Origin of the sequence: Halodesulfovibrio aestuarii DSM 17919 = ATCC 29578 (assembly GCF_000384815.1) — a bacterium.
In the GTDB taxonomy this organism is placed as follows: domain Bacteria; phylum Desulfobacterota; class Desulfovibrionia; order Desulfovibrionales; family Desulfovibrionaceae; genus Halodesulfovibrio; species Halodesulfovibrio aestuarii.
In genome coordinates, this window is record NZ_ARQF01000019.1 from 346,029 (window position 1) to 403,699 (window position 57,671).

The 57,671-nt window shown below is 43.2% G+C and carries 40 protein-coding genes, 1 tRNA gene and 2 pseudogenes (2 of these 43 cut by a window edge); 23 read left to right on the forward strand and 20 right to left on the reverse strand.

Going from position 1 to position 57,671, the window contains the following annotated elements:
* Positions 1-790 carry the 3' portion of an arsenic resistance protein gene (locus tag F461_RS0105495; protein ID WP_020000150.1) on the forward strand. The gene continues 185 nt to the left of window position 1, outside the view, so the window shows 790 of its 975 coding nt (coding positions 186-975); its start codon lies beyond the left edge, outside the window; it ends in the stop codon at positions 788-790.
* Between the two features lie 215 nt (positions 791-1,005).
* Positions 1,006-1,302 (forward strand): TIGR03905 family TSCPD domain-containing protein, encoded by a 297-nt coding sequence (locus F461_RS17190; RefSeq protein ID WP_020000151.1) that lies wholly within the window; start codon positions 1,006-1,008, stop codon positions 1,300-1,302.
* Positions 1,303-1,599: 297 nt separating this feature from the next.
* On the opposite strand, the gene F461_RS0105500 is transcribed toward F461_RS17190, so the two are convergent.
* The 13 genes and pseudogenes from F461_RS0105500 to F461_RS0105560 all read right to left on the reverse strand — a co-directional run bounded on the left by F461_RS0105500 (position 1,600) and on the right by F461_RS0105560 (position 19,334).
* Positions 1,600-3,519 (reverse strand): polysaccharide biosynthesis protein, encoded by a 1,920-nt coding sequence (locus F461_RS0105500; RefSeq protein ID WP_020000152.1) that lies wholly within the window; start codon positions 3,517-3,519, stop codon positions 1,600-1,602.
* A gap of 104 nt (positions 3,520-3,623) precedes the next feature.
* On the reverse strand, positions 3,624-4,223 hold the full coding sequence (locus F461_RS0105505) for a sugar transferase (RefSeq protein WP_034606096.1): 600 nt from the start codon (positions 4,221-4,223) through the stop codon (positions 3,624-3,626).
* Positions 4,224-4,225: 2 nt separating this feature from the next.
* Positions 4,226-5,377: a DegT/DnrJ/EryC1/StrS family aminotransferase gene (locus F461_RS0105510; protein ID WP_020000154.1), complete on the reverse strand. Its 1,152-nt coding sequence runs from the start codon at positions 5,375-5,377 to the stop codon at positions 4,226-4,228.
* Positions 5,378-5,385: 8 nt separating this feature from the next.
* On the reverse strand, positions 5,386-5,997 hold the full coding sequence (locus F461_RS0105515) for a GNAT family N-acetyltransferase (RefSeq protein ID WP_020000155.1): 612 nt from the start codon (positions 5,995-5,997) through the stop codon (positions 5,386-5,388).
* A 572-nt stretch (positions 5,998-6,569) separates the two neighbouring features.
* Complete coding sequence (locus F461_RS0105520; protein WP_020000156.1) at positions 6,570-7,829, reverse strand: hypothetical protein; 1,260 nt, start codon at positions 7,827-7,829, stop codon at positions 6,570-6,572.
* Between the two features lie 182 nt (positions 7,830-8,011).
* The gene (locus F461_RS0105525; protein WP_020000157.1) at positions 8,012-9,313 is read right to left on the reverse strand and encodes an O-antigen ligase family protein; all 1,302 of its coding nucleotides are present in this window, start codon (positions 9,311-9,313) and stop codon (positions 8,012-8,014) included.
* Positions 9,314-9,512: 199 nt separating this feature from the next.
* Positions 9,513-10,610: a glycosyltransferase family 4 protein gene (locus F461_RS17195; protein WP_020000158.1), complete on the reverse strand. Its 1,098-nt coding sequence runs from the start codon at positions 10,608-10,610 to the stop codon at positions 9,513-9,515.
* Entirely contained in the window at positions 10,610-12,013 is a 1,404-nt protein-coding gene (locus F461_RS0105535) for a nucleoside/nucleotide kinase family protein (RefSeq protein WP_020000159.1), read from the reverse strand. Before F461_RS0105535 ends, F461_RS17195 begins: the two co-directional genes overlap by 1 nt.
* Complete coding sequence (locus F461_RS0105540) at positions 11,997-12,593, reverse strand: hypothetical protein (protein WP_143154810.1); 597 nt, start codon at positions 12,591-12,593, stop codon at positions 11,997-11,999. Before F461_RS0105540 ends, F461_RS0105535 begins: the two co-directional genes overlap by 17 nt.
* 404 nt (positions 12,594-12,997) lie before the next feature.
* Positions 12,998-14,120, reverse strand: a pseudogene (locus F461_RS19015) (IS3 family transposase).
* A 72-nt stretch (positions 14,121-14,192) separates the two neighbouring features.
* The gene (locus F461_RS0105550; RefSeq protein WP_143154811.1) at positions 14,193-15,551 is read right to left on the reverse strand and encodes an O-antigen ligase family protein; all 1,359 of its coding nucleotides are present in this window, start codon (positions 15,549-15,551) and stop codon (positions 14,193-14,195) included.
* A gap of 665 nt (positions 15,552-16,216) precedes the next feature.
* The gene (locus F461_RS0105555) at positions 16,217-17,545 is read right to left on the reverse strand and encodes an SPRY domain-containing protein (RefSeq protein WP_020000162.1); all 1,329 of its coding nucleotides are present in this window, start codon (positions 17,543-17,545) and stop codon (positions 16,217-16,219) included.
* 463 nt (positions 17,546-18,008) lie between these two features.
* Complete coding sequence (locus F461_RS0105560) at positions 18,009-19,334, reverse strand: lipopolysaccharide biosynthesis protein (RefSeq protein WP_020000163.1); 1,326 nt, start codon at positions 19,332-19,334, stop codon at positions 18,009-18,011.
* A gap of 401 nt (positions 19,335-19,735) precedes the next feature.
* Here F461_RS0105560 and F461_RS17200 point away from each other — a divergent pair.
* The 4 genes and pseudogenes from F461_RS17200 (at position 19,736) to F461_RS0105580 (ending at position 23,068) form a co-directional block, all read left to right on the forward strand.
* A protein-coding gene (locus tag F461_RS17200; protein ID WP_143154812.1) for an IS3 family transposase occupies positions 19,736-20,868 on the forward strand; the annotation gives its coding sequence in 2 pieces (ribosomal slippage) (positions 19,736-19,988 and positions 19,988-20,868; 1,134 coding nt in all).
* A gap of 685 nt (positions 20,869-21,553) precedes the next feature.
* Positions 21,554-21,811: pseudogene (locus F461_RS19625) on the forward strand (phage integrase N-terminal domain-containing protein); the annotation flags it as partial.
* A 361-nt stretch (positions 21,812-22,172) separates the two neighbouring features.
* Complete coding sequence (locus F461_RS19465) at positions 22,173-22,508, forward strand: hypothetical protein (protein WP_235633767.1); 336 nt, start codon at positions 22,173-22,175, stop codon at positions 22,506-22,508.
* Between the two features lie 377 nt (positions 22,509-22,885).
* Positions 22,886-23,068, forward strand: coding sequence for a hypothetical protein (locus F461_RS0105580; protein ID WP_020000166.1), 183 nt, complete (start codon positions 22,886-22,888; stop codon positions 23,066-23,068).
* A gap of 329 nt (positions 23,069-23,397) precedes the next feature.
* Here F461_RS0105580 and F461_RS0105585 read toward each other — a convergent pair.
* A tRNA-Glu gene (locus F461_RS0105585) sits at positions 23,398-23,475 on the reverse strand.
* Positions 23,476-23,826: 351 nt separating this feature from the next.
* Between F461_RS0105585 and polA the strand changes: the two genes are divergently transcribed.
* The 6 genes from polA to F461_RS0105615 all read left to right on the forward strand — a co-directional run bounded on the left by polA (position 23,827) and on the right by F461_RS0105615 (position 32,595).
* Positions 23,827-26,466: a DNA polymerase I gene (gene polA, locus F461_RS0105590; protein WP_020000167.1), complete on the forward strand. Its 2,640-nt coding sequence runs from the start codon at positions 23,827-23,829 to the stop codon at positions 26,464-26,466.
* Positions 26,467-26,711: 245 nt separating this feature from the next.
* Positions 26,712-27,899, forward strand: coding sequence for a class I SAM-dependent rRNA methyltransferase (locus F461_RS0105595; protein WP_020000168.1), 1,188 nt, complete (start codon positions 26,712-26,714; stop codon positions 27,897-27,899).
* Between the two features lie 376 nt (positions 27,900-28,275).
* The gene (locus F461_RS0105600) at positions 28,276-29,436 is read left to right on the forward strand and encodes a pyridoxal-phosphate-dependent aminotransferase family protein (protein WP_020000169.1); all 1,161 of its coding nucleotides are present in this window, start codon (positions 28,276-28,278) and stop codon (positions 29,434-29,436) included.
* Between the two features lie 11 nt (positions 29,437-29,447).
* Entirely contained in the window at positions 29,448-29,723 is a 276-nt protein-coding gene (locus tag F461_RS0105605) for a DUF1844 domain-containing protein (RefSeq protein ID WP_020000170.1), read from the forward strand.
* 24 nt (positions 29,724-29,747) lie between these two features.
* Complete coding sequence (gene argC, locus F461_RS0105610) at positions 29,748-30,800, forward strand: N-acetyl-gamma-glutamyl-phosphate reductase (protein WP_020000171.1); 1,053 nt, start codon at positions 29,748-29,750, stop codon at positions 30,798-30,800.
* A 619-nt stretch (positions 30,801-31,419) separates the two neighbouring features.
* Positions 31,420-32,595 (forward strand): amino acid permease, encoded by a 1,176-nt coding sequence (locus F461_RS0105615; protein WP_020000172.1) that lies wholly within the window; start codon positions 31,420-31,422, stop codon positions 32,593-32,595.
* Between the two features lie 84 nt (positions 32,596-32,679).
* On the opposite strand, the gene rdgB is transcribed toward F461_RS0105615, so the two are convergent.
* Positions 32,680-33,312, reverse strand: coding sequence for an RdgB/HAM1 family non-canonical purine NTP pyrophosphatase (gene rdgB / locus F461_RS0105620; RefSeq protein WP_026364638.1), 633 nt, complete (start codon positions 33,310-33,312; stop codon positions 32,680-32,682).
* A gap of 221 nt (positions 33,313-33,533) precedes the next feature.
* Entirely contained in the window at positions 33,534-35,093 is a 1,560-nt protein-coding gene (locus F461_RS17205) for a two-component system sensor histidine kinase NtrB (protein WP_020000174.1), read from the reverse strand.
* A gap of 77 nt (positions 35,094-35,170) precedes the next feature.
* On the opposite strand from F461_RS17205, the gene rimO reads away from it, so the two are divergent.
* The 7 genes from rimO to F461_RS0105660 all read left to right on the forward strand — a co-directional run bounded on the left by rimO (position 35,171) and on the right by F461_RS0105660 (position 45,262).
* Positions 35,171-36,469: a 30S ribosomal protein S12 methylthiotransferase RimO gene (rimO, locus tag F461_RS0105630; protein WP_020000175.1), complete on the forward strand. Its 1,299-nt coding sequence runs from the start codon at positions 35,171-35,173 to the stop codon at positions 36,467-36,469.
* A 211-nt stretch (positions 36,470-36,680) separates the two neighbouring features.
* On the forward strand, positions 36,681-38,393 hold the full coding sequence (locus tag F461_RS0105635) for a 30S ribosomal protein S1 (RefSeq protein ID WP_020000176.1): 1,713 nt from the start codon (positions 36,681-36,683) through the stop codon (positions 38,391-38,393).
* A complete protein-coding gene (sppA, locus tag F461_RS17210) occupies positions 38,380-39,282 on the forward strand; it encodes a signal peptide peptidase SppA (protein WP_020000177.1) in 903 nt (300 codons plus the stop codon). The genes F461_RS0105635 and sppA overlap by 14 nt, the downstream gene beginning before the upstream one ends.
* A 69-nt stretch (positions 39,283-39,351) precedes the next feature.
* On the forward strand, positions 39,352-40,854 hold the full coding sequence (gene malQ, locus F461_RS0105645) for a 4-alpha-glucanotransferase (protein WP_020000178.1): 1,503 nt from the start codon (positions 39,352-39,354) through the stop codon (positions 40,852-40,854).
* A 73-nt stretch (positions 40,855-40,927) separates the two neighbouring features.
* Positions 40,928-42,151 carry a bifunctional nucleoside/nucleotide kinase/histidine phosphatase family protein gene (locus tag F461_RS0105650; RefSeq protein WP_020000179.1) on the forward strand — a complete coding sequence of 408 codons (1,224 nt, stop codon included), beginning with the start codon at positions 40,928-40,930 and terminating at the stop codon, positions 42,149-42,151.
* 352 nt (positions 42,152-42,503) lie between these two features.
* Positions 42,504-44,570, forward strand: coding sequence for a DNA mismatch repair endonuclease MutL (gene mutL, locus F461_RS0105655; protein WP_020000180.1), 2,067 nt, complete (start codon positions 42,504-42,506; stop codon positions 44,568-44,570).
* A gap of 344 nt (positions 44,571-44,914) precedes the next feature.
* Positions 44,915-45,262, forward strand: coding sequence for a DUF190 domain-containing protein (locus F461_RS0105660; RefSeq protein WP_020000181.1), 348 nt, complete (start codon positions 44,915-44,917; stop codon positions 45,260-45,262).
* Between the two features lie 106 nt (positions 45,263-45,368).
* On the opposite strand, the gene rfaD is transcribed toward F461_RS0105660, so the two are convergent.
* Genes rfaD through F461_RS0105680 form a run of 4 tightly spaced genes read right to left on the reverse strand, consistent with a single transcriptional unit; the run spans position 45,369 to position 49,191 of the window.
* Positions 45,369-46,340: an ADP-glyceromanno-heptose 6-epimerase gene (gene rfaD / locus F461_RS0105665; protein ID WP_020000182.1), complete on the reverse strand. Its 972-nt coding sequence runs from the start codon at positions 46,338-46,340 to the stop codon at positions 45,369-45,371.
* A 19-nt stretch (positions 46,341-46,359) separates the two neighbouring features.
* Positions 46,360-47,037, reverse strand: a complete 678-nt coding sequence (locus F461_RS0105670; RefSeq protein ID WP_020000183.1) for a YkgJ family cysteine cluster protein — start codon at positions 47,035-47,037, stop codon at positions 46,360-46,362.
* Between the two features lie 36 nt (positions 47,038-47,073).
* Entirely contained in the window at positions 47,074-48,441 is a 1,368-nt protein-coding gene (locus tag F461_RS0105675) for a protein kinase domain-containing protein (protein WP_020000184.1), read from the reverse strand.
* A gap of 15 nt (positions 48,442-48,456) precedes the next feature.
* Positions 48,457-49,191, reverse strand: a complete 735-nt coding sequence (locus tag F461_RS0105680; RefSeq protein WP_020000185.1) for a metallophosphoesterase family protein — start codon at positions 49,189-49,191, stop codon at positions 48,457-48,459.
* Between the two features lie 390 nt (positions 49,192-49,581).
* Here F461_RS0105680 and gnd point away from each other — a divergent pair, with 390 nt between their 5' ends.
* The 4 genes from gnd to F461_RS0105700 all read left to right on the forward strand — a co-directional run.
* The gene (gnd, locus tag F461_RS0105685) at positions 49,582-50,481 is read left to right on the forward strand and encodes a phosphogluconate dehydrogenase (NAD(+)-dependent, decarboxylating) (protein WP_026364639.1); all 900 of its coding nucleotides are present in this window, start codon (positions 49,582-49,584) and stop codon (positions 50,479-50,481) included.
* Positions 50,482-50,489: 8 nt separating this feature from the next.
* The gene (gene zwf / locus F461_RS0105690) at positions 50,490-52,091 is read left to right on the forward strand and encodes a glucose-6-phosphate dehydrogenase (protein ID WP_020000187.1); all 1,602 of its coding nucleotides are present in this window, start codon (positions 50,490-50,492) and stop codon (positions 52,089-52,091) included.
* Between the two features lie 171 nt (positions 52,092-52,262).
* Positions 52,263-55,052 carry an ATP-dependent DNA helicase gene (locus tag F461_RS0105695; protein WP_020000188.1) on the forward strand — a complete coding sequence of 930 codons (2,790 nt, stop codon included), beginning with the start codon at positions 52,263-52,265 and terminating at the stop codon, positions 55,050-55,052.
* 806 nt (positions 55,053-55,858) lie between these two features.
* A protein-coding gene (locus F461_RS0105700) for a ribonucleoside triphosphate reductase (protein WP_020000189.1) crosses the window boundary here: on the forward strand, positions 55,859-57,671 show its 5' portion. Its footprint extends 260 nt past the window's final position; only the first 1,813 of its 2,073 coding nucleotides appear in the window; the start codon lies at positions 55,859-55,861; the stop codon falls past the right edge of the window.

The following is a 57,671-nucleotide window of genomic DNA, read 5'->3' on the forward strand; positions in this document are numbered from 1 at the left end:
CGGGGACAGCAAAGCCCAGCTTATTGCCCAAGTCCTTAACTTTGGTATAGTTCCGTTTCTTGCTTACGGCTTAGGACGGGTCTTCTTTGCCGAACAGCCGTATATGGCGCTTGGGCTACTTCTTGCTGGGCTTGTTCCTACCAGTGGCATGACCATTTCATGGACAGGTTTTGCCAAAGGAAACATGGCCGCCGCAGTGAAGATGACTGTTATCGGCCTAACACTGGGCTCTATCGCCACCCCACTTTATGTGAAAGCTCTCATGGGCGCTTCCATTGAAGTAAATATTCTATCCGTTATGCGACAAATCTTTTTTATCGTGTTTCTGCCAATGCTTTTCGGCTACCTCACGCAACGCTTTCTGGTCAAAAGATACGGTCAAGAAAAATTCCAGAAAGTATTAGCACCTAAATTCCCGGGTCTTTCCACCATCGGAGTGCTGGGAATTGTATTCATAGCCATGGCGCTAAAAAGCGAAACCATCGCCGCAACACCTCAACTTCTGATTACAATCCTTATTCCTTTGCTACTTATGTATGGTGTTAACTACACGATCAGTACGTTTACCGGCAAGGCCCTACTCTCAAGAGGGGATGCTATAGCCATGGTGTATGGTTCAGTTATGCGCAACCTTTCCATCGCTCTTGCCATAGCTATTAATGCGTTCGGGGAGCAAGGATCGGAGGCAGCACTTGTCGTCGCATTGGCGTACATCATTCAAGTTCAATCCGCCGCTTGGTATGTAAATTTTACAAATCGCATATTCGGGAATGCTGAAGCCACAGCCTAACTACCATTTGATCATGAATAAAAAAGTCTGCGATAAAAACCAGTAGTGCAAACTAGAAGACCATAGACGACATCTGCATAGAATGTAGCCGGTGCATGATAACTTTGATTATTAAGATTGCGCTCTTGTATGCCGCGAAGGAACACATTGGTTTTTCAGCTGACATTTTTCCTAAGTTCTCACTCTTTTAAAACATATAGATATGAGGTTTCAAAGTGTTTACATATACCCCCCACGGAGTCTGTTCCAAACAAATTCTATTTGAGATTGAAGATAACACTATTAGCTCACTACATTTTGTCGGAGGATGTCCCGGCAACCTCGAGGGCATTTCCCGTCTCGTGCAGGGAATGAAAATCAAAGACGTCATTGCAATACTATCAGGCATACCATGCGGTAAAAAATCCTCTTCCTGTCCCGATCAACTCTGCATGGCCCTTGAAGAGTACCTTAGGGGAGAAGGGAAAAACATAGGTAGAGAGTCTAGAACAATTGACTCTTTAGTCGCGTAACGTCGTTACTTAGTACACGGCCAAAAGAGATTCACAGCTTCTAACCGCAAGGCTGCCCGTTATAAAAGAAACGTACCGAGCGCATAAAAACAAAAAAGCTCTTACACTTGCGTGTAAGAGCTTAATTTACTTTGGCGTCCCCAAGGGGATTTGAACCCCTGTCGCCTGCGTGAAGGGCAGGTGTAACAGACAGCAAGGACTGCTTATTCCTTTATTCACAAGGAGCTAAAAAACACATTCAGCATTAGGGACATAAGAATCAGAAAAACTTAGACCTGATTTATACCTTTCAGGAAGTTAGGCTACCTGCTTCGTAGGATTATACAACGAATCAACAATTGGAGAAGTCGGGGTGAATCCACAGACAATATCTTGGAGCAAATTCCGAGCGGCTAGACAGTCATTTTCAACTTCAAGCATCTCAAACTTAGACAGTTTTTCTTCTAAAACTTCGAGAGAAAGAAGATCCTCATGTGCCTGCATTATCTTAGGATGTTCCGTTTTTTGGACGTTATCACCAACCAACAATTCTTCATATAGCTTTTCACCAGGACGCAACCCAACAACAGAGATTTCAATATCACCATTGGGCTGTTCAGCATCCTTAATAGTTTTTCCCGAAAGTAACACCATCCTGCGGGCCATATCGAGTATCTTTACTGAGTTGCCCATATCCAAAACAAACACGTCACCGCCTACTCCCATTGCACCAGCCTGAATAACCAACTGAGCAGCTTCGGGAATCGTCATAAAATAACGGGTAATATCTTCATGAGTAACTGTAACAGGACCGCCACTTGCTATTTGCTTTTTAAATAATGGCACAACCGACCCTGATGAACCCAACACATTTCCAAATCTGACCATGGAAAATACGGTATTAGATCCATTAGCTGCCATAGCTTGCAAAATTAACTCTGCAGTACGCTTCGTAGCCCCCATCACATTTGTTGGACGAACAGCTTTATCGGTTGAAATCAAGACAAAGTTTTTAACCCCTGCCTGCTCTGCGGCTTCAGCTAAAATTTTTGTTCCAAAAATATTGTTCTTAATACCTTGAAAAACATTGCCTTCTACAAGAGGAACATGTTTATACGCAGCAGCATGGTATACCGTATTAATATTATACCTTATAAAAACTTCATTTAATCTTGCCCGATCACGTACGGATCCCAAAACTGGAATTATTTGAATCGAATTATTTTTTAATTCCTTAAGCAATCCTCGAAGCTCTTGGTCAATCGTATAAAGTGCTAACTCTGTCAGCTCATACAATACCAAGACATTTGGGTTTGCATGGACAATTTGTCTGCATAATTCTGACCCAATTGATCCTCCAGCACCAGTAACCAATACATTTTTTCCTTTAATACAGGCAGAAAAAAGATCTTCCTTTGGTGGGACAGGATCACGACCTAATAAGTCCTCCACATCAACATCCTGAAGTTGATTAGGCATTGCCGCACCTGAAACAATTGCCTCAAGAGAAGGAATTGTTTGTACTAGGAGTGGATAACCATCAAGCTTATCCAAAATCTTTTTTCGTTCTTCTTGGGTTGCACTCGGAACAGCCAAAAGCACTCGTTTTGCTTTCGTCAACAAAACAAGATCACTTAACATCTCTGGATCATAGACTTTTACATCATGAACAGTACAACCATGAAGTGCTTTATCGTCATCCAAAAAAGCACTCGGAAAGAAATCCTCACCTGAAATCAAGCTCTTGGCTAGCTGAAAACCGGCCTCACCAGCTCCATAAATAATTACTGGATCCTTAGCATGCTTTTGAAAACGTAAGTGATGATACATAATACGTACCGCCCAACGACTACCACCTACGCAAACAAACAATAGTAACCCATAGATAAAAGGAACAGAACGAGGAAAGCTCTCTATACGCAAAATAAATACTAAGGAAAACAAAAGGCAACTAGAAACGCACACACCCAACGCAATAGTGCGAATAGCCTTAATTCCCATAAAGTGAATCACTGCACGGTATAACCCTAACCGAACAAAAAATATCATGCTTCCAAAAACAAGTAATGGGAAAAGTAAAATAGAACTTGTCAGATCAGTTGGCCAAAGCTCACCCAAACGTAACGCCCATGCTCCCCACAAAGAAAATAGAATAAGAATTAAATCAGCGAACAGCATTAACGTCTTTTTATGAACTCGACTTAATGCGACAAGCCTCATTGTAATTTGTGGAAACATAGACAATTCATCCTTGAAAAACTACAATAATAAGAAAATAATCACTATTCCAAGACACACTATAGAAACAACGTCACATTAATTCTTTCTCAAAAATGAGAACATTAAGAAAAACGTAACACTTTATAAAAAGTTAAGAAAATAATCTTTAAATCAAAAAGAAAAGATTGTTTTTTTATATAATCAAGATAGTAATCACGTTTCATTGGCAATAAAATATTCACGTATGCTGAATGTGGATCATCATATTTAGTAAGGAGTTCGTTTTCATCTACCAAACTAATCGATGCAAGGTCGGTAATTCCAGGTAAGACTGAAAGTATTATCCGTCGATCAGAGTCAGAATAGCAATTTATAAACTCTTGCACTTCTGGACGCGGTCCTACCAAACTCATATCACCTCGCCATACATCAATAAGCTGAGGAAGTTCATCTAGTTTGTATTTACGTAAAAAATGCCCTGATGCTGTAATGCGAGAATCCTTTCCTACAGTCAAACGTCCTTGCATTTCAGAATCGACAATCATTGTCCTAAATTTGTGAATTTTAAAAGGGACACCATTTTTTCCAACCCGTTCTTGTCTAAAAAAAACAGGACCGAAAGAATCCCTCTTTATCCTAAAAGCTATTATTAAAAAAAAAGGAGACAGCGCCAACAACCCAACAGAAGAACATAATAAGTCAAAACATCGTTTAACTGTCATGCTTAACATCCAAACACTTTTTTCATTGCATCAACTACTCGTAACTGATCTGTCTCTCTCATCTTAGTATAAAGAGGAATTGATACCTCCGAATTAAAAAGACGTTCTGCAACGGAAAAATCTTCCCTTGTCAGCTTATACCCATCACGCCAAACTGGTTGGCGATGAAGTGGTATAAAATGAACAGAACAACCGATCTTTTGCTTGCTCATCTCCTGAATAAACTCATCACGAGAAATTCCAGCTTCTTCTTTTATTCTGATTGGATATAAGTGATATGCATGCTTATCACCCGGCACAGCTTTTGGAGGAATAACTACGGGAAAAGATTTCAACAGACTATCATATCGTACAGCGAGTTCCTGACGTTTTTTCTGAAAACGATCTATTTTTCTCAACTGATGTATGCCAATTGCCGCACAAACATCAGGCATATTATATTTATACCCAGGTTCTACCACCTCATAAAACCAAGAAGGCGCCTCTGAGCGGTACCTATCAAAAGCGTCACGACTTATCCCATGCAAACGCATGATCTTAGCTCGCTCAATCACGTCACTACGCTTGGATACAAGCATACCGCCTTCAGCTGTTGTCATTGTTTTGTTGGCATAAAAACTAAAAACCGTTGCATCAGTACCAAGCGCACCAACCAAACTGCCACCACTTGTTGATGGAAAAGCATGAGCCGCATCTTCAACTACAAATAAATTATGCTCTCTTGCAAGCTGGATGATAGCCTCCATATCGCAAGCAAGCCCAGCAAAATGTACAGGCATTACAGCTTTGGTATTAGGAGTAATTGCTGCTTTAATCGCTTCTACAGAAATATTAAAAGTACTTTCATCAACATCGACAATAACAGGTGTTGCACCCAAATAACGAACAACTTCTGCAGTTGATGTAAAAGTATAAGAAGGAAGAATAACCTCATCGCCTTCTCGAACTCCAAGAGCTTCTAAGGCTAAATGCAAACCCGAGGTAGCTGAGTTGACAGCTAGTGCCTGTACATTATTTCCTAGATAGTCCGCAAATTCTTGTTCAAATTGTTTTGCGCGTGAACCAGTAGTTATCCAGCCAGAACGAAGACACTCAACAACTTCATTTATTTCCTCTTCACCTATCTCAGGAAGAGCAAAAGGTAAAAATTCCATACTGCTACCTACAAAAACTTCTTTACAAATCTATTCATTTCACGACCATCACTTTTTTTTACAATGTCGTTCAGCAAGAAGCCATTTTTCAAGTAAAATTGATTTGTTTTTGTGTTATCACTTGCATCAGTAAGCAAGTACACCCCCTTGCCTCCATGTGCCTGAGTCCAGTTTTCAAAAACTGCAAGCAATTCTTGCCCACAACCTTTCCCTTGCACTTTTGGATCCACAGCAAAACTACTAATCAGCGATAATTCTTTAAAAGGAAGATCGTGAAAATCTCCACGATAAAAAATTGCTCCCAATAACTTACGTCCAACTGTTATCGGATGATGAATCATCAAAGTTAAAGAAGCACACAAAAATTTATGCCAATTGAATAACAATAAATTTCTAAAAAAAAGATCTGGTGTATTTGTCCCTGCAATAAAGCCAACTACTGTTTTTTTACTATCTAATGCAATAAAGCAACTAGCTGCATCGTCACGGAGAAATGCAAGATATAACTGTCTTAAAAACGATCTGCCAAGACGAGTCAAAAAAAAATTAGTAAAAGCATCTAAATGAATTTGCACAACATCATCAATATGCTGGCTAGTACACCTTCTTATGTCAAACACAATTCTCTCACCATTAAAGCTACCTAACGTTAAGTAGTGTTAATTATTTAAAATATTTTGATCATCTAGAATCATCTCATGTTTGTACCTGCAGTTACAGGTTAAGTAAAACTTATTAATATAATAGACACAGGATGTTTATTTCAGAAAACCATGACCAGCTTGTAATGAACTCACTCTATTTTAACCCGAGCCCCACTAGCCTTCACACCATTCTTATCTACAATAAGACATAGCAGTAGCTGGCCCAGATGATGAAAGGACAGCCCACAAATCTTAAACATCTCTTAACGACGGGGTGCCCTCATATTTTTTTAGGAACTACACGAAATACTTCAAGCCCCTTTTACAATTCTGCGCATATATTCTTTTAGTTTTTTTTACGCATTAACTTTTTCATATGCCATCACTATCTATGAAACTTAGCTCACCATTTTGTATATAGATTACCAAACAAACAATGCTTCAGATCAAGTGTCCATTTTGGCCTTTCAAAAAATTAGTGTTCTACTGTCGATAGTTCATACTTTTTCTTGTTAGATTGCTTAGCAATCATCTGCCCAAACTTTTTATTATTTTTTTAGAAGCATCTTAAAAGAGAAGTAAAATTTGTTTTTCAAAAAAAGAGCTAGAAAAACTACAAGAAAGATATAGGAAATAAGTGTGGTAAACCCAGTAGAGCCATATGTCCCACTCAATATCAATAACGTTATTCCAACTAAACTCAACAGCCCTTTCTTCTCTTCACAAAAACGTGCGGCGTAGAGTGTCAATACTCCCCCATAACAAACCAGTAAATAATAGGACATACGCAATAATCCTGACAACGGAACACTCTCAATAAAGACATAGGAGCACGTTGGAAGAAAAAAGGCAGCACTTGTAATAGCAAGGAGCTTCATCTGATTTCTTGTTATTAAAAAACGCTCTAACAAAATAACTAAAAAGAAAACAGGGATAGCAGGTAAAAGAAACATGAAAAAAGCTTTCGGCAAATTTAAAAAGAAATATCTTCTTGCAAAAAAATCTAGTAAAGTTAAAACGATAGATATTAACAAAAAATATATCATAGAAAAAAGAAGTTGAGGAAGAAGACTTGAAGACTTGTTTTTTAAAAAACTCTGCTGAACGTGCTTCATACTCATTGGATATAACATGAGGCTAGCTTGAAGCCCCGCAAAAAGAATCTTAAGCCCGCTTAACTCACTATCCGCTAAATAACTCTTACTTGCCCAAATGAGAAGATAAGAAAAAAATAAAGTTGAAAGACCAACCCCAAGACCTATTGGAAAACGTTTTAAGCAGGTGAAAAACATTTGCATATCAATTTTACAACTTGTTGGAGCCTCAATAAAAATAAGACTCACCCCAACACTAACATAGCTGAGTACTTGCAGATATCTACTTACAGAAATTTGCCCCCCCCCTTTAACAAAGAGAGCTAAAAAAGCAAATATAGTCAAATAGCATAACAAATACCCTTTCAAAGCTGATAATTTTTCAGACCGAAACAAAAAAATAGAATAGCATCCCGATAGGAGCAATGGAAAAAGCAAAAAGAAGTCAATTTCAAAATTAAAAAATAATCTTCCCCCTCCAACGAGGAAAAGCAATAACAATGAATTAGCTACCGCATAAAGAAAGATTTCATCTTTTGATGAGACAGACAGCAACGGTTCATTTAAAATATCTATGACTCGATGAACAATCAGTACTAATACAGCAGATTTTAAAAATCGACCGTATTCCTCTATCCCAAACAATACAGGCAACCCGAAATTGATAGCTGAACCAGCCACAATTAATAATAATTGAATCAAGACCTTGGACATATTGCTCTTTCAACTTAGCCTACATTATATATGCTTATCATTGGCAAAGAATCTGCCAATTTTTATCATAACTATTAGGAACTCGTACGATTTCACCACAACCTCTATCACCCTCTCAAGCCACCTTAAATTATCAGAGAATAAAAAAACCAAGTTCAACAATAGCTCATGAAGCTCGAAAACTAATTACTATTCGTATTTTCAGAATCTGCAAATAACAAAGCACAGTTTGAGAAAGAAGAGTAAGCAGTAATTATACCAAGCAAAATCCAAAGTTCTCGTTGTCGCGATCCATTTGTAACCATATTATATGCCCCCATCGCAACTCCCCCTAACAACAAAGCATGAAATAATAGTCTATCATAGGAAAAAGGAAGTCCAATTAACTTGAAATAAGTCTTTCTTATTACTGCAAAAAGGAAAAAAGAAAAGAGAAGAAACCCAATAATTCCGGTTTCAAAAAGCATCACCAAGTATAGACAATGTATTTCTGTATGATGGATCTCTTCCATGTTTCTAGTCTGTTGTAACCCAAAACCTATCAATGGACTTTCTTTAAACAGTGGAATTGCAGCCTTTATTATCGCAACTCTGCCGGTACTAAGCCGGTCATAAAACGCTGAATCATAATTATCTTCAGTATGATGTCGTACTAGTTCCACACTCTCAGCAACTCGTTGCAATCCCGAAAAAACTTTATTTTTCTGAGCCCAAGATGGACCTGCAACAAGGAATAAGGCGATAAGACATACATAAAAAAAAGACTGTCCCCATAGCAACGAATTAGAAATGAAGTTACGATATTGCCTTGTCAGCAAACAAATAAGCACACTCCCCACAATTTGAATTAGCACCATAACTAATGCAGATCGGCTTCCAGAAATTAGCATGAACGAAAAGCTAGACACGACAACTAAAAAGGCACTGCCTCGAACAACTAAAGCAGCTCTTCGCGCAGAAACAACGAAAAATAACGCCGCTAATAATGGGACTAACACAATTTGAGGTTGGTTAGCTCCTGCAAAACTTCCTATGAGCGCTCCACGACTAAATCCCCACGTTGCACCAGAAAGAATTGCATATCCTGCAATTAGGTCAGCCAATACCATTGCAAAAAACCAGGCAATTAAAACAAGAAACAACTTTCGAGGTGAATCTAATAATAAATAAAACAAAATAAATATGGCTGCATCATATGCCAAAGAACCAATTTCTAACATTGCTTTTTTATTATGTAAAAAGGCATCTACTGAAAAAAAACTACTAAGAACTAGCCAGCAAAGAAAAGAAGCAAGAAGTAAAACAATTGGTTTAATTTCCTTAAGACGTACAAAATAATCTTTATTTCTATCTGCCGTCATTGCAGATAGAATAAAGAACAGATCTGATAAAATAATTTTATTACCAATGATTGGTAAAGTGAACAACGTCTTAATCGAAAGACACCCAACACCAGCCACTAAAAGAAGTAATGGAACATTCATTACACACCATTCGAAGAAAATTTTTTTAGTTCAAAACTTATGTAGCCAGCAACCGTTTAAAATAATGATCAACTAGGTCAAGATTTGACAACAAGTTATACTTTTGACTTAGGGGAACAACGCCACCTATCCCCATAGAGAGACACTCATTGCTATAACGTGAAGTAAACGGCAGCTTCTCCAAAAAGTTTAAAAGGAACTACACTAGTGACCGATAAATTTCTATACACTTATCCACCACATGTTCCAGAGAATACTGTTCACGAATTAATTTTTTATTTATCTCACCCATTTTCCGCAAGTTATCATCTGTTGTATTCAAAAATAGCAACATTCTTTCAGCCAACTCTTCCGAATCGTTAGGTGAAACTAGCCAACCATTTTTTCCATGATCAACAAGATCAGAGCACCCCGGCATATTTGTCGTTAGCAATGGTAACCCTATCGCTCCTGCTTCTAACAATACTCGTGGAACCCCTTCTCTATAAGACGTAGGGAGAACCATAAGATCACTTTCACACATAATCTCCTTAACATCATTCCGAGCACCTAAGTATTCAACATCATTGTGATACGCTTCTATATCTTCTAGCGGAACAGCATATTTCCCTTCAGAACTTAAAGGACCAATAAGAAAAAAAAGAGAATGCACATATTTTTTCTTCACTATCCGAGCAGCCTTAAGAAACTCGTACACTCCTTTATTTTTCAACATCCTAGAAACAAATATTATTCTTTTCACTTCGGATTGATAATTTTCTTTTACAGGTAGTGCAGTACAATCAATACCAGAGCCCAATATCAAATGGTTTAGTGAATTTTTGACAGTCGGAACAGACTCAAACATTGCCTTGTCATAACTATTTTGAAAAATTGTAAATGACGATTTCCAAGACAACACTGTTTGGAGAGCCCAATAAATACAGCGTAACAAAAAATTTTTTATAGAAATTTCTGAAAAAATTTGCCCTGTCCCATTAATTGTCCGCCCAACTTTAATTGGCAAAAACAAAGCAGCAGCAAGGCTATATAAAGCAGGTTTAGTATCAAAACCATGGACAATATCAGGCTGAACACGCTTCATGATCCGACGAAGTTGAAATATTGTTTTCACATCATTCAACGGGCTAACCCATCTATTTAAGCTATACCTAATATAGAAAAGATTGGATGCAGCAAATGCTCGTTCATTCTGACTGCCAACCGCAACAATCGAATAGCCCTTCAAAGCAAGCTGCTGCATATAAGGAATTCGAAGACTTAAATCTTCTCCTCCAATAATCATAATTTTTTTCACTACAAAAATTCCCAAACAATTTTTTTAGCAGCAGTGGAAACATCTTTTGGTGACATTTCAGCACTAACTTCTTGAACATTTTTCGCAACAGGCGAAAAATCACAATTTTGCCAATACCGCTTTTCTATTTCTTCATCACTTTCTTTACCAACCTTATCACGAAGTTGATTACGCAAAACAAAAGTATTCAAATCACCTTGCAACATTATGGCCAAGTCAACTTTCGGCATTCTTTCATAAAGTGATCTCTCACAACTCCCAAGAAAACCCACGACAAAAGAATTGGATGTTCTTTCAGCTATGCGCGGAGAGTCCATCTTTCCAGAATCTAAAGAGTGACACCGATCAACAAATACAACATATCCATTCATCACGTCTTGTTGAATTTTACGCATAAGCACAGCTCGCTCATATGCCAAAGCGACATATCGAAGCGCATAAGCAATTGAAATCTTATCCGGTACGCATTGCGCTGAAAGTGAGCACTTACCATCTGATTTTCTCATGCTGCGGAAAAAAAGTGCGATTCGAATAGGCGTTGTCAACAACGTAGGGTTTGGGCGTCCAAAATGGTATTGCTTTACACTAAAGGTAGTCGAAAAAAAGGCATGAAGATTTGCTAAAAGAGTTGACTTACCAGCTCCATCAATACCAGTTACCGCAACGGCAACCCCATTCACTTTTTTTTTCTGCTTTAGAACTAGCTTATTTAACAAGCGATAGCCAAATCTAGATACCCCACGAGCTGTTAACCATAATGAAGTAGCCCTGAGATTCCACTTAAGAGATTGTTTTTTTCTCCAACAAAGGAAGAAGTCTTCAAGAAAGTTAGTGGACAAGATAAATAGCTGATCTGAACTATGCCCAAAACGACAACACCCCTTATTCTCACTATAGTTCTTCATGAGATACTCGCGCTCTGCCTTGTAATCCGAGCATTCCTTCTGGTAAAGAAGTGCACCCAAAAAAGAGCTTCTTTTCACATAATGACGCAACACAAAGAGTAATGCCTGTTCCTCTATTCCCACCTCATAAATTCCGTATGAATTCACAAATCGAGATGCTAGAACCTCATCACAAAAGTTGAAGCAGTACTCTTTTCCATGACTCGTTCCCGTCACAAGATCGTAATACACATGTAAATGACAGATCTCCCCTGAAGAAACATCCAAGCCATAGTAATGTGCTATTTCGGGATAAAAGAGTTTAGCATTGCTAGCTGCAACAAAATTATTTTCTAAGAGAATCTTTTCAAACTTTCTTCGGTCACGTTTTGCAACAAGCAAATCAATATCACTCTTCGCTTGAAGAGCACGGGCCAATTTATGATTATTCTTCCAAGAAGCATAATAGACACCTTCAACCTTAAGACTCTCAAAACATATTCTATATAATTCTAGCATTCATTTTCTCTTGTTCGTTCATGGCAGCCACATAAGCTTCTGAAATTTTAATATTTAAGCGGGCAAATTTTGCTGCAGACTCTAGGCTAGTGACTTTTTTATGTCCCCGTGAAAGAAGTCTTAATATCAACTCGCTTTCCTGAGGAGCAGTTAGCAATATAATTGAAATATCACGTAGCTCTTTTTCGAAAACTGCTAAAAAATCTATTAATTGCTCTTCCGTAAGTTGATATACAAAAGGGATATGGGAAATCCCCTCATCAATAAGAACGGCATCGTGACGGAATATAAAATAACAACCAAATTTTTCAAAAGCATTTCTCAATGCACTAATTTTATTATGCATAGACAATTGAATTTCAATACCATGTCGAATAACCCAGAAAAATTTAACAGGTCGCAGTAAAAGATAATAAAAACCAAGTACCAAAAAAACACAACGGACAATAAAAGAAGGGAAAACACACTCTGAAATATAACCACCTGTTATATAACGTTGTACATTTTTAAAAAATGTCGTTTTTCCTGAGCAAGAACTACCTGTCGCTTCTGTATATTGGCTTATTTTAATCATGCTCATATCATTAAAGATCTGCTTATAATATAACATAAAAAAATATTTTTAAATCTGCTTTGCATAAGTACGATAAAATAAATGAATAGCCACAACTTGATAGCCCCTATACGATTTTACGCATAAACATAAATATTCCTAGACAGTTAAAATCCACATTACAAACAGTTTCTCTATTTTTGTAGCCCTATGTTTAAGATGTTACGGTCTGTAAATCTCCCTTGATTAGTTCCACCCGTAAGTAGAAATTTCGCAGGGAGAATGGGCTTCAAAATATTCGCAAGAGGCAGATTGTCGAGGGACTCATCAGGTTGTTCTTTGTGTTCTTTGAGCCACCGGTCAGTTTGCTGTTTGCTCCTTGACTTCAGTCAAAGTTGAAACTGATCCTACAACAAAATGTGGACACAAAGTTAAGCAACAAGGTCATACTGTTCATTGCGATACTCAAAGGTGGCAAGGAAAAAACAGCATTGCTCGAATGTCGCCGTCTTCGATTGTTGTACGCCTCGATATAATTAAATAGAGCCAATTCGGCTTCATGCTCGGTTTTAAATTTCCGGTAACGGATCAGTTAATTTTTGATCGTGTGAAAAAAGACTCTGCTACGGTGTTATCCCAGCAGTTCCCTTTCCGGCTCATCTCTGGATGTAGCCATGCTTTTTCAAGCACCTGCGGAAATCCCTACTTGTATACTTGTACACCTCGGTCACTGTGGATCAGAAAACCAGAAAATGGCTTTCGTCGTGCCACAGCCTTCTTAACAACATGGAAACAGAATGCCGTTCTACCGAATCACTTAAATCCCACCCAACAACTATTCGGGAATACAGGTCGATGAACACGGTCAGATAATGCCACTTTCGTCCGCCCTTGATGTACGTAATATCAATGCCCCAAAGCCACATGGAAGCTGACGTAGTAAAATTACGATCGATCAGATTAGAAGCAACAGGCTCCGTATGTGCAAAATATGTTGTAGGAACAAATTTCTTTGCATACTTATAGCGTCGTCCCAATGCTCGCATGTGCCTGTCAACGCAAGCACAGCTAACACTTTGGAATAAAATACGATACGCAATTCAGAAATAAGCATAGGCCTTCCGATCATCCCATTATGTTCGTTGTATATTGCTAAGATCCGCTTGCGAAGTAGCGTGTTCACCCATTGTTGATGCGACTCTGGACGGTTACACCATGCATAATATTCGCTCATGGAATTTTGTAGGGTCTGGCACATCTTCACCATCGGAAACATAGAGCGATTTGACTTCACGAACTTGAATCTCATTTCGGTGCTCTGCTGAAAATGCCCAAAGTTTTTAAAAATATCACACTCCATTTCAGCATCTGGGAGCCTTTTTCGAAGCTCTTTTTCTCTCGTTGTTATTCTGTTAAAGCCTCTTTTCTATGACCAGAAAATGCAATTTCTTTTTGTATTGTTAGCTCGCTACATCAACGGTAAAGCAGATCCTTAGGAATCCCCAAGCCCCCTGCAACACCCACTACAGTTCGGCCTTGTTCATCACAGAGCAAAACAGCATTCTTCTTGAACTCAGCATCATATGATCTACACTTTCAGGCACTCATCTCCATCTCCTCTCTAATTCAAGATAATGGTTTAACTTTGTGTCCACAAGTTTTAGCAAGATCAAAGGCGAAATTATCTTTTTCACACACACCATAAGCACCATCTGATCGTTCAGTATAGGTGACGACAAACAACAACCCTAATAAAAGCCACAACTCGCGTTGCCGCAAGCCATTGGTAAACAAATTATATAACGCCAATTCAGTAAGCCCAATTAATAAAGATTGCAAAACTAGCCACTCAAAAAAGTTAACTCTCCCTTTTAACACGATTGGGACTCGCTTTAGCACCATATAAATTAAATACCCACCCAAAAGAAAACCTATTATTCCCGTTTCGAAAAGTAGTGCCAAATAGCCTGAATGCATTTCATGACTATGAGCACCTTTTAAATTACGCGTTTGTTGTAATCCATAACCAAACAAAAGATTTTCTTTGAACAAGGAAAACCCAGACTTAATAATACCTATTCGCCCGCTGCTTACTTTATCAAAATAAGCAACATTCGAAAATTGAGCTGGCTTTTTATCTTTTATAAATACAAGTTGATTAAACGTAAGGTTTACTCGTTGTACCCCTGCAAGTGGTTTATAAGATTGAGCAAATTTCACCCCAAAAAACAAGACAAGAAGAAGTAACAGAGCATAGCCTACTTGTTGCCCCCAAAAAACTACTGATGAAAGAGAGAAACTGTATTGCCTTGCTCTCCAGTACAGAACAGAACAACCAATCCACTGTAAACCAAGCATTAAGTAACCACATCGGCTTCCAGAAATAAGTACAAACAATACACTACAGCTAACTAAAACTACTAAACTTCCACGGACTACATTAGAAACTTCTTTTAACGAAGCAATAAAAACTAACAACGGCAATAACGGCAACAAGACGATCTGAGGTTGGTTGGCTCCAACAAAACTCCCAATGAGAATCCCATATGAAAACCCCCAATCTGGAACCTCAAGCAATGAATAAAAAGCTAGTACATTACTTATCAAAATAGCTAAGATCCACCCAACAAGTGTGAAAAAAAACTTTTTTGACGAATCAACAACCACAATCAACAACAGTAATAAGTAGATATCATAGCAGAGAGTCAGGATTTCCAACTGTGTTCTAGTTGCAGATGAAAAAGCTTCAAGAGACATAAAAGAACTTAGTGCTAACCATACAAGAAAAATAAAAAATACAACGCAAAGAGAACGTAACTGAAAAGTCCTTTTACATGCTTCTTTTTCAAAAAGAGCGCAGCACCCAGATAGAAGCAAAAAAAGATCAGCTAGCAATAGCTTATGTTCCACCATCGGTAAAAAAAGCACTTTTTTTAACGGAAGCAAAACGACACCTAAGAACAAGCAGTAAAATGAATATGTCACAAGACACCTACTAGACCCTATAGAAAATTACTTACAAGGAAGAATAATCAATTCCCTTAATCAACCCCATTAGCCACCTCTGAATAAAAAATTATTAATAACAACAGAAGTCCATAATCATTCCATTTTTAATAGCCGGTAAAAGTAAAAAATAGGCAATAAGTTGTCGTCATGGATAAGTATTTTCTGTCTATCCACATGTCTGGACACTCATTGTTATATGTCCATAACAATTGTCGTAAGCCTATTTATACGTTTAAACCAAAGCTGCTTCAGCAAGATATATCGAACCATACGATGACACTGTTCGATATATCTTGCTGCGGACTGCTAGTCTGAATATCCCCCTCCCCCTCATGAAATTAGACCAAGACTGAAGCTTGTGTTTTATGTATCCGGCCCATTGTCCGCCATTCAACACGCTAATTCAATGGAATAATTACAGATTATCGGGTAAAAAAACTCTATTCCCCTTTATGCTACCAGTTCTCTGTGCCATCAATCTGAAGGGTATTTCTTAGCTTTGTCCACCTTCAAAAACCATTCGTTCCAGCCGACACAAGAAAATATCTTATTTTTTATGTTCGGCATTCTGTACCCATTTCGGACAATTAAAAGTAACACTTACGGAATATAACTGCATGCCAAAAGCTTGTAGCACGCCCTTAACTCTCACTAGAAAAAACAGCGGTTGAAGGCTTACTCATAATGACAAGGCATATGAGTAAGATAAGGAGTAAGCCTCCACCACCCGTGAACAATTGAGGTAACGTGCCTTTTGTGGAAGAAAAAGCAATAATTGTCATCAAACAAGATAAAAAAGGTGCATAAAACAAATTACTTCTACAGCCAGCGTTAACCATGTCCAGCTTCATCAAAAAACACCCCCAACACACGTATGCGATAGAAGCGACTGCAAAGCCAAAGCTTGCGAAAAATTCAGCCATAACACCGATGGAGGACCACCCTCGCACCCCACCTAATTGTATTTTCCATACTTGACTGAATGTTAGGACATCTTCGCCAAGAATTTTATGCAGATAACGCATAGGGATATCGAAACTTAAGTAGCTAAAAGTCGTACCATAATGCTCAAGACATAAAAATTCCTTCAACCCTTCAACAATAAAAATTCTTCGGAATAAATTTTTTAATAACAAGTCTAAAGAAATACCATAGGCTGCTGTTGAAAGGCACAAAAACACCACAATCACTCCAGCATAAACAAAAAACTTCCTTTTTATTTGGGAAGGGTTGGTAAGTAGCAATGCAACAAAACACCATGTTAAAAAAAATAAAATAGGCGTACGCTTCATTGTTCCAAGCAAAAAAAACAGACTAAAACAAAAGAATACTGCACTAAGAAAAAAAGTTAACTGAGGACGATAATTTTTCTTTCCAAGAATGAAAAACATCATCCCACTTAATGGCAAAAGAATCCTATAAAAAAGGGAAGTTATCGAAGGTCTAAAAATATAAGGAACCTCAATGGTTTTATGGCCATAATCGAATGCTAAGTTACGTAAATGAATCGATTCATTTGTGGTCAAAAACTTTATCAACGGAAAATCCGATACAAAATAAGCTCGCGCTAGCATATAAGACAAAGCTACTGTTCCCAACATTAAAGCAAAAACAAAATACTTATCGATATCAACCTGTCGCACTTCTCTTTTTCTACTCACGAAAAAACGACGCGCACAGTGGCCACCTATCAAAAAGCATAATTGAAACAATAACAATACTAAAACAGGGCGCACACCTGTGCCTCGACTTAATAAAGGAGATCCTTGGAAAAGAGATATTGAAACAATTGAAGTTAAGTTAATAAGACCTTGACAATCTGCATAAATCAAAAAAAAAGGCAGAGTTAGAAGCAAGCTAAAAAAAGAAAAAAAAAGCTTGTAAAAATAACAGCTCGTCCCCTTAACCAGCTTCAAATATAAAAAAAAGAGCACGCACTGAAATACAAAAAAAATCATGTAAAACAACATGTTAAAAACAAATCCTTATTTTAAGCTTAGTTAAACAAAACATTAGCTTGCTGCCTTAACTCAGCAAGCCACATTAGTTAATCCAGTCCAAAAGGTAAGACATCATAACGAGCTTTAACAGAACAATCAGAAGCAAGGTACCCCCCAAATGAACTCTACCTCCGTTATCGTCCTCTAACTCTTTCACATATTGTTACAACAACTAAATTAAAATCACTGTCTGCTCTAATCTTTCAAAGAATTTTAAAAAGACAAAGGCTCACTCTAAAACTCACGGCACTAAGGTATATTGTTATAGCCTGCAATAGCTAATGGTTACGACAACACGCTGATGACTCATCAATTCATACGTCATAGAGGCTACAAAAATAGTAGTCAACACAGAATTATAATAAGATCCATTAATATCAGAACTACCTATCATAATTAATGTAATAAAATCCCTGCAGATAATCCTTAGACGTTATTGAGGCTTAGAGTAAAATAACATCAAGCTATTATCATATTTTTTCAAAATAAAAATATGTGCCAAGCAATTCCAAACACATTGCCCAACGACCACTGCTAATGCCGCACCTCCAGCCCCCCCCCAATGGATGAAAGGGCCATATAACAACAACGACACGGTAAAACCAATCCACATCATTTTATGCAAGACTCCTTGGTCACCAGTCATCTGCAAGAATATGTCGTTCGGACCAGCTATTGCATTAATGCAATTCCCAATTGCTAAAATAATCATCGGGACATACGCAATGTTAAAATCCACACCATAAACAATCTCTAAAAGAACTTTTCCCAAAAGCACTAAAAAGACTGTTAACGGAATAGTGGCTAAACATATTAAGCGAGTTGTTTTTATACCAACGGAAAAAATGGTATCTCGTTCCTTTCGAGCATGTAATTCTGCGAATTTTGGCGCAACCATACTATTTACACACCCTAACGCAACATTGATAAGAATCGATGTATTCACTGCCACACTGTAATATCCAACGTTCTGTTCCGAAACAAAGAGACTGTACACAAGAATACTTATTTTACTCGTTGAAAAAACAAGTAAACTCACACCGCATAATGGAAGAGACGTCTTCAACAATAGCAGCAAATTCAAAGGACAATATTCACCTTGAGCACTAGGCTGCACTCGACGAAAAAGAAATACAAAAAAAACAATAGAGGCAGCAACAGCAACAACAGCAGAAATCAAACGAGCATAGACAACCCACAACCCAGCATAAGAATAGGCGATAATAAATATCAAAATAAACAAATTAGCTACAGGCGTTACCAGTTGTAACACTGAAAATATTTTTACTGCATCAATTGCTCTAAAAAAACTTAAAAACAAAGATCTTAAAGCATATGGTGCTATAAAAAAAGAACTAATCAGCATTGCAGTTTTTAACTGGTCCCTTCTTTCAAGAAACTTAATCCAAACATCTGACCCGAAATAAATAGAAGAGGACAGCAGGAAAGAGGTAACAAGAACATAAATCGAAACTCTAACAACAAAGGGGAAGGGTGAGTACTCACTCTCGATATGCCGTTTAGGAATAATAGCCAAAATAGACTGATTAAGCCCTGACAAAGATAACAAAGACAAAAGGGAAAGCAACGTGTGAACAACGCTAAGGACTCCAACAAGCTCTGCTCCATAATATCTTGCTACAAGGATATTATTTAAAAAACCAAGTGCAATAATTAATACTTTTGCAAAAAGTGCATACGCAGAACCTCGCAAAACAGCAAAAAAGTGACCATCATTTTTTCTAAACAAATCAATCAAGATAAATTCTCTACACTGGTTACAACATAGTTTGAGGTGGTCTCACGTTCAAGGAGCATTTTGCGGCAAAAAATAAAGTGGACAACTTAATGTTTCAAGCCACCTGATGAAAGCAATTATGAAATGGAAACCTTGTAGCCTATCACTAGTATATATATTCATAGGCTCCCCCCGTCAAAAACAAAAAGTGAGTGACGGGGATTATGAAGTCAAAACAGTCTAAAAGCATATGGCGCAACTACTTTCTGCCCTGAACTCTTTTAGGTAAACGTATTCATATTTCTAAGACCGCCAAGATCCTTCAATCATGATATAGTCCATTGACGTCTTCCCAATAAACTGAACCAGTTAAAAATAGAGAATTTTGGCAAACTAACCTATTGTGAATCAAGGAGTTTGCCATGAAAAAGACGAAGTTTACCGATGAGCAGATCGCTTTCGCCTTACGACAAGCTGAGACAGGGACAAGAGTCAAAGAGGTATGCCGTAAGATGGGCATATCAGAAGCTACGTTCTACAATTGGAAGAAGAAATATGGTGGGCTTGGAGTAAGCGAACTTCGACGCTTAAAGCAGCTTGAAGAGGAAAATAGGCAACTGAAAAAGCTTGTTGCAGCTTTGAGCCTTGATAAGCAAATGCTGCAGGATGTTCTCACAAAAAAGCTTTAAAGCCTGCTCAATTGATAAAATTTGCTGAACACCTGGAACAGGCTTATCAAGTCAGCGTGCGTAGGCGCTGCTCTGTCTTGTGCATGAGTAGATCAAGTTATTATTACAAGCCTACACGGAAAGATGACTCTGCGCTTCGTCTTCGCATTCGGGACATCGCCGAGACTAGAGTTCGATATGGTTGCCAAAGAATATATATTCTCTTGCGCAGGGAAGGTTGGTATGTGAATCATAAAAAGGTTCACAGGTTGTATTGCGAAGAAGGATTAAATCTGCGCTCCAAGCGGCCAAGACGACATGTTTCAGCCGCACACCGGATGGATCGCCCTGAACTCTCCAGTATTGACCAATGTTGGTCGATGGATTTCGTGGCAGATAACTTGTTCAACGGCCGAAGAATTCGCGCCTTAACTGTAGTTGATAATTTTAGTCGTGAATGCTTAGAAATCCATGTTGATCACGCCGTAAAAGGGCAACATGTCGTGAGCAGGCTTGAGTGGCTACGGTTGTTTGCAGGACGTAAGCCGCATCGTATTCAAGTAGATAATGGTAGCGAGTTCATTTCCAAGACACTCGATAAGTGGGCCTATGAAAATAATGTAACGCTGGACTTCTCAAGACCGGGAAAACCTACGGACAACCCGTTTATCGAGTCTTTTAACGGAAGTTTTCGGGATGAGTGTTTAAACACGCACTGGTTCCTATCACTTTTTGATGCTCGAAAGAAGATTGAAACATGGCGGAAAGAATATAACGAATTTCGTCCTCATTCTTCTCTTGAAAATATGACCCCAAACGACTTTGCCCGTACACAGATTGACCATTCAACTAGCCAAATTTCTCTAAAATCTACCGGTACAGATTAGGGGAAGACCTCACAATTGCGTCATCAATGTTGTATAAGGTGACCAATAATTGGTGCCTGTTTCCACGTGCTTTTTAGCGGCTGATGTCAGGTTCCATGCAGCATAACAGTTCTTATCCGCAAAAATTCTTTTTTAACTTAAGGGGCGTCCACTTTGATGGACATATTTTTTGCTCTGTCTGTTTCAAACATGAAACAGACAGAGGGCGATCTACCAGCTGAACGCTGATAAATACTACATTTTACTTTACGGTGGTGAATATACCATACGACTTACGCCTTTTCGCCATTATTCATTTCTTCCCGCTTGCCCGTTCGTAAATGGAATACGGACGTCCATATAGAATTACGTTTTTTGGTCACAAATATACACGGTGCATACATCGCTGTGGCTATCGGATTGAACATTAATGGCTGTGTTGTTGCTGCCACACTGCACGCAATAGTAGTAAATATAGTGTGTTGATATATAGGGAAATTTTATTATCTACCCACTTTGTTAAAGTAATTCTTTTGATCCAACAGGATCAACTACGGGCAGCTTATTATCAATTTTTAAATTCAATGTCAGAACAATAAAAAAGGCCATGCAATCTATTTGCATGGCCTTTTTGCTTTTATATCAAAAAAAATGATTCACGGCCTAACATTTACTACGTCTATGCGGTAATAAAAAGGACTTTTTAATGAGTAAAAACAAACTACTATATGGAGCAAAAATAGCACTCCTAACTGGATCAGGGAAAACACAATACAACAATCGAGGACAATCCATAAGATTCGCGAAGCGACTTCATCAGTTGGGTTACCGAGTACAACATTGGAAAAACATCTCGAATCGGCACATTGGAGTTGTCGTAGACGATTGGCAGCAACAGGGTCTAGCAGTATCCACCATCAAAGCATACCTATCAAGCGTACGCCAAATGTGTCGTGCATACGGTAATGACAGGATACATAAAAACAATAGTGAATTTGGGGTAGGAAAACGCTGCTATATTGCAACACAATCAAAAGCAGCACCCGAAATTGTCTACCGTGGGGTCCTTGACCAACTCCTTTCGGGATCAGAACGATTTCAAAGAATTGCACGCCAGCTAACCGTAATGCACGAACTGGGATTACGCCACGAAGAAACGCGAAAAATTAATCCAACAACCGCACTACTTCCCAAAGGTCGCATCTATATTTCTGCGGGCACCAAAGGGGGGCGGGACCGCATCCTGCACACCCCTTCCCAAAAACAAATCGATGCAGTTAAGAAGCTGGCACCCTTTATCGGGAAAAATAGCAACAGCGGGCCTGATGAAGTGTCAGAGGCGTCATGGAAAAAATACGTCTACAAAATTGTTGGTCGGATGGGACTATGCATTAGAGCCTGCGGCGCTTCCTTACATGGCCTGCGGCGCTTCCTTACATGGCCTGCGGCACGCATACGCTCAAGCTCGCCACAAAGATCTAACGAACCTACCTGCCCCTTGCCTTTACTCGTCACCTTCAGACTATCGAGAAGCGCCATACCAAGAACATGATGACACTTGGCGCAACAGACATGACCAAGCAATCAATATTCTTGCCCACGAATTAGGGCACAACCGTGGCGAAATCACCGCAACATATCTTGTCACCATTCATGGATAAATTTGTAAGTATTTTAAGCTGACATACTGCAATTTATTATTTCTAACATGCCGTGTCAGGACAAATTTTATTTTTATAATCATATATTTCATTATGTTAAAAAAGGTGCCATTTTTCTCATGCATGGTCCTTGCAATTCACAAGAAAAGACTGTCTATGTTTATTGGTTGGGGTTCATTTAAACAATTTTGTTTTGGAGGCGAGAACCACGTAACCGTTGTCAAAGGAGTTTATTAAAAAGCAGGGCAAAGTTATCCACCTGCATAAAAAAGGGTAACAAAGGCACAAAAACTATTTATGGCCGAACCTAAGAACTTAAAGACAAAAGAAGTAGTGCAATATTAAACTGTTCCGAAAGCCTTGTTAGGCGGCAGGATATGAAAGAAAAACTTGGTGCATTTTACATTGCGAAAAGGGCACTACGATTTCCAGAAGATAAGGTTGATGAATATATCAACGTACAGAAAAAACAGTCTTCAGATAATAGTTCTGAAGAACCAGCTGCAGTCAAAAAGACTCTTCGTAGAAAAAAGTTGCATTCAAACTTCAATTTGTTTTAACACCTTAGGTATAAACAAATAGTTTTTTTTATATAAGGAATTATATTATTGCGTTCCAAAGGTAAAGACTACAAAAGAAGAGCACACTCCATGCCGCCACTAGAAGACATACTAGATGTCCTAAAGGCATCTGCGAAAAGGAATTAACAGCGGCAAAACGTATTGAAATGAGACGGCTGACTTGGGATGACATCAAGTATATGGGTGAGCATAACGAGGATAGGAACGATGCAGGTGCAGCCTAAAAATAAATATTTTAAACTTACACCTTGCAGGGTAATATAATAAAAAAAGCACCTACATATGCATGTAAGTGCTTGAGTTTACTTTGGCGTCCCCAAGGGGATTTGAACCCCTGTCGCCTGCGTGAAAGGCAGGTGTCCTGGGCCAGGCTAGACGATGGGGACGCTTGTTTGTGCTTCGTGAGTTACCTCACGTGCGAGAACGTATTTATGGAAATCACTGCCGACTGTCAAACCATTTTTATCTTTTTTTTTGTTTATCTTGTCAAAAAAACTACGACGACAACGCACTGCAAATAAAGAGATTATATTATAAGATGTTACACGACACTCAAAGGATATTCGTTACACATTGCAAACCAGACTATTAGTATTTGCAGGGAGCAGGCTTAGTAGGTATCATTCACTTTTGTGAAACCCACTTTGCAGATGAAGCGGCAGCGATTCACCTTTCTCACACTTCTGATAACGCAGCCATGCCGCTATAATAGCAACCCCAACCACCTATCTATATATATGTCTTTACAAGAACGCCTTGGTCTTACGTCTAAGCCTGTCTACCTTATTGACGGCTCCGCATTTATTTTTCGGGCATTTTACGCCATGCAGCACCTTAAGCGTGCAGATGGTTTCCCAACAAACGCCCTTTTTATTGTTTCTCGTATTTTAATGAAAATGCTGCGGGATGAGTCTCCAGAGCATATTGCATTTGTTCTTGATGGACGTGGTAAAAACTTCCGCCACGAACTCTACGGAGAATACAAAGCTAACCGCTCAGCGACTCCTGAGGATTTGGTTTTGCAGCTTGAACCAATCAAAGCAATGGTGAAACACCTCGGTATCCACCTTATTGTCTCTGATGGCTGTGAAGCAGACGACTGCATTGCTGCGTTAGCAGGCAGACTCAAAAAAGACCATCCTGTTGTTATCGTCGGGGCTGATAAAGACTTAAAACAGTGCCTCGACACTAATGTCTTCCTCTGGGATCCGGGCACAAAGCAAGAAAAACTCACCACCCTTGAAGATTTTATTGAAGAAACCAACCTGACTCCGGCTCAATGGGCAGATTATCAGGCAATCATCGGCGATTCATCAGACAACATTCCGGGTGTACCCGGCATCGGCCCAAAAACTGCCGACAAAATCTTTGCCCAGTTTAAAACGCTTGAAGAAATCCGCGACGGTTTTGGCGAACTCAAGCCAAACCTGCAAAAAAAGTTTGCGGATCATCTCGACAATATGTTCGTCTTCCGCCAGCTCACGACACTCAACACCGACACCTGTGACAGCGAAAAGCTTGAAGACTTTAAACTGAAGCCAATTTCCCGTGATATCGTACTCGATTTTGTTAAAGAATACGAACTGCGCGCACTGGTACGCGAAGTAAATGCGCTTTCCCACGCAGACGAACCGGCACCGGAACCAAAAAAGAAAAAAGTTACTACCGACCAGCTTGGTCTTTTCGGTGGTGGTGAAAAAACTATTCCAGATGAGCCGGACGCACGCCCGGCCATGTCTGTCAGTGATGTCACAGGACTTACGTCCTGCAAAGACAAACGGGTGGCAGTGCTGCTGGCAGAACAGACGGAAAGCAACTCCGTATTAGTAGCCATTGAACAAGCAGAGTTCCTCTACGCTGGAAAAATGGATGAACTTGCTGAGTTCTGTACCGATGCAAAACAGATTATTACACCGGATGCAAAAGCACTTTTTCGTCAACATGCCGGCTGGTCTTCTGTCGATCCAAACAAATTGCTTGATCTGGGACTCATGGCCTATCTGCTAAACCCAGAGGATCGTGATTATTCATGGAAAAAGCTTTCCCGCAAAGCGGACGAACTGGAAATCTCCCGTAAAAACGGTGGCCTCCTTGCTATTGCTATTGCAGAAGAACTGGAACGAAGCCTTGATGGCGGACACTTGCGTCCACTTATGCTCGACATAGAACTTCCACTTGTGGGAGTTCTTGCGAACATGGAAGAGGCTGGCATCCGCATTGACCGTGAAGCCTTTGCAGAATTTCTAAAAGAAGTGCAAGCAGACCTCGACAATCTGACGCGTTCCATTTACGACATCGCTGGCAAGCCGTTCAATATTCGTTCTGCGCAACAGCTCGGTAAAATTCTGTTCGATGATTTGGGTCTTGCATCCAAAACAAAAACAAGCGGCGGCCAAGCTTCCACATCACAGGCAGTTCTCGAAAAATTGGCTGGCGAACACGAAATTATCGACCTCATTCTGGAATACAGAAAGCTCGAAAAGCTGCGTTCAACCTACCTTGAACCGCTTCCAAAGCTTGTTGACGAAAACGACCGCATCCACACTACGTTCAATCAGCTTGCAACGGCAACAGGCCGCTTGTCTTCAAGCAACCCGAACCTGCAAAACATTCCTGCACGTGGTGAATTCGGTACCCGTATGCGCAGTTGTTTCGTAGCCGCAGAAGGTAAAAAGCTTGTCTCTGCTGACTATTCTCAGGTGGAACTGCGAGTGCTTGCACATTGCTCACAGGATCCTACTCTGCTTGAAGCATTCAAGCAGGATAGAGATATCCATAGCAGCACAGCAGCGCTACTCTTCGATTCAACAGTTGAAGACGTTACCTCAGACCAGCGGCGTAATGCCAAGACCATCAACTTCGGTCTCATCTATGGTATGGGGCCACAAAAACTGGCTGGAGAACTCAAAATCACTCTTACCGAAGCTAAGGAGTTCATTAGGCGCTACTTTGAAAAATTACAGCACCTGAAAGAATTCTATGACAAGGTAGAAGAAGATGCCAAGTTGCATGGTTATGTGGCTACGCTTGCAGGCCGACGCAGGTACCTGCCGGAAATTACATCCGGTAACAACATGATGCAGTCACAGGCACGCAGGCAGGCGATTAACACAGTTATTCAGGGCAGCGCTGCCGATATCATTAAAATCGCCATGATTAAGACTGCAGAAGACCTGCAGCTTAAGCAGCTTAAAGCGCAGCTTATCCTGCAAATTCACGATGAATTGGTACTTGAAGTACCTACCGAGAATGCGGAAGCTGCGGCCAGCCGTCTTCAGGAGATCATGTCGAACATAGCACCTGATGGTAAAAACCTGATGGATGTACCTCTTAAGGTTGATGCAGGAATCGGTGACCGTTGGAACGAAGCCCATTAGCGCATCGTCAAGGCACTTGGCTCCCGTTTAGCTCGAAGGTTTGTTACGGTCGACTAACGTTACTGCGGCCTTCTAAACTCTCGCATACGATTTACATACTTCAACCTTGAGTTTTTCTTGTCTCCAGAGACTATATCATTATACACCCTGCCAAAGTGTTACAGCTTCTGGCATTCACACATAACTGGGGCGCGCATGCGAACCCAAACCTAACAGTACGGTTTACAGGAAACCGAATAGAACAGATGAAACACTTAATTCTCAAAAAAGGTGAAGACCGTCGCATCCGCCTCGGCCACCTCTGGATTTTCAGCAACGAAGTAGACACCAAAAAAAGCCCGCTCAAAGAATTTGAACCGGGTGAAAGTGCTGTAGTTGTTAACGCCCAAGGGCGTCCAATCGGCTCAGCATACGTGAACCCGAACTCTCTCATCTGCGCACGCATGATCAGCAACCGTCCTCACGAGGGACTGACTGAAGCATTGCTCGACAGACGCATTTCCCAGGCACTTACCCTGCGTGAGTCCATGTTCGACAAGCCCTTCTACCGCATGGTTTTCGCAGAAGGCGATTTCCTTCCGGGTCTGGTAATCGACCGTTACGACGATCTTCTCGTAGCGCAACTCACCACTGCGGGTATGGAAAAGATGAAAGATCAAATCACATCTGTTCTCTGCGACATCCTGCATCCAAAAGCAATTCTCTTCCGCAACGACTCTGCAAACCGTCCGCTTGAAGGTCTCGACCGTTATGTTGAGCAAGCTGTGGGCACTGTCCCTGCAAAAATTTGCCTTGAAGAAAATGGTGTAAAATTTGAAGTGCCTATGATTGAAGGTCAGAAAACCGGATGGTTCTACGATCAACGTACCAACCGCCGCGATTTTGCTTCTTTCTGTAACGGCAAACGCGTTCTGGATGCATTCTGTTATGCTGGCAGCTTCGGCTGTAATGCTGTTAAAGCTGGTGCTAAGGAAGTGACCTTCCTCGACGCTTCTAAAATTGCTCTCGACGCAGCCGTACACAATGCAAGCCTCAATGGTTCTCCTGATAAAGTAGATACTGTATACGGCGACGCACTCGACACTCTTCAGGAACTTAAAGATTCCGGCGCACAGTTTGACGTAATTTGTGTAGACCCTCCTGCGTTCATTAAACGCAAAAAAGCATTTAAAGAAGGTCTTTCTGCATACCAGCGTGTTAACAAACTTGCTATGGATCTCGTTGTAGACGGTGGCATCGTAACAAGCTGCTCCTGTTCCCAGCATCTTAGCGCGCAGGACTTGAATCGTGTTCTTCTACACGCCGCGTCCAAGTCTAAAACTCGCATTCAGACCCTCATTCAGGGTCATCAGGGCCCAGATCATCCTGTGCACCCAGCAATGCCGGAAACTCACTATCTCAAAAGCTACACAGTCCGAGTGTTTAAAAGCTAAACTTAACCACTCACAAATGTGCAATAAAAAGCTAGTGGAACATATGTTCCGCTAGCTTTCTTTTTTCCACGCGCACCCTTTCGCAATACATCATGCCGCATGCACCTTACTGCAACTCCTGCTAATTAAAACATCTCTCCCCCGCCCCAACACGTTTTCATGGCCAATACAACCAAATTGAAAAAATTGAAAAATAGCTCAACATACCCGCTTTTATTTTTTGCGTTGCCAATGTAAAGTCATCAAAGTGATATCAATTTGGAATGTAGCCAGCGTCCTCTTATTTGCAACACGCAATGGCTTGTAGCCAAGACAAAGCGACTTCATTCAAAATTAATAACAAATTAAGCAGTTAATAACATTTGCGGAGAAGATCATGCTTAACAAAAAAAGATTGTTAGCACCGGGGCCAACCCCCATTCCTGAACGTGTCCGTCTCGCATTAGCGCAAGACATGATCCATCACCGCAAACCTGAGTTCAAAGCCATTATGGGCCAAGTTCAGAAGCGGTTGCAGATACTTTTCGGCACCACGCAACCAGTTATGCCTCTGGCATGTTCCGGCACAGGTGTAATGACTGCGGCAGTCACCAACTTATTTGCAGCTGGTGAAAAGGTTCTGGTCATTGAAGCAGGTAAATTCGGTGAACGTTGGGCGGAAATTTGTGAAGCCAGCAACGTTGCTGTGGAAAAACTTGTCCTTGACTGGGGTCAGGCAGCTACTGCAGAAGCCGTTGCAAACATGCTCGATCTTCACCCTGACTGTACGGGTGTGCTCATCCAACTCTCTGAGACCTCAACTGGGGTATTGCATCCTGTTAATGAAATTGCAGAAGTGACTAAAGACCGTGATGTATTGCTTGTAGTTGACGGTATTTCTGCGGTTTCCATTTCTCCTTGCAGCATGGACGCATGGGATATCGACTGTCTGCTCACCGGATCACAAAAAGGACTCATGCTCCCTCCGGGACTGGGACTTATCGCCTGCAGCGAAAAAGCTTGGAAAAAAGCAGAATCCGTTACTCCTTCCTGCTTCTATTTCAACCTGCGCGCAGAAAAAGAAAAAATTTTACAAAATCAGACCTTGTTCACAACACCTGTAAGTCTTATTATCGGTCTTAATGAAAGCCTTACAATGTTTGAAGAAACAGGATTTGATGTCATCTTCAAAAAACAATGGGCTTTGACCATGATGGCACGCACTGCCGTTACGGAGATGGGATTAGAGCTGCTTGCCAAAGACCATTTCACATGGGGGCTCACAAGCGTACTCGTTCCAGAAAACGTTGATGCCGGTGCCGTGCTTGAATACGCTAAGGAAAACTTTGGTGTTATTCTCGCCGGTGGTCAGGCTCATATGAAAGGACGCCTTGTACGCATCGGACATATGGGTTGGGTAGATTGGGCAGACCTTGCTGCCGGTCTCCATGCTTTTGCCGAAGGTTGCAAAGCCTGTGGCGGCACAATCGCGTCCGGATATCTTGAAAAGAGTCTGCACGCATATCACAGCGCATTAAGCGCCTCTGACGTATCTTAAAGGAGTGCACTATGGCTGACCGCACCACCGAAAACTCCGGCATGCCGGAAGTAACTTTTTCCACATTCATTCTTTCCATCGGCTCTTCCGCTCTGGTACAGCTTGGCGAAGTACCGGATCCTGAGAGCGGGCAGATGATGGAGAATTTGCTCGCAGCGAAACACTCCATCGATATTCTGTCCATGTTGCAGGCAAAAACAAAAAGCTGCCTCGAAAAAGATGAAGAGCAGCTGCTCGACACTCTGCTCTACGACCTGCGTATGAAATACGTATTAAAGACCAAGTAACAACCAAAACAGGGTATAATGTAAATGGCACAGACTAAAGTAGGCTTAGTAGGGGTTACCGGATACACCGGAATGGAACTGATGCGCCTTTTGCAGAATCACGACCACTTCGAATTGGTGCGTGTTACCTCACGTGCTGAAGCCGGCAAGAAATTACGCGACATTTACCCGTTCATGCAGGGCATGGAAAATGGTGAACTGCCGATTACTGAACCGGATGCCGATGATCTTGCACAGGCGTGCGACCTCGTTTTTCTCGCAGTACCACATCGTACAGCTATGGAAATTGCCGCAGTTCTGCTGGAAAAAGGTCTTAAAGTTGTAGACCTCTCCGCCGATTTCCGACTGCGAAGCAAAGATGAATACGAGCATTGGTACGCGTGTGAACACACACAGAGCGAACTGCTGGAGAAAGCAGTATACGGCCTTCCGGAATTATACTCCGATGCAATTCCTCAGGCACAGCTTGTTGCAAACCCGGGCTGCTACCCGACTTCTGCAATCCTCGGCCTGTATCCTGCGCTTAAAGAAGGGTTCATCCTCAAAAGCGGCATCGTTGTTGACTCTAAATCCGGCACCACCGGTGCGGGTCGCAAAGCAAGCGTCGGCTCCCTCTTTTGCGAAGTTTCCGACAATTTCAAAGCATACGGACTCACTACGCACCGCCATACCCCAGAGATTGAGCAGGAACTATCTGTTATTGCAAAAGACGACATTACCGTTTCATTCAATACCCATCTCCTGCCAATTAACCGTGGTATTCTGTCTACAATCTACACAACTCTGACAGAAGAGATGACGCTGGACGACGTGCACGCAATTTATGAGGAAGCCTACCGCACTCACCCGTGGGTACGCGTACTGCCAATGGGCAAGCTTCCGGAAACTAAGCATGTCCGCGGAACAATGTTCTGTGACATCGGTCTCGCTATCGATAAGCGCACCAACCGCCTTATAGTCGTTAGTGCCATTGACAATCTTTGTCGTGGAGCCTCAGGACAGGCGCTCGCAAACGCAAACCTCATGTGCGGTATTAACATTAACGAGGGGCTAAAATTAGCGCCATTGATGCCGTAACGCATTTAATCTTAGACAATTAAAGGGATGAATCTGTATCAGATTCATCCCTTTTTTTTTATTCCTTTTGTCGCCTAATTGAAGAAATAAGTACCTTACACAATCCAAATATAACCCGACATAAGTATAAAAGAGAGCACTACGACCATTCTCGAACGTAGCTCTAATTACTTATCCATAATTGTAACACATCTCACCCAGCTATATGCAATAAGCTTTATCTACCCGTCTTTTTTTGAAAACGTTATTGTAAATCGTTGTGCCTTGTTAATGGGAAGAAAAAGTATTCACTAAAGAGTGCCCTTCCGTGCTACACAACACCCTCATTCGTTAAGTCATTATTTTTATAAAAAAAGTTAGTTTTTCATTAATAAAATTCGTTTTTCTGAACTACCAATCAATTTTTTTTATAATTTTACATTAGATCGATAGACACATGACGACCGTTAGTACGTGCTTCATTCCATTCAACTACAAATTGTCCGGAGCTTGCATCTGGTTACTGTTCAAAAACCAAAGCATTTTTATGAAGCATCACCCTTGTATATAGATGTTCTATTTTTTCAAAAAGTAACCGTTTACTTCAAAATAGAACAAAACGAACTGGGAGGTTTTGTTTATGGCTAATAAGGCATTTAGCGCTGCATGTATTGTTGCAGGTTCAACTATTGGTGCTGGTATGCTCGGTCTTCCTATGGCTGTTGGCAATCTTGGATTCACTATGAGTTGTGTTCTTCTTGTTTTTATGTGGGCGCTTGCGCTCTATTCCGGCCTACTGCTTGTCGAAGTAGATATGGAAGTCGGGCCAGGATTAAACTTTAATAAAATGGTTAAAAAAGTCTTAGGCTGGCCGGGCCAAGTCGTTGCAGTGCTAAGCCTTGGATTCCTCCTCTACGCCCTCCTTGTTGCATACATCACAGGCATGGGCAGTATCCTCGCCAATACCTTCCATGTTGCAGGAAGCGGCTCTGGAACCTCCCTTTGCTCACTAGTTTTCGCCCTTATCATGGCCTTCATTATTTTCTGTGGAACTAAAACAATTCTACGTTTTAACAACGTGTTCTTTATCACCATGCTCTGTGCCATGGCTTTTGCCTTCTTCTCATTAAGTTCCACAGTCAATTTCGATAACCTACTCGCTGTTGCACCTAATTATGACTACCTACTGGCGAGTCTGCCTATCTTATTCGCAGCATACGGTTATCACTTCTGTATTCCAAGCACCTGTAAAATTGTTGAAGGCAACAGAAACACTCTCTATTGGGCAATCATTATCGGAACAATTGCTCCTCTTGTATGCTACGTTCTATGGCTCTTCCTCGCTCTCGGCAGCGTGCCGATGACGCAGATTGATCAAATGGCTGGTAATGTAGACGCTCTGATTGCTTCCATTTCTCAAGGCTCTGTATTCATTAAAGCAGTGTTGTCTATTTTCGCATCATTTGCACTCGTGACCTCGTTTTTCGGCGTCGCCTTATCATTATATGACCTTGCTGCCGAGACTTTCAATCTTGGAGAGTCCCAGCTACACCGCGTTATAGCCACTATTGTTGTATTTGCACCCCCAATCATCGCTTCATATCTTTCCCCGGGCAGCTTTATTGCCGCTCTTGCCCACGCAGGGGTTGGCTTTGCAATTCTCTGTCTCTGCCTGCCATGTGCTATGAGCTGGAAACTGCGTAATGAACGCAGTAAAACAAACAGCGAAGCAGCATATGAAGTAGCTGGCGGCAAACTGAGTATCGCCTTTGCTTCTGTATGTGGCGTAGTTATTATTGTTGCAGCGTACATCTAGCAATCAACCCCGTAAAAAAAGCGCCTGTTAAAAAACAGGCGCTTTTTTTATAAAAACTATAATAAAAGATATTCCAGAGCGTCACTATCTTCCATGTTCCTTCCAGAATTCTTCCCACTGAGTAAGTAGCGCCTCAAGGGCTTTGCCCCGATGAGAACGTTTATTCTTCTCTTCACGGCTAAGCAGTGCAGAAACTGCACCGTCTTTTGCGTCAATAAACAACGGGTCATACCCAAAACCGTTATCACCCACTTCTTTTGTGCCAATAAACCCTTCCCACGCGCCGGATGCAGTAATGCAATTACCGGATGGAGAACAGGCAGACATAACACACCGAAAACGGGCAGTACGTTTATCGTGCGGGATTCTGGCAAGTTCGATAAGCAATTTTTCATTATTACGCTTATCTCGAGTTTCACCCTTCAGGTTCGCAGTTCCATCACTGTATCGTGCAGAATACACACCCGGTGCTTTCCCCAGAGCATCAACTTCAAGACCGGAATCATCTGCCACAGCAACCAGACCTGTCAGCTGTGCAACAGTTCGAGCTTTAATAAGAGAGTTTTCTTCAAAGGTTTCGCCATCTTCTACGATTTCACCAATTTCAGGATAGGTATCAAGCCCCCTGACTGAAAGCCCGTACTCACTTAACGTTTTCTCCAGCTCTGCAATCTTACCTGCATTGCGAGTTGCAAGCACAATAATTTTTTCCATCATTCTGTCCTTGTATGTAGCGAAGCTAACTCTGACTGAATAGATACAGACGACACTAGCAAGTTCATCCCTATATCTTTGTTACCATAAAATTCGAAACAAACAATACAAAGGGATAATGCAAACTCCCTCTAATCATTATTTTAAACACACCCTAGTAACATATCCAGCCAGTCATCAAGTAGAAAATGGCACTTCTACAACAAGGTAATTATCTCTGTCTGCTAGGGTTCCGGGATAAATTCGACAGACCCGCCCAGAAATCCCGCGCCGCCTGAAGGCTCTACGACCCCATCGGTATCTTTCTCATTATTTGCTGGAGGAACAAGAGAAAGTGGAGGAAGATAAAAAGATAACGTTGTTCCTTTATTAACCCTGCTGCGTAACTTTACTTTTCCGCCCATGTCCTCAACAATTTTTTTGGTCATAGCCAGCCCCAGACCGGTTCCGCCACTTTTGGTAGTGAAAAACGGATTAAAAAGGTGTTCGCGAATATCATCCGGAATACCTTCACCAGAATCAATTATCCGGACAATTATCCAGTTATCCGCACTGAGTGTTGTTTCAACTCTCATGGTTCCACCATTCGGCATGGCTTCAAACCCATTCTTTATTCCGTTAATCACACACTGCTTCAGCTGATCAGGGTTTCCGCGGACTTTAATCCCCTTCGCATCCAGATTTGTTATAACCTTACCTCCTTGGGACTCAAACTTCATGCGGAGTAACCCAAGCGCTTCCAAAATAATTTCATTAACATCGACCTCGCCTTCATCTCCATGGGCCGGACGGGCAAAATTAAGAATAATTTTTAAAATCTTCTCCAATCGTTTAGACTCATTATAGATAATTTTGATTTTCTTTGTATCATCTTCATTCAAATTTTGCTGTTTCAGCAACGCATTTGCAAAACCACCGATAGCAAATAAAGGATTTCGAATTTCATGTGCCACAAAGGCGGACATTTCCCCTATAGCTGCTAGCTTTTCTGTTTGCTGAAGCCTACGCATCACTCTGTAATTTTGTGTGATATCCTTGCGCATCAAAATAACCGATCGAACTGTCCCATCGCGCTTTACGACGGGATACGCTGAGATACCGGAATATTGCAGTTCTCCATCGCTAGTAACTTTGGTGATAACCTGATCTATCCGCCGGGCATTGTTAACAGCCTCTACAATGGCATTCCCCGGTTGCTGCGCATACGGCAGAACATTATTTATAAGTGTCCCATCCGCACCTTCAAAATCAACATCACGTTGCCTATCAAGCACCGCCCTGTTTGCATCCAAGACAATCCCTTTATTATCAAGAAGCCAAAATTCCTCTTCTGCCTGATCGACAAAAGTACTGAACAAGCCAAGAGCTCTGTCCAGATTACATGCGTTGACCTCTAACTGTTCAGAATCAAAATCCGTTTTTCTAAAAACAAGTAGCGCATCACCACCAACCACAGAAACTCCTGCAGGGGCGCATTGCTTAACATGCTCCAAATATTTACATTCCTTCGAAAGGTCGAAGACTATATTGACATCGTCTATATTCTCGCATAGCTCCTCAACACTGTCATAGAAATCTACGCCATCAAGACACAACAACCCCGGCAGTTCCTCTTGGGGCGCGCACGCAACAGCACATACTTTAATTCGCACCACGCCATTAGGCATATCTGTTGAAAAAAGATGCATCAACAGTTCACGATATGTGCTACGATACCCGATTGTTGCTATGTTGAGCGTAATGAAAATCTCGTTGCCTACCTCAAAACATTGCTTACTTTCCACGTATGATCTCTCCTATGACAATACTGCAACCACTACTTTCATCAGTCAAAAATAGTACATATAATGGAAACCACCACATGATTAATATTTTTTCCATCAGCCTTGGCTGCCCAAAAAACAGAGTCGATACAGAATGGCTTTTAGGTGCTGTAAGCACAAAAATTACCCCCGTCGAACAGCCAGAAGATGCTGATCTTGTTCTCATTAATACTTGTGGCTTTATTCAACCAGCCATTGAAGAATCCGTGCAGACAATTTTGCAGGCCGTTGCAGATGTTGAAGGCATGGGAGCTGGAAAACGTCCACTTATTGCTGTTGTAGGCTGCCTTGTAGGCCGCTTCGGGGAAAAAGATCTTTCGTCAGAAATTCCGGAAGTTGATCTATGGCTTACAAACACCCAAATGGAAGAGTGGCCTGAAATGATTGCGAAAGCCATGAAACTTCCACTCATTAAAGATCCGCTTCGACTTATTTCCACAGGACCTTCCTACGCGTACTTGAAAATCAGTGACGGCTGTAATCATAAGTGTGCATTCTGTACTATTCCATCCATCCGCGGAGACTTACACACAACCCCTGCCGAAACAGTGGTACGCGATGCAAAACATGCACTTGCTCAGGGTGTAAAAGAACTTATTTTCGTGGCTCAGGACGTTACAGCCTACGGACGAGAACTGGGCTTAAAACACGGATTGCAGGAACTTTTAGACAAAATTCTGCCACTGGACGGGCTTGAACGCTTACGCCTCATGTACCTGTACCCTGCTGGTCTATCTACAGATTTTCTTAAATACCTGCGCGATGCCGGTGAACCTTTTGTACCATACTTTGATGTACCGATTCAGCACGCGCATTCAGACGTTCTTTCACGTATGGGACGCCCGTTTGCACGCAACCCGCGTGAAGTAATCGACCGCATCCGTGATATATTCCCTGAAGCTGCAATCCGTACCAGCATCATTGTTGGTTACCCGGGTGAAACAGAAAAACAGTGGGAATACCTGCGCGACTTCATTATTGAGACACGGTTCCATCATCTCGGCATCTTCGCCTATCAGGCTGAAGAAGGAACACCAGCTGCCGCAATGGAAAACCAGATTGATGACACAGAAAAAGAATGGCGCCGTGATGCTCTAATGGAAATTCAAGGCGACATCAGTGAAGATATTCTGGAACAGTATGAAGGTCAGCGCATGAAAATACTCGTTGATAGCGAACACGACGAGTGGCCGGGACTGCATGTTGGCCGTACTTGGTTTCAGGCTCCGGAAGTGGACGGAATTACGTATGTGAGCGGCCCTAACGTAGAACCGGGCGCGATGGTTGAAGCAGAAATTGTAGAAACACGTGATTACGACTTAGTCGCACTCGCATAATAGCCCGTTGTATTTTTTTTTGCATGTTTTCCCTAGAAACGAAGTCTACCATGCGAAAAACATACGTAAAACACCCAAAGCGGCATGACCCTGAGGGTAAAATCCTGATATTCACAGCATTTTCTGTTGAGTTTACAACGGTAATTTGCTAACACTTCCCATCTCACTTTCCAAGTGGGAAAAATTTTTTTTGTTGGTTGGAGGATTCTTTATGGAAACCATGGAAAATAACTCACTCGAAGCTGAAATGAGCTTTGAGGCTGCTCTTGAAGATTACCTCAGCTCCGATTTTGGTGAGCTGGATGAAGGTTCAATCGTTAAGGGCGAAATCGTTCGCGTGGACAATGACTACGTTCTCGTTGACGTAAACTTTAAGTCAGAAGGTCAGATCCCTGCTTCCGAGTTTGCAGATGCAGACGGCGCGGTAAGCGTTGGCGTAGGGGACAAGGTGGATGTTTTTGTTGTTCGTAAGAACGAAATGGAAGGCACCATCACCCTGTCCTTTGAAAAAGCAAAACGCATGCAGATGTTCGACCAGCTCGAAGAAGTTCAGGAAAAGAACTCCGTCGTTACTGGCCGCATCGTTCGTCGTATCAAAGGTGGTTACACAGTAGACCTCGGTGGCATTGACGCATTCCTTCCTGGCTCCCACGTTGATCTGCGCCCTGTGCCAGACATGGACGCGCTCGTGAACGAAGAGTTTGAATTCCGTGTACTGAAGATCAATCGTCGTCGTAGCAACGTTATCGTTTCTCGCCGCGTACTTCTTGAAGAAGAACGCGATTCCAAACGTCAGGACCTTCTCGTTACACTTGATGAAGGCCAGATCGTTACCGGTAAAGCGAAAAACATCACCGAATACGGTGTATTCGTTGACCTCGGCGGCCTTGACGGTCTCCTGCATATCACTGATATGTCTTGGAAACGCATCCGCCATCCAAAAGAATTAGTACAGCTTGGTCAGGAACTCGAGCTTAAAATTCTCAGCTTCGACAAAGAGAACCAGAAAGTATCTCTCGGTCTCAAACAGCTTGTTGAAGATCCTTGGCAGGACATCACTGCTAAATTCCCTGAAGGCCAGCGTCTCAGCGGCAAGGTTACTAACCTCGTTGATTACGGTGCATTCGTGGAACTCGAGCCAGGCGTTGAAGGTCTCGTACACATTTCCGAAATGTCATGGACCCGTAAACTCCGCCACCCATCCCAGATGGTACGCGTAGGCGACGAAGTTGAAGTTGTTATCCTCGGCGTAGACGAAGATAAAAAACGCATCTCCCTCGGCATGAAGCAAGTTAAGCCAAACCCATGGGAAATCGTTGCTGAAAAATACCCTGAAGGTACCATCCTCGAAGGTGTTATCAAAAACATCACCGAATTCGGTATGTTCATCGGCATCGAAGACGGCATTGACGGCCTGATTCATGTTTCCGATATCTCTTGGACCAAAAAAATCCGCCACCCTAACGAACTCTTCCAGGTTGGCGACACTGTACAGGCGAAAGTTCTTACAGTTGATCAGGACAGCGAAAAATTCACCCTCGGTGTTAAACAGCTTTCCGAAGATCCTTGGTCTAAAGTTCCTTCCAACTACCCTAACGGTACCATTGTTGAAGGTGTTGTAACCAACATCACTGACTTTGGTCTCTTCGTAGAAGTAGAAGAAGGCATCGAAGGTCTTGTTCACGTTTCTGAAATTTCTCAGAAAAAAGTGAAATCTCCTTCTGAAATGTTCAAAGAAGGCGTAACCATCAAAGCTAAAGTTATCCACGTTAGCGCTGAAGAACGTCGTCTCGGACTTTCCATCAAACAGCTTCAAGAACAAGAAGATCGCAAAAAGCCTCGTGAATTCCGTTCCGGCGGTTCCGATGCTGGTCAGCAGACCCTCGGCGACATCTTCAAGCAGCTTGAGGATGCAGGCGAATAAGCCTAACTTCTCGCAGAAGCATCCGCTTCTGTTTGGCATAATGCTAATTATTGCCGCAGTAGCCCTGTTCGCAGGCGCTACTGCGGCTTTACGCGTTACAAAAGGTAATGACATACCTTATTTTGCGCAGGAAAAATTCGGCGTAATTAACGTGGAAGGCTTTATTGCAGATTCCCGTAAAGTATCTGACTGGGCATACGCGCTGCGCACAGACGACTCTATCAAAGGCGTCGTGGTGCGCATCAACTCTCCCGGTGGCGGAGTAGCTGCATCGCAAGAAATGTACTACGCAATTAAACGCCTCGCCGAAGTTAAACCTGTTGTTATCTCAATGGGCACAGTTGCCGCTTCCGGCGGTTACTACATTGCTGCAGCCGGTCATAAAATTATTGCTAATCCAGCAACACTCACCGGTTCCATCGGTGTAAAGATGGAACTCCCCAATTTCAAAGGGCTGATGCAAAAAATCGGCGTCTCCTATCTTTCCCTTACAAGCGGCAAACTCAAAGCAGCCGGTAGTCCTTTCCAGACGATGACGCAAGAAGAACGCGACTATCTGCATGCTATCATCATGGACATGTACGACCAGTTCCTTGATGTCATTGTCGAAGGCCGCCACATGAAGCGCGAACAAATTCTGCCATATGCAGATGGTCGCGCTATGACAGGCAAACAAGCCCTTGCAGCAGGACTTGTAGATATGCTTGGCGACAGGGAAACTGCCTACATGGAATTAGCTAAGCTCTGTAAATTAGACGCTCCCCTGCCTCTTGAAGAAGGTCCTAAGAAAAAGACAAACTTTCTTAAGGAACTTATCTCTACAGCTCTTGATCTTGCACCTGTTAATACTGTGCGAGAACAAAACTCTATTCAGCTCCTGTATAATTAAACCTCCTCGCTAGTCTCCACTACAGCCTCCATGATATAGAAAGAGTGAACCCTACTCTTGGAGGCTCTTATGAATATTCGCTCCAGCGGAATACTCTTGCATATTACATCGCTTCCATCGCGATTCGGCATCGGAGACTTAGGTCCCGCTGCGTATGACTTTGCTGATTTTTTACGCTCACATGGCCAGCTGTACTGGCAATTTTTACCAACAACTCCAACGACTGAAGTTATGGGGAATTCCCCCTATGCCAGCTGGTCTGCTTTTGCGGGAAACCCTCTGCTTATCAGCCCGGAAATGATGGTCGAAGACGGCATCATAACGTGGGAAGAAGTACGAGACGCTCCGCAGGGACACGCAAGCCATGTAAATTACGGCGCAATGGGAATCTACAAAGCACATCTGCTTCGCCTTGCCTTTGCACGTAGAAAAAAGTCACTGAATGCATGTCCTCACTTTGCAGAATTCAAAGAAAACCATGCGCAATGGTTACGTGATTATGCACGGTTTGTGACCATCATGGACGAACATCCAGGCAAAATATGGAGCCAATGGCCAGATCCACTAAAACACAGAGATAAAGAAGCACTAGAGCAATGGGATACCGAACATAGCGATGCCATCATGTTTGAAGAGTTTGTGCAGCATATTTTCTTTTCCCAATGGAAAAGACTGCGGGCATATTGCAACAGGAACGGGCTGTATTTAATCGGTGACATCCCTATTTATGTAACTCACCACAGTGCCGATGTGTGGACAAACCCGCATTTGTTTAAGCTGGACGAAAATGGCAACCCAACACATGTTGGCGGAGTTCCTCCAGATTATTTCAGCGCAACAGGTCAACGTTGGGGCAATCCGGTATTTAATTGGGAAGCCATGCAGCATGAGAAATTCGAATGGTGGGTACACCGGATGCGCCATAATATTATACTTATGGATAAAATTCGGCTCGACCACTTCAGGGGCTTTGCAGGCTACTGGGAAATACCAGCTTCAGAAACAACTGCAATAAACGGGAAATGGGTTGAAGCTCCCGGGATGGAGCTGTTTAGAACCTTCACCTTGCGCCTTGGAATGCTCCCCATCATTGCAGAAGACCTCGGAGTTATAACGGCAGATGTGCGCGAACTGAAACATCAGTTTAACCTACCGGGAATGAAAATTCTCCAATTCGGTTTCGGCGGTGATCTGTCCCGAAATCCAGACACTCCGTTTCATCATGAAGCTAACTGTGTCCTGTACACCGGTACGCATGACAACTCTACCGTAAAAGGATGGTACGTGACGGAAGCCGGAGATCATGGACGCAACAATCTGCATGAATTTGTGGGACAATGCACAGACCTTGATAACGTGCACCTTACCTTCATGCGTCTTGCCATGCAGAGTGTAGCAAACACAGTCATATTTCCTGTTCAGGATATTATCGGCTTAGATAATTCAGGTAGAATGAATACGCCGTCCACTGCCAACGGAAACTGGGAATGGCGCATGACCAAAGAGCAACAGCAGCATCCAATGTTCAACAGACTCGCCCAGCTCACAGGACTATTTGGACGCTGGACATAACCGCAAGGAAGATACAAAATACCCGCGATACATGTACTGGCAGCACGCCAGTTCTGCACATACCGGAGGATGAATGCACAAGCTTTATATTGGTATGATGGGTCTTCCTGCACGCGGTAAAACCACTGTTGCCGCAAAAATTTTAGACGGCCTCTCAAAAGAAGGTATTCGCACAGAAATTTTCAACAATGGTGACATCCGACGTGAACAACTTGGCGTCAAATCTTCTGAACCTGAATTTTACTGCCCCACCAATCAGGCGGGTAAAGCGGCTCGTGAAGAAATTGCCGTTACCAATATGAATCGTGCCACAGAATTTCTACAAGGCGGTGGCAACGTAGCTATCTTAGATGCTACAAACGTCAGCCGCCATCGTCGTCTCACCATTGAGCGCATGGCTACCTATCCGATTCTCTGGATTGAGTGCATCAATAATGATGAAGAGTTGGTGGAGGCATCTATTCTTCGTAAAACAAAACTGCCTGAATTTTCTAAACTTACCGAAGAACAGGCCTGCATGAGCTTCAAAGAGCGCATCAAATACTACAAGCACATTTACTCCCCGCTCCTGGATGAAAAGATGTGGGTCGTGGTGGACTCTCTCCACAACCTCATTCTAAATGAAAATGTACCAAGCAGCGTACCGTTCTACGCAAATATACGGGATATTCTTGTTTCAGACTGGGTGCGCAACCTTTACCTCGCACGTCATGGGCAGACTGAATATAATGTAATGGACAGAATCGGAGGCGACTCTTCCTTAACGGAACTGGGCCACAAACAGGCAAGCTGCCTTGGTGAATATTTTAAAGGACAAGAGATCAACTACATATTCACCAGTATGAAGCGCCGCTCCAGACAGACTGCACAATATGTTGTAAATCATATGCCCAACTGCACGGTAATACCGCTTCCTGAATTCGATGAGATTGATGCAGGGGTATGTGAGAACTTAATGTATTCTGAAATTAAAGAACAATATCCAGAAATTGCGCGCGAACGTTCCTACGATAAATATGGCTATGTTTATCCAAAGGGGGAAGGGTATATCACTTTGAAGGAACGAGTGGACAGAGGGTTAAAAAAAGCACTGTTCCTCTCCGGTAACGCAGAACGCGTCCTCATTGTGGGGCATCAGGCCATCAACCGCATGATCCTTTCCCACTTTCTGTTCAGAAGACAAGAAGACGTTCCATACATTTTAGTTCCGCAAAACTCACTGTTCCATATTATATCCACGCAACAAAAAAAGCTTTTTGAACTTGTCAAATTTATGGATGTAGATCTCAGTAACTAGCTAAAAAATAAAGGGACTCTCATTGAGTCCCTTTATTTTTTACATCTTGCTGCAACCACGCCTCTGACTTGCAACAAAAACACCATGAAACTGCATACAACATACAGTTTCTTATTCTACTCTTAAATACGTACCGAGACGGTGAGGTCTTGTAAATAACTTTTGCAGTTACTTATGTTATAACTTCATCGCAAAAAGTCCGCGTATAACGCTTGCCAAATAACATATACCTAAAACGCGCCCTCTCAAAAGAGCCTTTTCAACGATGCAAATTGCCAAAACAAAACTAATTCAGTACACGAAACATAGAACCTTCAGTTCTGAAATATAACTGCCGTAGAATGGAATTTGTATGACACAGAAAACTGATACCAGACGCCATATTCAAGTGCTTCCCTCTGACCTGCGCAACCAGATTGCCGCAGGTGAAGTTGTCGAACGTCCTGCTTCTGTAGTGAAAGAACTTGTAGAAAACAGTATCGATGCTGGTGCGACACACGTAGATATTACTATTGAAGAAGGCGGACAAACGCTCATTCAGGTACGGGATAACGGTTACGGAATCCCGCAGGATGAGCTTGAGATGGCTGTGACCCGTCATGCCACAAGTAAAGTCGCAAGTCTGGAAGAATTGATGAACATAGGCAGCTACGGATTCCGTGGCGAAGCACTGCCTTCTATTGCATCCGTCTCTACATTTACCATTACCTCAGCGCCGGCACCGGAAGTCGAAAACACTCCGGCAGATGCGTTCTTCATTAGTGTAGAGCACGGCAATATCACCAACCAAGGCCCTGCTGCATTACATCAGGGAACTGTGGTTGAAATTCGTGACCTGTTTGCCAATATTCCGGCACGACTAAAATTTTTGAAAACAAAGAATACAGAAACAAAGCGCTGTCAGGAAATGCTCTCACGCCTTGCGCTTGCCCGTCCAGATGTCGGCTTCACGTTTACAAACAACGGACGCGAAGTTTGGCGGTTTCCAAAAAATCAGACACTTCGTGACCGACTGGCCACCCTTTGGCCGCCAGCCATTACAGAGTCCCTTCTCCCGCTGGACCATACCCGCGACGGCTACATAGTAAACGGACTGACAGGGCATCCGCAAAAGGCACAGCCACGTGCAGACCGGATGCTCTTCTGGGTAAATGGTCGTTCTGTAAACGACAGGCTTCTCATGCGCGCAGTGCGCGATGGCTACAAAGGCCGCTTGTTGAGTAAAGAATACCCGCAAGTTGCGCTGTTCCTTACTATGCAACCGGAACTTGTGGACGCGAATGTACACCCTGCGAAAAACGAAGTACGTTTTCAGGATGAAAACAGCGTCTACCTTGCTGTCCGTAAAGGCGTTGAGCGTGCTTTGGATGATCTGACCGTACTCGAGCAGGTTGAAGCAGGAACCGATCCCTTTGCTATCCCTTCAGCAAAGCAAGCTCCTGCGGCAACACAGGCATCAATGAACCTGAGTTCTACGCCACCTAAACCTGCCGGTTTCTGGGGCGCAGCAGATGCCGACAACGTTATCAATAGCAATCCGAATACGAAAGCAACAGGATACGAGACCGAAGTTGTGCATACGATGCACAGCCCTGTTTCGCAGGTTTCCGAAGAGGAAGAAGTCAACGACGTTTCAATCAACTTTACCCCGTCCACAGTGCGCCAAACAGACCCATATGCTCCTGTGCTGGAAATGAATGAACCGCTAGCCGCTGTTTCTGAGCAGGGAGACCTTTCCCTAACACCACCAATACAACTCTACGAAGAAGAGGTACATGCTGTCGGCATGCAAGCTCCTTCAGCAGCAGAAGACTACGAAACGCAGAATATTTATCCCGAATCAGCGGCAGAGAACAAGAGTGTAACTATCGGTGACCTGACATATCTCGGTCAACTGGCAAATACGTACCTCATCATCCGCCAGCGGAATCACAAACTCGTGTTACTTGATCAGCACGCGGTACATGAACGAATTTTATTTGAGCGTATCAAACGTGATGCCTCACAGGGGCACTCTCAGCTTCTAGCATTACCTATCAACCTTGCTCTTCATCCTTCCGAGGCACACAGACTACAAGAAATGTGGGGCGATCTGGAAAAAATCGGGTTTTCACTGGCCACGGCAGGAGAAGCTGCTGTCCGTGTTAAAGGGATTCCAAATGCCCTTGAAACGGCTGAAGCAAAAGAATTTTTGCGTGAAATTCTCTCCGGTCAGATAAGCTCCATGGAAGATTTATGGGCTATGATGTCCTGCAAAAGCGCCATCAAGGCCGGACAAAAGCTTACCTCAGATGAAGCAGCCGGACTCATTGCGCAGTGGCTTACAACTCCGGACAGAACCTACTGCCCGCATGGCCGCCCTGCTGTTATACAGTTTTCCATTGATGATCTGGAAAAAATGTTTAAGCGTAAGGGATAACATATTTTTCTTTCAGCATAAAAATCAAAAGAACGGTCAATAGCTAATCCTACTGACCGTTCTTTTGATTTCCATTCCCCGTTTGAAAAAAAATCACACCACAAATCGTAATACACATCAAAGATTTTCCCTTAAATTACAGCCTACTCTATGATCATTTTATATTTTTCGTGTCGTATGCAGTACTTTTTACAGGTAACTGCCCGTCACCCTGTTTAAAATAGCAGATACAACTCCGCGGAAACGGTATTGTGTGATGGTATTCATTAAATTTTTTAAAAAAGAATACGCACACAATTTTCCAATACACCGCAACGCTTAGAACAGCCCCGACGGAGGCCGAAATGAAAGAATGCACAAATGTAGAACGTATTACATGCATTATTGATGAGGATAGAACACACAACGGCGAACCTCTTTACCGCGCAATTGTTGAACAAGCCCAAAAAAGCGGTATCGCCGGTGCTACAGTACACAAAGGAATTATGGGCTACGGGGCAGCAAAGACCATACACCGAGAACGCCCACTGGGCAGAAGCTCCGATGTCCCTGTAATTATCCATATGGTGGATGATAAAGAAAAGCTTGATGCTTTTTCAAATACACTTTGTGAAATGGTTCCACAGGGAATCGTCCTGCGTGAACCGGTAAGCATGTGCCTTGTCCGTTGTGGTGGAAAAACATTGGAATAGACTCTGAAAAATAAGAAAGGGTGGAGCTAACAACTCCACCCTTTTTATTTGCTATTTGTGCAGACTACCAAATCTGCGATACCCGGATTCTCTATTCAATGGGCAATTACAGGTACGGATCTTCCTGCGCAAGGTAGTTCTGGACATAATCTTTCGCGCCCTCTTCAAGAGAACGGAATTTAACAGGACAACCGGCATCCTGAAGGCGTTTCATTGGTGCTTCAGTAAAGTACTGATATTTACCTCGCAGAATTTCCGGCATTTCAATGTAGCTGATGTTGGATTCAATATCCATTGCTGCAAATACTGAATTAGCAAGTTCATTCCATGTACGTGCGGTGCCGGTACCAAAGTTGAAGATACCATTAGCCTGCGGGTTTTCAAGTAACCACCACATAGCTTCAACACAATCTTTTACGTACACAAAGTCACGTTTCTGACCACCGTGCGGGTAGTCCGGGTGGTATGACTTAAAGAGCTTCATCTCTTTAGTCTCACCAATCTCGTAGAAAGCCTTACATACAACACTTTTCATGTTGCCTTTGTGGTACTCATTCGGACCGTACACGTTAAAGAATTTAAGAGACGCAATCTTATCGAGACGTCCGGTGCGGGCTGCCCATAGATCAAAAAGTTGTTTGGAATATCCGTACATATTCAGCGGCTTCAGCTTTTTCATAGTTTCAAGGGAATCCTCAAAACCGAACTGGCCATCACCATATGTTGACGCGGAGCTCGCGTTAATGAATCTTGCATCGTTCATAAGTGCAAGTTCACACATTGCTTTGGTGTACTGCAGATTGTTTTCCATAAGAAAATCTGCGTCTTTTTCTGTAGTAGAAGAACACGCGCCCATATGAATAACTGCATCAACTTCCCAAGGAAGCTGGTCGTGCATTACCATTTCAAGAAATGTATCGCGATGGATATATTCTTCATAGGTACGGTTAACAAGGTTCTTCCATTTCTCGGTGCAAGCGAGATTATCCACTACAATAATATCTGTGATGCCCATTTCATTGAGCTTCCAGATCATAGCACTGCCGATCATTCCGGCGCCACCAGTAACAATATACATACGGTCCTCCTAGCAGAAACTAGCTAACTTTTTTCTCAGTAATATTCTCAAGCTCAGGGCCATGTTCAGTTTCTACGATACGCAGACCGAACATGTGTACAGTTTCACCAAGAGTGCGACCAAAAAGAAATTCCATTTCTGCTGCCGGAATCCCTGCTTTTTCCTGAACAACCTTACGGAATGCCATATCGAAGCGTACTGATTCCAAAAACTCTTCTTTTGCAGAAGGATCATTTTTCATACGTTCGTAAATAGTCCCGAGGTACTCATAGCCACATTTTTCTTCGTGTGTTCTTACAAGCTCAGCATATCCGTTATTATCACCAAGAACATCAAAGCGGGATATGCGGTTTTCTTCGTACATTTCCTGAAGAGCATCAGGATTCCAACAGTCCAGAGTTCTACACTCTGCTGGACGGTCATTATAAATGAAACAAAGACGGTCTACCACATTAAAAAAGCAGCAAGTCCATGTACTTTCGTTACGGCGGGTGATTTTTACGACTTCCTGCTGAAGCGGTTCAAGCTGACCTGTTACGTTATTACGCACCAGTTCTCCGCGACGGAATGTCATCAGGTCTTTACGCTGAAACACCCCTTTTTCGTACAACTCAAGGTCTGTTTTGTGCAGAGCAGGGCCGCCCTTTGCACAACATGTACCGCAGCGGGTACATTCTTTCTGTATTTCCTGACCCATATTAGGTCTCCTTTTTTATCTGTATGGATAGTTCGTCTACCCGCGCACCGCTCTGACTGCAAACTGGCACGTCATATCCTGCCAGCCCACAAACCCCATTGATGCACTCACAAACCATGCCGCCATATACGACTTTGTGTCGCACGTCCAGAGTGTATCCTGTGCACTGTCCAGAAGCTGCGGCACACAAAAAGCTCCAAGTTCCGGTGGTTCCTGCACTAGTGACGAAAGCTCGTCTACTGTTGGTAACCGCCAATCCTGATAGCCAGCAAAATTTATTTCATTCAGCGACGCTATGTACGTATGGGCTTCGTCCCATGTACACGCAAATTCGCTACCGGACTGCTGCCACATTTTTCCTGTCACAACATCGGTTACTGTTCCGTCCTCATTATCAACCAGATCAGCCAGACCTGCACAATCAGGACGCCATAATGAATCTAGACCGAAGGTCTGCTGAGCCTGCGCAAGACGCACTTTAATCGGCTCTATACGCATCACTGGAGCATCTGTGGAGCACGGCTGCGTTTCAGCAAATTCATCAATAAACCGACATTCGTTATCAACCCGTTCACGCCATGTCTCAACCAAAGAATCAAGCGCAATGCGCATATCCTTAGCTGTGGCAAACCGCTTTTCCGGATCAAACGCCATTGCAGTATCGAAAAATGCATCCCAATCATTATCAAGATCGAGAGAATATTGACTGGCATGCGGAACAACATTGTTTGTATACAGAGCTTCGTCTGTAGGCAATACCCCTGTAAGCATCCGGTATAACATAACACCTACAGAAAAAATATCCGCTCTGCCATCCACACTGTCCGGTGCTGCTTCCTGCTCAGGTGCAGCATAATACGGGGAACCGATGCGTTCGCCCTTTGCAGCGGACGTCGGGGTCATCTCGCCGCGAAGCCGTGACAAGCCGAAATCAATCAGCTTAATTTCATCCAGCCCGGTAATCATAAGATTAAACGGCTTCACATCCCTGTGCACAATCCCTGCCTGATGCATCCGGTAAAGAGCATCAAGCGTCTGAGACGCATACGAAACAGCAGTTGTAAGCGGAAGCTTGCGCGTCGGCGCTTCCACACGGTAGCTTTCACCGATTACCATGCCAAGGTTACGACAAAAATACTCCATGATAAAAAAAGGCGTACCGTCCGCAATATCATAATCCCATATGGCTGCAATATTAGGATGATCGAGTTTTCCCATAATGCGCGCTTCTGCTTCAAACCGTGCGATAAGCTCTTCCCGTTCAACCAGAAATTCCATCATCTCTGACGGCTTAAGCACTTTTAATGCAACAATGCGCCCCGTAACCGGCTGACGAGCTTTAAACACAGCCCCCATACCGCCCCTGCCAAGGAGGCCGCATACTGTATAGCGTCCAATCTTCATATTATTTCCTGTAGACTACGGAAGTAACCGTCTGGCATATCGCTCCGGCAATCCGCGTTCTTTCATCTTGGCAATCGTCTCAGTGGGGTCATATGCAACGCAACGCACAGTAAGTTCATGGGACTCTATGTCCCACACAAGGTACTTTGCCCGGGGATCGCCGTCACGCGGTTGTCCTACTGCGCCTGCATTCACCATGTATCGACTGGTAAAATCGAGAGTGTATGTTCCTTCATGCAAATCACTGCGTTCTACAGTATCACCCACAGCACGCACAAGACCAAGCTCATGTGTGTGTCCAAGAAAAGCTATTTGTTCGGGGAAACGGGAAAATTTCAATAGAACTCGTTCGTCGTTCAACTCCCATATATACTGGAAAGCCGACCGAGGCGGCAGACCGTGTACAAACAAGGCTCCGTGCAACGAAAGAACAAGAGGAAGCGAGCGCAGGTATTTCAAGGATGTATCAGAAAGCATATGCGAGGTTTTATCCACCGCTTCCACTGACTGCCTATTAAAGCAGGAACGATACTTACTACGACCCACCCCAAGCTCATGGTTTCCGGCAACAGAAATAATTCCATGTTCCTGAACCGTCTTCACACACAACTCAGGGTCAGGCCCATACCCCACAATATCTCCAAGAGAAATTATCTCGGAAACATCAGGAAAGGACAGCTCAATATCATGCAGCACACTAGTTAGAGCTTCATAATTTGCGTGAATATCAGACAGAATTACGATTCGCATTCAAGGAACATAACAGGAACTGATTTTGCTGACAAAGTGTAATAATGCCCCCCGCTCCTAAGCACTCCATTCCGTACCGTGTACCGTTTTATTTGCAACTCATTCAGCCAGCCCAGCAACATACCGGAATAAATCTGTCATACATCCTTGTGTTGAACTGAGACTTATAACCACTGCGAATTGCACTAACAGCCCAGCTCACGTATTTTGTAGTATGTATTTCTAACCCACAACTTTTGTCAGGTGAAAAAACAACCAACTTTTAAACTCATACTTCTTGGGCACAGTATAGCAGAGGAACAACGGGCACCAAATTTTATAGGTTAGCAATGCATCATCACATGAATCCTCTCTTTTTACAGAAAACAAAGTATGTTCAGAGGTAATAGTATGCAGATAGCAATGATCGGTCTTGGCCGTATGGGAATGAACATGGCTCGCCGTCTTATTCAAGGTGGACATCAAGTTGTGGTATGGAACCGTTCATCTGACAAAGTTGCAGCCATTGTCAGCGAAGGAGCCATCGGAGCACAAACAATCAAAGAAGCCGTGCAACGCCTTACTCCACCACGTATAATCTGGTGCATGCTGCCTTCCGGCAATGTAACAAAGCTTATTTTAAAAGAAGTTTTAGAGGCAATCAGTTCGGATGATCTGGTCATCGAAGGCGGCAATTCCTACTGGAAGGATGATCTGGAAAATTCAAAAGCATTTGTTGAAAAAGGTTGCGGCTACATTGATGCCGGAGTTTCCGGAGGCGTATGGGGATTAAAGGTTGGATACTGCACCATGGTCGGCGGTAAAGATCGCTTTGTACGCCGGGCAAAACCGATCTTTGATACGCTGGCGCCTCCCCGCGGCTGGAAGCATGTAGGCCCTGTCGGCTCCGGCCATTTTATTAAGATGGTACACAACGGCATTGAATACGCCATGATGGAAGCCATCGGTGAAGGCTTTGACCTCATGCGAAACGGCCCGTTCGAAAAACTTGATCTTGGAGGCATCGCGGATCTATGGGGCCAAGGCAGTGTTGTGCGCAGCTGGCTGCTCGAATTGTTGGCAATAGCTTATGAACGCGATCCGGATCTTGAATCCATCAAAGGTTTTGTCAACGACTCCGGTGAAGGGCGCTGGACCATTCTCAACAGTATTGAATACGGCATTTCCACCCCTGTTCTGGCACAATCCCTTTTCAAGCGTTTTGAATCCCGCCAGCAGGACGTGTATTCTAACAAAGTTCTTGCCGCACTACGTAAGGAATTCGGCGGACACGCCGTGAGAAAAGAGTAGGAAGCCCCATGCCCAGTATTAAAGCAACATATTCTTCTGCCACCAACTCGTGTGAAGAATTAACTCCGGACAGTTGCGGGATAATTATCTTCGGAGCGTCCGGAGACCTTGTTTACAGAAAGCTGATACCGGCGCTGTTCAATCTGTATACACGAAATCTTATGCCTATTACCTTCTACATACTGGGTTTTGCACGAACTGAAATGACCGACGAAGAATTTAAGGAACGTATCCGTAACTCGCTTATTTCTGTACATAAAATAAGCGACACTCAGATGGTCGAGTCGTTTCTTTCACAATGCAGATACACCTCTGGAGAATACAACGATATTGAAGCTTACAGGCGGTTACAAAAAAAAGCCGCTGGCTGTGATTGCGATTTTACTAAAAAAGAAAATAAACTCTTCTATCTTGCCCTCCCGCCACAACTCCATCCGACCGTAGTGAGTCGACTGTCTCAATCCGGACTGACCATGGAGGGCGAAAATGAAGACCCGTGGGCACGAGTTGTTTTTGAAAAGCCGTTCGGTCATGATCTTAAATCTGCACTTGAACTGGATAAGCATCTCACCTCAATGCTTAATCCATCACAGATCTTCCGTATCGACCATTATCTTGGCAAAGAGACGGTGCAATCCATTTTAATGCTCCGTTTTGCAAACATTATGTTTGAACCACTTTGGAACCAGAGGTACATCGACAATATTCAAATTACCGTTGCAGAATCAGTAGGCGTTGAGCATCGGGGCGGCTATTATGAAAAAGCAGGATGCCTGCGGGACATGTTCCAAAACCACATGCTGCAAATGCTCTCACTTGTTACCATGGAACCTCCGACACGATTTAAAGCACATTGTGTCCAGAGTGAACGTGTAAAGCTGTTACACGCCATCCGCCCATGGTCGGAACGTACACTAAAAGACAACATTGTGCGCGCCCAGTACGTTGAAGGAAAAGTAAACAATGAAGATGTACATGGGTACCATAGTGAGCCTAACATTGCGCCGGATTCTACAACAGAAACGTTTGTAGGCATGAAGCTCTATATAGATAACTGGCGATGGCAGGATGTACCTATTTATATGCGCTCAGGAAAGCGTCTGAGCATGCGTGAATCAGAAATTGCGGTCACCTTCAAACGGGTTCCGCACTCCCTTTTCGGACTCGAATCACAACACGAAATGCCGTCAAACATTCTGGTTATGAAAATTCAGCCGAATGAAGGCGTTGATCTGACCATCCACACAAAACAACCGGGACCAAAAGCCTGCATGGCGAGTCTGTCCCTCTCTTTCAAATATTCTGAAGTATTTGATACTGTTCCACAGGATGCCTACGAACGGCTGCTGCTGGACTGTATGCTCGGCGACCGAACACTCTTTCTTTCCCGCGAAGGTGTAGAAGCTGCGTGGAAGATTGTTGACCCAGTCCTGAACTTCTGGCGTGACCATCCGGAACAAGCTCCACTGCATACATACAGTGCCGGATCATGGGGGCCTAAAGCATCAGACGAGTTACTGCTGCGCAACGGGCACCAGTGGCGGAATCCGCCTGAGGAACACGGGACGCACTTTAAAAGTCTGGCAAAGCCGCTCATTATACGGAAATAAAAAGCTGTTATTGTCTGCTTCCGGCGGCTGAGGGAAACTTGGTTGAAACAAGCTTCTCACCAGCCCGCCCTTTCCCCTTTATAAGACCTTGTTACCAAGCCTGTTACGTTCAAAACAAGCGTTCAACAAATCACAACTGACAGTCTTGTTCGCTTCTGATATGCCAAAGATATGTTTCGCCCTTTTAACACTCCCATCGAAGACATTGCCATTGTCTTCGGGCATGAACGCAGCCTCAGCAACGGTGAGAAACGAATTTACTCCGTTGCAGCCTTACGTATTTCCCAACACGCTACAGTAACTGAATTCACCTCACATATCCGTTCAGGGAAACTTCGTGCACGGGAATATGCTCATTCCCAACTGGGTGAAGCAAAACTAAAAAAAGCGCCGGACGAAATTACTGTATCCGGCCATCTTCAAGATTTCTTAGAGGGCATTGACCATGTGGTGGGCTACGTTCCAAACGGACATATCATTTCACTGGAGCCGCTCTGCAACAACGAACGAATTATTGATGCCGCCCTTCTTGCTGACTATTTTATGCCGTGGACAGGTGCCGCCACAGCAAAATCACTATGGGAATATCTCCATAAGCAGGAGCGTCAAAAAATCAGCTTTTCAGCCTTGGAAGGAGCCAAGCTGTGTGCTGATTTTCTAGAACATTTATTCGGTACCGTGTTAAACGACACAACGTTCCCCGCCACAAGTGCCCTGCGTTACTATCTCCGTACCAGCAACACTCTTTTTGGCACATTTTGTTGCCACATGCTGGAACACTTCGTCGACTATTTCGGCAATGCTCTTATTACTCCTGTATCAAAGCCGGAAACAGCAGACTGGGAACAATTTTTAGACACGGTACCCAAAAAAGAAAAATCAACTGTCCAACGGGAAGCATTTCACGAATTACCAGAGGACGATATTCAACAGCTTTACGAACAGCTTGCCCACAAACGGAAAGACTATTCCGTCCGCCAACCGCAAGTGGACTATGCATCCCATGTAGCGCGGGCTATAAATGTCAATGCCGTTGCATGCATAGAAGCAGGAACGGGCACGGGGAAAACTCTTGGATACCTGCTTCCTGTCATGGAATTTTTGAAACGCAATCCAACGCAGCGTGTCGCAATTGCTACGTACACAAAGAGTCTGCAAAAGCAGTTGTACGGAAACGAACTCGATTCCTGCCGCGAACTGTTCGGACAGTACAACACTATTCCTGTCGCACTCATCAAAGGCAAATCGAACTACGTCTGTGCGCAGAAATTAAATGACATCCTCTCGCCCCTGCTTGACGGCATGGAGATGCTCTCATGGCTCTACTTTGCGAATATCTGTTACCAGTATCGGATTACGGATCTTGACGATGTCACGCCGCGTATGCGCGCATATTTTGATGAAGGCAGAATCCTGAGCAACATTGCGCAGGAAGTCTCTGCAGGAAGCGGCTGCTTCAGTACACACAAGCAATGTCCCGGCAACATTGTCACCGCGGAAGCCGCCCAGTCACGTCTTGTCATTACCAACCACAACAAACTTGTATTGATGGAACAAGACCCGCAACTAAGCGAGTTGTTCAAACATTGCATCATCGACGAAGCAAATCACTTTGAAGATGCGGTTCGTACGACGTTGAGTCCGGAATTCTCTACTTCAGATATTTTCTTCTATTGCCGCTACCTGCGCGAACAATGCCGCAAACTTATTCTTGCACCCTCCACACCCGAGGCAATCGAGTATCAAGCGGAAGCTGTGGTCAGTGAAATTGCCTACACCGTCACAAAAATAGATGCACTTCGCGATCAGTTCAAACAAATGAATCAGGCCGCAGCGTACGGTGCTGTTCCGGTAACGCCTACCCATCAGGCCTTCACAAAAGGTGATATCACAAACGATCTCGAAATTCTCAACAAACACCTTGAGCGTATCCACGAACTATCTGCCTTCTTTTCCGGCAAAAAAGCGGGCAACCTTCCACTGGGATACAAAAGCATTTCCCGTTGCCGCACAATGCGTACTCTGCTGCAAGAAGCCAGCGTCAATCTGATGCTCATCCGCAAAGGCCTGCACGAAGACGGCACATGGAATTCTATCCAAGTTTTCCCCCGCAACTGGTTACTCTGCGGTGGGCAGGTCTATCTGGGGGCCTTTATTCGCGAATCAATTATCAAACAGCGAGACACCATTATTCTGACGTCTGCCACCCTCACCCATCAATCCAGTTTTACTCCGTATCGTCGCACTCTGGGGCTGGGTAAATCAGATGTCCTCACCTTTTCAGATAAAGAAGCACCACCCAAACCGTGTTTTGTCGCCCGCGTCGCACCGCCCTTTACGCCCGACTATTCGCTCGTTGTTCCTTCAGATGCACCAAGCGCCCTTTACGAACACAAAAAGCTCTGGCTGGAATACACGCTCACGGTGCTGCCAAAACTCATTGAATACAATGACGGAGCAACACTTGTACTCTGCGCCAGTTATGAAGATTTGGAAGCCCTGCGAAAAGAATTTGAAGCAACCTACGACGGCAGCTATCCGCTGCTGTTCCAACGCAAAGGAGAACCTGCCACCGCGCTTATTGAAGAATTCAGAACAACGCGCGAAAGCGTTCTCTTCGGAGTAGAAACATTCTGGCATGGTGTCGATTTTCCAGGAAATACGCTCACGCAGGTCATCATAACACGGCTGCCGTTCCCCGCGCCCAATTCTCCGCTTATGGATGCCCGAAAACGGTTCCTGCCAGACGGTGTATTCTGGGAACGTTACCGCTACGAAACGGCAATCAAATTCAGACAGGGTGCCGGTAGGCTCATCAGACGCGAAACGGATTCCGGCCTCGTAATTGTACTGGATAACAGGTTACTGAAAAACCAGCGCCTCGCACCTTGCCCAGTTATTCAAGGCATGCGAAATATTCCAGAACGCCATCGAGGCAAAGGTTGGAACAAGGCTAAATAGAAAAAGTCCGTACAAATTATACGGACTTTCTTTATTTTCAACAGCTAATGCGACTAGCTACTTTTTCACAAAGACTACCCAGTAACAATGCAACCCCTGAATTATCCCACCACCACAAACGTTCAATGGTAATAATATCATTTGTTATATATTTTACTCATTTTTTAAAAGCAATAATACAACCAATTGATACAGCACACTCTAGACTGTAACCGCTTTTCTTTCAGCCTTCTGTCACTCGATTCGCTGTTAGCAGGGCTTTCAGAGCAATTTTACGACGCAATAAACGACTGTCAAAAAGTAGACAACCAACTTTAAGGACTCAAGTGCAAAAATGGTACATACAATTTGTGCGTAAAAAAAATATACCTATTATTTTATATATTTATACTGTGAATAAGTTGTTAATTTATCCATCTTATAAAACTCCACACTTGATGCGCTGAAGGGTTTTTGGTAGCTCTGTGGCACCCAAAGAATGCTTCCTTCAGGAGCCGAAAGGCGCAAAGGAAATCCGGTTAAAAAATCCGGTGCGGTCCTGCCGCTGTAATCTTACTTCCGTTTTTTAAAGTTGTCGCCCACGGCAGTGCAAGTAAGAAAGCCAGCCCCCTTCCTGAAGCCCTACCGGTACAAAGCGTACTACCGGTATTCAATCTAAATAATCAAAAAACTGTGCCTGCGTATGTTGAGGTTCTGCCGCTTCGTACACACCCCAGGCTATAAGATGTCGAGTTGCTGTCGCACGCATGCGTTCTTTTCGTGTGCTCTACTTTTGCTATGCACTTTTTATGACGTCCGGAGTTATAATGCCTAAACAGATTCTCAAGCGAGACGGTTGCATCGAAACTTGGTCCCTCGAACGAATTGCCCAAGCTATCCTCAAAGCACTTAAAAGCAGTGGCATCAAAGACCCACTCCTTTCCAAACGACTTGCACGTAAAGTTGAAGAAAAACTTGCGAATGTTGAAGCTCCAGAGCAAGAACAAGTACAAGATACTGTACAGCAAGTACTCATGGAAGCTCGCTTGTACGCTGTTGCAGAACGTTACATCATTTACCGTGAAAAACGCCGTGAAATGCGTACTCAGGATCAGGCATACTTTGACGTCGCCAGCATGATCGAAAGCTATCTTGACCGTAGCGATTGGCGCGTAAACGAAAACTCCAACATGGGGCATTCATTTCAGGGTCTTATCCTGCATATGGCAGGTTCTGTTCAGGCTCGTTACGTGCTTGAAAAATATCCGGAAGAAATCCGTCTGGCTCACACTCACGGCTACTTCCACATTCATGATCTTTCCTTTGGTCTTGCTGGCTACTGCTCCGGTTGGAGCCTGCGTGACCTGCTGCTCGAAGGGTTTAACCTTGAAGGCCGTTGCTGCTCTGCACCAGCAAAACACTTCGATTCCGCTTGTGGTCAGATTGTAAACTTTCTTGGTACGCTGCAAAACGAATGGTCCGGTGCACAGGCATTCAACAACATTGACACCTACCTTGCACCATTAATCCGCCACGACAATCTTGATTACGCGAATGTTCGTCAGCAGATCCAGAAACTCGTTTTCAACTTGAACACAACATCCCGCTGGGGTGGTCAAAGCCCGTTCACCAACTTTACCTTCGACATGGTAGTTCCTGCGCATATTGCTAAGGAACCAATCATCATTGGTGGCGAGTTCCAGGACACGACCTACGGCGAATACCAGAAAGAAATGGATATGATTAACCGTGCATTCCTCGAGGTTATGCTCGAAGGTGACGCAGATGGTCGTATATTCTCTTTCCCTATTCCTACATATAACGTTACCAAAGACTTTGACTGGGACTCTGAACCAGCTCAGCTTCTTATGGAACTTACAGCTAAGTACGGCGTTCCGTACTTCCAGAACTTCATCAACTCCGATCTTAATCCGGAAGATGTCCGTTCTATGTGCTGCCGTCTGCAGATGGATCTTCGCGAAATACGCAAAAAGACTGGCGGACTGTTCGGCGCTGGCGACCTCACCGGCTCCATCGGTGTTGTTACCTTGAACCTGCCTAAGCTTGCGTACCTTGCACATAACGAAGAAGACTTCCTCGACCTCGTTGAAGAATACGCAGAAATGGCAAAAGAATCTCTCGAATTCAAACGCAAGCTCTGCCAGAAAAACCTCGAAGCAGGCATGTTCCCATTCTCCCGTCGCTACCTCAAAAACGGCTACAAAGGCCACTTCTCAACCATCGGTCTTATCGGTGGTCATGAAGCATGCCTCAACCTGCTCGGAAAAGGTATCGAAACGGAAAGCGGTCTGCGTCTTATGCGTCGTGTTCTCAACCACCTGCGTACTCTCACCGTGCGCTTCCAGGAAGAGACCGGAAACCTGTACAACCTTGAGGCAACTCCGGGCGAAGGTACTTGCTACCGCTTGGCAAAAACAGACAAAGACCTCTACTCAGACATCATCTCTGCTGGTAACGAAGTACCGTACTACACCAACTCCACCCTGCTTCCAGTAGGTCTGACCAGTGACGTTTTCTATGCTCTTGAGCACCAGAACGAACTGCAGACCCTCTACAACGGTGGTACCGTATTCCACTCCTTCCTCGGTGAAGCTGTACCGGAACCGGAAAGCATCAAGA

What these genes read in the sequence shown, in the direction of transcription:
- F461_RS0105675 (WP_020000184.1), bottom strand. Translation starts at nt 48,441, where the DNA reads ATGAAGATTGGACGCTATACAGTATGCGGCCTCCTTGGCAGGGGCGGT.
- F461_RS0105555 (WP_020000162.1), bottom strand. Translation starts at nt 17,545, where the DNA reads ATGTTGTTTTACATGATTTTTTTTGTATTTCAGTGCGTGCTCTTTTTT.
- gnd (WP_026364639.1), top strand. Translation starts at nt 49,582, where the DNA reads ATGCAGATAGCAATGATCGGTCTTGGCCGTATGGGAATGAACATGGCT.
- F461_RS0105500 (WP_020000152.1), bottom strand. Translation starts at nt 3,519, where the DNA reads ATGTTTCCACAAATTACAATGAGGCTTGTCGCATTAAGTCGAGTTCAT.
- F461_RS0105670 (WP_020000183.1), bottom strand. Translation starts at nt 47,037, where the DNA reads ATGGGTCAGGAAATACAGAAAGAATGTACCCGCTGCGGTACATGTTGT.
- F461_RS0105615 (WP_020000172.1), top strand. Translation starts at nt 31,420, where the DNA reads ATGGCTAATAAGGCATTTAGCGCTGCATGTATTGTTGCAGGTTCAACT.
- rimO (WP_020000175.1), top strand. Translation starts at nt 35,171, where the DNA reads ATGATTAATATTTTTTCCATCAGCCTTGGCTGCCCAAAAAACAGAGTC.
- F461_RS0105505 (WP_034606096.1), bottom strand. Translation starts at nt 4,223, where the DNA reads ATGACAGTTAAACGATGTTTTGACTTATTATGTTCTTCTGTTGGGTTG.
- F461_RS0105540 (WP_143154810.1), bottom strand. Translation starts at nt 12,593, where the DNA reads ATGAGCATGATTAAAATAAGCCAATATACAGAAGCGACAGGTAGTTCT.
- argC (WP_020000171.1), top strand. Translation starts at nt 29,748, where the DNA reads ATGGCACAGACTAAAGTAGGCTTAGTAGGGGTTACCGGATACACCGGA.
- rdgB (WP_026364638.1), bottom strand. Translation starts at nt 33,312, where the DNA reads ATGATGGAAAAAATTATTGTGCTTGCAACTCGCAATGCAGGTAAGATT.
- F461_RS0105520 (WP_020000156.1), bottom strand. Translation starts at nt 7,829, where the DNA reads ATGTCCAAGGTCTTGATTCAATTATTATTAATTGTGGCTGGTTCAGCT.
- F461_RS19465 (WP_235633767.1), top strand. Translation starts at nt 22,173, where the DNA reads ATGAAGTGTCAGAGGCGTCATGGAAAAAATACGTCTACAAAATTGTTG.
- malQ (WP_020000178.1), top strand. Translation starts at nt 39,352, where the DNA reads ATGAATATTCGCTCCAGCGGAATACTCTTGCATATTACATCGCTTCCA.
- F461_RS0105580 (WP_020000166.1), top strand. Translation starts at nt 22,886, where the DNA reads ATGAAAGAAAAACTTGGTGCATTTTACATTGCGAAAAGGGCACTACGA.
- sppA (WP_020000177.1), top strand. Translation starts at nt 38,380, where the DNA reads ATGCAGGCGAATAAGCCTAACTTCTCGCAGAAGCATCCGCTTCTGTTT.
- F461_RS0105535 (WP_020000159.1), bottom strand. Translation starts at nt 12,013, where the DNA reads ATGCTAGAATTATATAGAATATGTTTTGAGAGTCTTAAGGTTGAAGGT.
- mutL (WP_020000180.1), top strand. Translation starts at nt 42,504, where the DNA reads ATGACACAGAAAACTGATACCAGACGCCATATTCAAGTGCTTCCCTCT.
- F461_RS0105660 (WP_020000181.1), top strand. Translation starts at nt 44,915, where the DNA reads ATGAAAGAATGCACAAATGTAGAACGTATTACATGCATTATTGATGAG.
- F461_RS0105525 (WP_020000157.1), bottom strand. Translation starts at nt 9,313, where the DNA reads ATGAATGTTCCATTACTTCTTTTAGTGGCTGGTGTTGGGTGTCTTTCG.
- polA (WP_020000167.1), top strand. Translation starts at nt 23,827, where the DNA reads ATGTCTTTACAAGAACGCCTTGGTCTTACGTCTAAGCCTGTCTACCTT.
- F461_RS0105650 (WP_020000179.1), top strand. Translation starts at nt 40,928, where the DNA reads ATGCACAAGCTTTATATTGGTATGATGGGTCTTCCTGCACGCGGTAAA.
- F461_RS0105635 (WP_020000176.1), top strand. Translation starts at nt 36,681, where the DNA reads ATGGAAACCATGGAAAATAACTCACTCGAAGCTGAAATGAGCTTTGAG.
- rfaD (WP_020000182.1), bottom strand. Translation starts at nt 46,340, where the DNA reads ATGTATATTGTTACTGGTGGCGCCGGAATGATCGGCAGTGCTATGATC.
- zwf (WP_020000187.1), top strand. Translation starts at nt 50,490, where the DNA reads ATGCCCAGTATTAAAGCAACATATTCTTCTGCCACCAACTCGTGTGAA.
- F461_RS0105605 (WP_020000170.1), top strand. Translation starts at nt 29,448, where the DNA reads ATGGCTGACCGCACCACCGAAAACTCCGGCATGCCGGAAGTAACTTTT.
- F461_RS0105510 (WP_020000154.1), bottom strand. Translation starts at nt 5,377, where the DNA reads ATGGAATTTTTACCTTTTGCTCTTCCTGAGATAGGTGAAGAGGAAATA.
- F461_RS0105695 (WP_020000188.1), top strand. Translation starts at nt 52,263, where the DNA reads ATGTTTCGCCCTTTTAACACTCCCATCGAAGACATTGCCATTGTCTTC.
- F461_RS0105595 (WP_020000168.1), top strand. Translation starts at nt 26,712, where the DNA reads ATGAAACACTTAATTCTCAAAAAAGGTGAAGACCGTCGCATCCGCCTC.
- F461_RS0105600 (WP_020000169.1), top strand. Translation starts at nt 28,276, where the DNA reads ATGCTTAACAAAAAAAGATTGTTAGCACCGGGGCCAACCCCCATTCCT.
- F461_RS0105680 (WP_020000185.1), bottom strand. Translation starts at nt 49,191, where the DNA reads ATGCGAATCGTAATTCTGTCTGATATTCACGCAAATTATGAAGCTCTA.